At 65.9% G+C, this 54,814-nt stretch carries 48 protein-coding genes, 1 tRNA gene and 2 pseudogenes; 20 read left to right on the top strand and 31 right to left on the bottom strand.

The window, feature by feature from the left end; all coding sequences use genetic code 11:
* Nucleotides 1-206, bottom strand: a 206-nt coding sequence (locus BLS52_RS18355) for a hypothetical protein (RefSeq protein ID WP_139186280.1), incomplete at its 3' end; no start/stop codon positions are given.
* Nucleotides 207-283: 77 nt separating this feature from the next.
* Nucleotides 284-1,120, bottom strand: coding sequence for an SDR family oxidoreductase (locus tag BLS52_RS15105; RefSeq protein WP_090587802.1), 837 nt, complete (start codon nucleotides 1,118-1,120; stop codon nucleotides 284-286).
* Between the two features lie 109 nt (nucleotides 1,121-1,229).
* Between BLS52_RS15105 and BLS52_RS15100 the strand changes: the two genes are divergently transcribed.
* Nucleotides 1,230-2,042, top strand: coding sequence for an SGNH/GDSL hydrolase family protein (locus tag BLS52_RS15100; protein ID WP_245702889.1), 813 nt, complete (start codon nucleotides 1,230-1,232; stop codon nucleotides 2,040-2,042).
* A 173-nt stretch (nucleotides 2,043-2,215) separates the two neighbouring features.
* On the opposite strand, the gene BLS52_RS15095 is transcribed toward BLS52_RS15100, so the two are convergent.
* Nucleotides 2,216-3,889 carry an alpha-amylase family protein gene (locus BLS52_RS15095; RefSeq protein WP_090587800.1) on the bottom strand — a complete coding sequence of 558 codons (1,674 nt, stop codon included), beginning with the start codon at nucleotides 3,887-3,889 and terminating at the stop codon, nucleotides 2,216-2,218.
* Nucleotides 3,889-4,845 carry a TIGR03885 family FMN-dependent LLM class oxidoreductase gene (locus BLS52_RS15090; RefSeq protein ID WP_026545334.1) on the bottom strand — a complete coding sequence of 319 codons (957 nt, stop codon included), beginning with the start codon at nucleotides 4,843-4,845 and terminating at the stop codon, nucleotides 3,889-3,891. The genes BLS52_RS15095 and BLS52_RS15090 overlap by 1 nt, the downstream gene beginning before the upstream one ends.
* 148 nt (nucleotides 4,846-4,993) lie before the next feature.
* On the opposite strand from BLS52_RS15090, the gene BLS52_RS15085 reads away from it, so the two are divergent.
* The 3 genes from BLS52_RS15085 to BLS52_RS15075 all read left to right on the top strand — a co-directional run bounded on the left by BLS52_RS15085 (nucleotide 4,994) and on the right by BLS52_RS15075 (nucleotide 8,186).
* Nucleotides 4,994-5,887, top strand: a complete 894-nt coding sequence (locus tag BLS52_RS15085; protein WP_026545333.1) for an SDR family oxidoreductase — start codon at nucleotides 4,994-4,996, stop codon at nucleotides 5,885-5,887.
* Nucleotides 5,888-6,186: 299 nt separating this feature from the next.
* The gene (locus BLS52_RS15080) at nucleotides 6,187-7,215 is read left to right on the top strand and encodes an iron-containing redox enzyme family protein (protein WP_090587799.1); all 1,029 of its coding nucleotides are present in this window, start codon (nucleotides 6,187-6,189) and stop codon (nucleotides 7,213-7,215) included.
* On the top strand, nucleotides 7,212-8,186 hold the full coding sequence (locus BLS52_RS15075; RefSeq protein ID WP_090587797.1) for a glycosyltransferase family 2 protein: 975 nt from the start codon (nucleotides 7,212-7,214) through the stop codon (nucleotides 8,184-8,186). Before BLS52_RS15080 ends, BLS52_RS15075 begins: the two co-directional genes overlap by 4 nt.
* A 73-nt stretch (nucleotides 8,187-8,259) precedes the next feature.
* Here BLS52_RS15075 and BLS52_RS15070 read toward each other — a convergent pair whose 3' ends face one another.
* Nucleotides 8,260-9,144: a TIGR04086 family membrane protein gene (locus BLS52_RS15070; protein ID WP_090587796.1), complete on the bottom strand. Its 885-nt coding sequence runs from the start codon at nucleotides 9,142-9,144 to the stop codon at nucleotides 8,260-8,262.
* A gap of 103 nt (nucleotides 9,145-9,247) precedes the next feature.
* Here BLS52_RS15070 and BLS52_RS15065 point away from each other — a divergent pair, with 103 nt between their 5' ends.
* Complete coding sequence (locus BLS52_RS15065) at nucleotides 9,248-9,748, top strand: DUF456 domain-containing protein (protein WP_090587794.1); 501 nt, start codon at nucleotides 9,248-9,250, stop codon at nucleotides 9,746-9,748.
* A 17-nt stretch (nucleotides 9,749-9,765) separates the two neighbouring features.
* Here the strand turns inward: BLS52_RS15065 and BLS52_RS19010 are convergent, their stop codons facing one another.
* From BLS52_RS19010 to BLS52_RS15055, 3 genes are read right to left on the bottom strand one after another with little or no spacing between them, the layout of a single operon-like run.
* Nucleotides 9,766-9,888 carry a hypothetical protein gene (locus BLS52_RS19010; RefSeq protein ID WP_281241728.1) on the bottom strand — a complete coding sequence of 41 codons (123 nt, stop codon included), beginning with the start codon at nucleotides 9,886-9,888 and terminating at the stop codon, nucleotides 9,766-9,768.
* 46 nt (nucleotides 9,889-9,934) lie between these two features.
* Nucleotides 9,935-11,413 carry a S10 family peptidase gene (locus BLS52_RS15060; protein ID WP_139186279.1) on the bottom strand — a complete coding sequence of 493 codons (1,479 nt, stop codon included), beginning with the start codon at nucleotides 11,411-11,413 and terminating at the stop codon, nucleotides 9,935-9,937.
* 31 nt (nucleotides 11,414-11,444) lie between these two features.
* Nucleotides 11,445-12,911, bottom strand: a complete 1,467-nt coding sequence (locus tag BLS52_RS15055; protein WP_090587792.1) for a DHA2 family efflux MFS transporter permease subunit — start codon at nucleotides 12,909-12,911, stop codon at nucleotides 11,445-11,447.
* A gap of 69 nt (nucleotides 12,912-12,980) precedes the next feature.
* Between BLS52_RS15055 and BLS52_RS15050 the strand changes: the two genes are divergently transcribed.
* Together BLS52_RS15050 and BLS52_RS18875 are read left to right on the top strand one after the other, a co-directional pair.
* Nucleotides 12,981-13,053, top strand: a tRNA-Ala gene (locus tag BLS52_RS15050).
* Nucleotides 13,054-13,183: 130 nt separating this feature from the next.
* Entirely contained in the window at nucleotides 13,184-13,750 is a 567-nt protein-coding gene (locus BLS52_RS18875) for a hypothetical protein (RefSeq protein ID WP_245702888.1), read from the top strand.
* Here the strand turns inward: BLS52_RS18875 and BLS52_RS15045 are convergent.
* The 8 genes and pseudogenes from BLS52_RS15045 to BLS52_RS15010 all read right to left on the bottom strand — a co-directional run.
* Nucleotides 13,667-14,707, bottom strand: a pseudogene (locus BLS52_RS15045) (recombinase family protein); the annotation flags it as partial. The gene BLS52_RS18875 and the pseudogene BLS52_RS15045 overlap by 84 nt on opposite strands.
* Nucleotides 14,708-14,887: 180 nt before the next feature.
* A complete protein-coding gene (locus BLS52_RS15040; protein WP_090587791.1) occupies nucleotides 14,888-15,115 on the bottom strand; it encodes a hypothetical protein in 228 nt (75 codons plus the stop codon).
* Nucleotides 15,116-15,119: 4 nt separating this feature from the next.
* Nucleotides 15,120-15,719: a hypothetical protein gene (locus BLS52_RS15035; protein WP_175460191.1), complete on the bottom strand. Its 600-nt coding sequence runs from the start codon at nucleotides 15,717-15,719 to the stop codon at nucleotides 15,120-15,122.
* A 16-nt stretch (nucleotides 15,720-15,735) separates the two neighbouring features.
* Nucleotides 15,736-16,179: a single-stranded DNA-binding protein gene (locus BLS52_RS15030; protein WP_090587789.1), complete on the bottom strand. Its 444-nt coding sequence runs from the start codon at nucleotides 16,177-16,179 to the stop codon at nucleotides 15,736-15,738.
* A gap of 79 nt (nucleotides 16,180-16,258) precedes the next feature.
* Nucleotides 16,259-18,034, bottom strand: a complete 1,776-nt coding sequence (locus tag BLS52_RS15025) for a type IV secretory system conjugative DNA transfer family protein (protein WP_090587788.1) — start codon at nucleotides 18,032-18,034, stop codon at nucleotides 16,259-16,261.
* Entirely contained in the window at nucleotides 18,031-18,582 is a 552-nt protein-coding gene (locus tag BLS52_RS15020; protein ID WP_090587786.1) for a hypothetical protein, read from the bottom strand. Before BLS52_RS15020 ends, BLS52_RS15025 begins: the two co-directional genes overlap by 4 nt.
* On the bottom strand, nucleotides 18,579-20,063 hold the full coding sequence (locus tag BLS52_RS15015) for an ATP-binding protein (protein WP_090587784.1): 1,485 nt from the start codon (nucleotides 20,061-20,063) through the stop codon (nucleotides 18,579-18,581). Before BLS52_RS15015 ends, BLS52_RS15020 begins: the two co-directional genes overlap by 4 nt.
* Nucleotides 20,060-20,890: a hypothetical protein gene (locus BLS52_RS15010; protein ID WP_090587782.1), complete on the bottom strand. Its 831-nt coding sequence runs from the start codon at nucleotides 20,888-20,890 to the stop codon at nucleotides 20,060-20,062. The genes BLS52_RS15015 and BLS52_RS15010 overlap by 4 nt, the downstream gene beginning before the upstream one ends.
* Nucleotides 20,891-21,025: 135 nt before the next feature.
* Here BLS52_RS15010 and BLS52_RS15005 point away from each other — a divergent pair, with 135 nt between their 5' ends.
* Nucleotides 21,026-22,729 carry a hypothetical protein gene (locus BLS52_RS15005; RefSeq protein ID WP_175460190.1) on the top strand — a complete coding sequence of 568 codons (1,704 nt, stop codon included), beginning with the start codon at nucleotides 21,026-21,028 and terminating at the stop codon, nucleotides 22,727-22,729.
* An 881-nt stretch (nucleotides 22,730-23,610) separates the two neighbouring features.
* Here the strand turns inward: BLS52_RS15005 and BLS52_RS14995 are convergent.
* The 12 genes from BLS52_RS14995 to BLS52_RS14940 form a co-directional block, all read right to left on the bottom strand.
* The gene (locus BLS52_RS14995; RefSeq protein ID WP_090587778.1) at nucleotides 23,611-25,080 is read right to left on the bottom strand and encodes a PrgI family protein; all 1,470 of its coding nucleotides are present in this window, start codon (nucleotides 25,078-25,080) and stop codon (nucleotides 23,611-23,613) included.
* Between the two features lie 3 nt (nucleotides 25,081-25,083).
* The gene (locus tag BLS52_RS14990) at nucleotides 25,084-26,448 is read right to left on the bottom strand and encodes a conjugal transfer protein TrbL (RefSeq protein ID WP_090587777.1); all 1,365 of its coding nucleotides are present in this window, start codon (nucleotides 26,446-26,448) and stop codon (nucleotides 25,084-25,086) included.
* 35 nt (nucleotides 26,449-26,483) lie between these two features.
* Entirely contained in the window at nucleotides 26,484-26,783 is a 300-nt protein-coding gene (locus BLS52_RS14985) for a DUF6112 family protein (RefSeq protein WP_285132586.1), read from the bottom strand.
* A 172-nt stretch (nucleotides 26,784-26,955) separates the two neighbouring features.
* A complete protein-coding gene (locus BLS52_RS14980) occupies nucleotides 26,956-27,222 on the bottom strand; it encodes a DUF6112 family protein (RefSeq protein WP_090587774.1) in 267 nt (88 codons plus the stop codon).
* Between the two features lie 6 nt (nucleotides 27,223-27,228).
* Nucleotides 27,229-28,839 (bottom strand): M23 family metallopeptidase, encoded by a 1,611-nt coding sequence (locus BLS52_RS14975; RefSeq protein WP_090587772.1) that lies wholly within the window; start codon nucleotides 28,837-28,839, stop codon nucleotides 27,229-27,231.
* Nucleotides 28,840-28,851: 12 nt separating this feature from the next.
* Nucleotides 28,852-29,544 (bottom strand): flagellar basal body-associated FliL family protein, encoded by a 693-nt coding sequence (locus BLS52_RS14970; RefSeq protein ID WP_090587806.1) that lies wholly within the window; start codon nucleotides 29,542-29,544, stop codon nucleotides 28,852-28,854.
* A 36-nt stretch (nucleotides 29,545-29,580) separates the two neighbouring features.
* A complete protein-coding gene (locus tag BLS52_RS14965; protein WP_090587771.1) occupies nucleotides 29,581-30,582 on the bottom strand; it encodes a ParB N-terminal domain-containing protein in 1,002 nt (333 codons plus the stop codon).
* Entirely contained in the window at nucleotides 30,579-31,472 is an 894-nt protein-coding gene (locus BLS52_RS14960; protein WP_090587769.1) for a hypothetical protein, read from the bottom strand. The genes BLS52_RS14965 and BLS52_RS14960 overlap by 4 nt, the downstream gene beginning before the upstream one ends.
* Before the next feature lie 92 nt (nucleotides 31,473-31,564).
* On the bottom strand, nucleotides 31,565-31,969 hold the full coding sequence (locus tag BLS52_RS14955) for a hypothetical protein (protein WP_090587768.1): 405 nt from the start codon (nucleotides 31,967-31,969) through the stop codon (nucleotides 31,565-31,567).
* Nucleotides 31,966-32,613, bottom strand: a complete 648-nt coding sequence (locus tag BLS52_RS14950; protein ID WP_090587805.1) for a DUF2637 domain-containing protein — start codon at nucleotides 32,611-32,613, stop codon at nucleotides 31,966-31,968. The genes BLS52_RS14955 and BLS52_RS14950 overlap by 4 nt, the downstream gene beginning before the upstream one ends.
* Nucleotides 32,614-32,645: 32 nt before the next feature.
* A complete protein-coding gene (locus BLS52_RS14945; RefSeq protein ID WP_090587766.1) occupies nucleotides 32,646-33,578 on the bottom strand; it encodes a bifunctional DNA primase/polymerase in 933 nt (310 codons plus the stop codon).
* Entirely contained in the window at nucleotides 33,578-34,657 is a 1,080-nt protein-coding gene (locus BLS52_RS14940) for an ArdC-like ssDNA-binding domain-containing protein (protein WP_090587765.1), read from the bottom strand. The genes BLS52_RS14945 and BLS52_RS14940 overlap by 1 nt, the downstream gene beginning before the upstream one ends.
* 312 nt (nucleotides 34,658-34,969) lie before the next feature.
* Here BLS52_RS14940 and BLS52_RS14935 point away from each other — a divergent pair, with 312 nt between their 5' ends.
* The 12 genes from BLS52_RS14935 to BLS52_RS14880 all read left to right on the top strand — a co-directional run bounded on the left by BLS52_RS14935 (nucleotide 34,970) and on the right by BLS52_RS14880 (nucleotide 52,473).
* A complete protein-coding gene (locus BLS52_RS14935; RefSeq protein WP_090587763.1) occupies nucleotides 34,970-35,401 on the top strand; it encodes a hypothetical protein in 432 nt (143 codons plus the stop codon).
* Between the two features lie 60 nt (nucleotides 35,402-35,461).
* Nucleotides 35,462-35,926 carry a hypothetical protein gene (locus BLS52_RS14930; protein WP_090587761.1) on the top strand — a complete coding sequence of 155 codons (465 nt, stop codon included), beginning with the start codon at nucleotides 35,462-35,464 and terminating at the stop codon, nucleotides 35,924-35,926.
* Nucleotides 35,923-36,933: an MAB_1171c family putative transporter gene (locus BLS52_RS14925; RefSeq protein ID WP_090587760.1), complete on the top strand. Its 1,011-nt coding sequence runs from the start codon at nucleotides 35,923-35,925 to the stop codon at nucleotides 36,931-36,933. The genes BLS52_RS14930 and BLS52_RS14925 overlap by 4 nt, the downstream gene beginning before the upstream one ends.
* A complete protein-coding gene (locus BLS52_RS14920; RefSeq protein ID WP_090587759.1) occupies nucleotides 36,930-38,066 on the top strand; it encodes an alpha/beta hydrolase in 1,137 nt (378 codons plus the stop codon). The genes BLS52_RS14925 and BLS52_RS14920 overlap by 4 nt, the downstream gene beginning before the upstream one ends.
* 135 nt (nucleotides 38,067-38,201) lie before the next feature.
* Entirely contained in the window at nucleotides 38,202-38,402 is a 201-nt protein-coding gene (locus tag BLS52_RS14915; protein ID WP_090587757.1) for a helix-turn-helix domain-containing protein, read from the top strand.
* Between the two features lie 4 nt (nucleotides 38,403-38,406).
* Nucleotides 38,407-41,679 (top strand): helicase-related protein, encoded by a 3,273-nt coding sequence (locus BLS52_RS14910; RefSeq protein WP_090587756.1) that lies wholly within the window; start codon nucleotides 38,407-38,409, stop codon nucleotides 41,677-41,679.
* Nucleotides 41,672-42,337 carry a DUF4391 domain-containing protein gene (locus BLS52_RS14905; RefSeq protein ID WP_090587754.1) on the top strand — a complete coding sequence of 222 codons (666 nt, stop codon included), beginning with the start codon at nucleotides 41,672-41,674 and terminating at the stop codon, nucleotides 42,335-42,337. Before BLS52_RS14910 ends, BLS52_RS14905 begins: the two co-directional genes overlap by 8 nt.
* An 18-nt stretch (nucleotides 42,338-42,355) precedes the next feature.
* Nucleotides 42,356-44,263: a site-specific DNA-methyltransferase gene (locus BLS52_RS14900; RefSeq protein WP_217636770.1), complete on the top strand. Its 1,908-nt coding sequence runs from the start codon at nucleotides 42,356-42,358 to the stop codon at nucleotides 44,261-44,263.
* Nucleotides 44,263-46,260 carry a site-specific DNA-methyltransferase gene (locus BLS52_RS14895; protein WP_090587753.1) on the top strand — a complete coding sequence of 666 codons (1,998 nt, stop codon included), beginning with the start codon at nucleotides 44,263-44,265 and terminating at the stop codon, nucleotides 46,258-46,260. The genes BLS52_RS14900 and BLS52_RS14895 overlap by 1 nt, the downstream gene beginning before the upstream one ends.
* A gap of 8 nt (nucleotides 46,261-46,268) precedes the next feature.
* Complete coding sequence (locus BLS52_RS14890; protein WP_090587751.1) at nucleotides 46,269-48,014, top strand: RNA-binding domain-containing protein; 1,746 nt, start codon at nucleotides 46,269-46,271, stop codon at nucleotides 48,012-48,014.
* Nucleotides 48,015-48,090: 76 nt separating this feature from the next.
* Nucleotides 48,091-51,168: a type III restriction-modification system endonuclease gene (locus tag BLS52_RS14885; RefSeq protein WP_090587750.1), complete on the top strand. Its 3,078-nt coding sequence runs from the start codon at nucleotides 48,091-48,093 to the stop codon at nucleotides 51,166-51,168.
* A 9-nt stretch (nucleotides 51,169-51,177) separates the two neighbouring features.
* Nucleotides 51,178-52,473 carry a HEPN domain-containing protein gene (locus tag BLS52_RS14880; RefSeq protein ID WP_090587748.1) on the top strand — a complete coding sequence of 432 codons (1,296 nt, stop codon included), beginning with the start codon at nucleotides 51,178-51,180 and terminating at the stop codon, nucleotides 52,471-52,473.
* Nucleotides 52,474-52,674: 201 nt separating this feature from the next.
* On the opposite strand, the gene BLS52_RS18870 is transcribed toward BLS52_RS14880, so the two are convergent.
* The 3 genes and pseudogenes from BLS52_RS18870 to BLS52_RS14870 all read right to left on the bottom strand — a co-directional run bounded on the left by BLS52_RS18870 (nucleotide 52,675) and on the right by BLS52_RS14870 (nucleotide 54,686).
* Entirely contained in the window at nucleotides 52,675-53,169 is a 495-nt protein-coding gene (locus tag BLS52_RS18870; RefSeq protein WP_090587747.1) for a hypothetical protein, read from the bottom strand.
* Nucleotides 53,170-53,212: 43 nt separating this feature from the next.
* A pseudogene (locus tag BLS52_RS18865) lies at nucleotides 53,213-53,428 on the bottom strand (DNA cytosine methyltransferase); the annotation flags it as partial.
* Nucleotides 53,367-54,686 (bottom strand): ISL3 family transposase, encoded by a 1,320-nt coding sequence (locus BLS52_RS14870; RefSeq protein WP_231729493.1) that lies wholly within the window; start codon nucleotides 54,684-54,686, stop codon nucleotides 53,367-53,369. The pseudogene BLS52_RS18865 and the gene BLS52_RS14870, both read right to left, overlap by 62 nt.
* Between the last annotated feature and the right edge of the window lie 128 nt (nucleotides 54,687-54,814).

Genomic DNA, 54,814 nt, shown 5'->3' with positions numbered 1-54,814 from the left:
TCCACCCGCGCCCGGGCATGCTCATCAATCCCGTACTCGTTGAGCCCCTCCTCCGCCCAATCAAGGCCAACCTCACCCTCCGGCCACTCCCCGCACGCCTCCGCATACGCCCGCTCAAGCTCCGCCGCATACGCGCCTCCGGCATACGCCCCGCCACGCACCGGCTGACGGGCATTCCCAACCCGCTCCGCGGTTCCCTTCTCCATACAAACCACTCAACCACCCGGGTCTGACAATTCTGGAGGGTGACCGCGGGGAAGGGCGCCGCCAGCGAAGCCTCCGGCTAACGCCGGAGCAGTTCTTCGAGGCTGATCGGTTTCGCGCCGGTCAGGTCCTGGACCGCCGTCGTCGTGCGTTCCAGCTGACCGGATGCGATGGCAGTGTAGGTGCTCACCCACGCATCCAGCTGCCAATCAGGTGCGCCGTAGGAAGCGCGTGATGCGTACGCTTCCTCGACGGTCTCCTCCTCATAGCGGGTTTCACGGCCGGTCACGCGAGTGATTACGGCCGCCACCTCGCTGAGCGAGAGAGCTTCGGGGCCGGTGAGGTCATAGCTCTTGCCCGCGTGGGCCTGCGGATCCTTCAGGACGACGACGGCGGTGCGCGCCACGTCCGTGCGCGCGACGGCTGACACCCGTCCGTCGCCGGCCGGTCCGCGCAGGATTCCTTCCTCACCTGCGAAGAGGGGCAGGACGTCGAGATAGAAGTTGTCGCGGAGGAAGGTGTAATCCATCCCCGAGTTGCGGATGTGTTCCTCCGTTGCCCAATGGTCGCGGCCAAGGGTGAAGGTCGCATCCGGAGCGGCGGCGAGGAAGGAGGTGTAGACGATGTGCTGAACTCCCGCTTCCGCGGCGGCATCTATGAAGTTCCGGTGTTGGTCCACGCGGTCTTCTGCCTCCGCGCCGGAGACCATGAAAAGCACCTCACTGCCGCGGAGGGCATCGAGGGACGATTGCCGGTCGGCGTAGTCCGCCTGCGCAGTGCTCGTGCCGGGGAGTCCAGGGGCCCGTGCCGGGTCACGCACGATGAGTTTCTGTTCGTACCCTGCAGCGGACAGGAGCCGGGCAACTTCTCCGCCCACATGACCGGTGGAGCCGGTTACCGCAATTCGTGGAGTCATGTCGGGTTGAGCGTTGAACGGGATGCGAATATTCCGTGTTCATCATGGTTTTTCCTGGATGACATCGGCACGACGGGCCGCCGTCGTCCACGAGGCCTAGCGTGAAGGAGTGTCCAGGCTCTTTGTCGCTATCGGTGATTCCTTCACGGAAGGGGTAGGGGACTGGGACTCCCGTTATCCCAACGGTGTGCGAGGGTGGGCCGACCGCGTGGCGAAACAGCTGAGTAAACAGGACCCCTCCTGGCGCTACGCCAACCTCGCCATCCGCAGCAAGAGGCTCCACCAGATCATCGATGAGCAGCTCCAGCCGGCGCTTGACCTCCGGCCCACGGTGGTCAGCGTCTACGCGGGCGGTAACGACATCCTCGAACTGCGTACCGGCATCACCCCGCTCATGGAGAGCTATGAGGAGATGGTGGCACGTATCGCCGCCGCCGGTGCCCGGCCTCTGTTGTTCACCGGATTCGATGTGCGGCTCCACCCGGTCCTCGAACCGATGCGGCGACGCAACTGGATCTACAACGAGCATGTCCGCCGGATCGCCGACGCCTACGGAGCGTTACTGGTCGATTACTGGTGTTTCGACGAATACCACGACCCCCGGTTCTGGGACGTCGACCGGCTGCACATGTCCCCGGCAGGCCACAGGAACATGGCCGCGCACGTTCTGCGTGAGCTGGGTGTGGACCATGCCCTGAGATCCAAACCACTGCGCCCTCGCCCGAGCCTGACGCTCGCGGAACTGCTCCGGAAGGAAACGGCGTGGTGGGGCGAATGGGTTCTTCCGATGTTCGGACGGCGCCTGCGTCACGTCACGCTCGGCGACCATCTCGAACCGCGCTGGCCGGAGCCGATTCACCCGGCAGATGGCCTTAAGCGACTCGCCGCGGAACGCAGGGCTCAGCCTGCCGCGAACGGCTGACGTTCCAGCCCTCGTACACTGGTTACATCATGACTTTCATCAACAAATACCGCGCACCGATCGTCTGGCTCGTCGTCATCGCCATGGTGGCCTCCATCGGAGCCGGGTTCTTCGCAACAATTTTCTAACCCGGCCCCGGTCCCGCGCCGGTTACCAGACCGGCCCCGCGCCGGTCACCAGAGCCGGCCCGCCCCCGGTATCTGGATCCGCAGCCAGCGATACCCGTACGGGGGCAGCTTGACCTTGAGGTCATCGTCAGGCTCGATCTCCGTCTTGGTGTCCTCCAGCAGATCCGTGAGCACACCGCCTCCGCGAGGCACATCCCCGGAATCGAGCGACACTTCCACATCAATGGGCTCATCGGAGAAGTTGTGGAAGAGGAACAGCGTGTTGCCCTCCCAATCACAGCGGTGCGCGAAGACCGCGGGATGTGGGGTGTCGATCATGGTGAAAGTGCCCCAGCCGAGCTCGGGACACTCGCGGTAGCGGCGAATCAGCGTGCCCATGAACCGCAGCAGCGATGAGCGGTCCCGGCGGGATGCCGCCACGTTGACGTTGTCCGGCCCGAACTCACCCTCCACAAGGGGAGCTACGAGCTTGTCGGGCGGCGCCGAGGAAAACCCTGCGCTGTCCTCGTCGGTCCACTGCATCGGTGTCCTCACGGACATCCGACCCTCGGCCGCAAGGTTCTCTCCCATGCCGATTTCCTCGCCGTAGAACAGCACCGGCGTTCCGGGAAGGGAAAACAGCAGCGAATAGACCATCCGGATGCGCTGCGGATCGCCGCCCAGCATCGGTGGGAGCCGCCGTTTGAGGCCGCGGCCGTAGACCTGCATCCTTTTCTCGGGACCAAAGGCCTCGAAGACTTCCTCGCGCTCCGAGCTCATCAGCTTGTCGAGCGTCAGCTCATCATGGTTGCGCACAAAGGTGGCCCACTGGCTGTCGGAGTCGATCTTCGGCCGGTCCGTCAGCGCACGTGCCAAGGGGCGGGCATCGCCCCGGGCCAGGGACAGATACATCTGCTGCATCGTCACGAAGTCGAACTGCATGGTGAGCTCATCCGCTGCGTCGCCGAAAAACTCCACCTGCTGCTCATAGGGCAGATTGACCTCGCCGAGCAGCACGGCATCACCGGCCCTGCGCGAGAGGAAACGCCGAAGGTCGCGCAGATAGTCATGGGGATCGCCTGCATGGCCGTCGATGCCCCGCGTCTCCAGGAAAAAGGGGACGGCGTCAACACGGAAGCCGGAGAGCCCGAGTTCCATCCAGAAACCGATCGCCTTCGCGATCTCGTCGCGGACCGCCGGGTTTGCGACATTCAGGTCCGGCTGATGGGAGTAGAACCGGTGCAGATACCATTCCCCGGTCTTCCTGTCCTTGGTCCAGATGGAGTTTTCCTGATCCGGGAACACCACCTCGCTGGACGTGTCCGGTGGTTGCTCCGACCGCCAGACATAGAAGTCGCGATAGGGATTGTCCTTCGAGGAACGGGCCTGCTTGAACCAGGGGTGCTGGTCCGAGGTGTGGTTGACCACCAGATCGGCGATGACGCGCATCCCGCGGTCCTTGGCGGTGCGGATGAACTCGACCATGTCGCCGAGGGTCCCGAGCCGCTCGTCGACGCCGTAAAAATCGACGATGTCATACCCGTCGTCACGCTGCGGCGACGGGTAGAACGGCATCAGCCAGACACAGGTGACCCCAAGTTCCGCGAGGTAGTCCAACCGCTGCGCAGCACCGGCGAAATCACCGATGCCGTCACCGTTCGAATCGCAGAACGTCTCGATGTCGAGGCAGTAGATGACAGCGTTCTTCCACCAAAGATCAGAGGTGTCGGTGACGCGCATCAGCGGACCTCAGGCAGGACGTGCTGGGCGAAGGCCTCGATGAACGGTTTCTGCTCGGTTCCCACGAAGTGCAGGTAGAGCTCGTCGAACCCCAGGTCGGCATACTCCCGGAGCTGTTGTGCGTGAACCGCGAGGTCGGCTGAAATCTGCACGCCTTCACGAAGTTTCTCCTCGCTGAGGTCGCTGGTGGCCTTCTCGAAGTCCGAGGGACGGGCGAGGTCCCACGTGGTGGGAGGCGTCACGCAGTTCGAGCTCCACTGAACCCGCGCGATCTCCAGGGCCTCTTCCTCGGTGGGCGCCCAGGACAGATGCACCTGCAGAATCAGCTTGCCCTGCCCGCCGTTGTCCCGATAGGCGTTGATCATTTCAGTCAGTTTCTCGTGCGGCTGGTTCACGGTCACCAGGCCATCGGCCCAGCGTGCGCTCCGCGCCGCTGTTTCCACACTCACCGCCGGGGCAATCAGCTGCGGTTTGATCTCCGGCACATCCCACAGCCTTGCCTGCTCAGCGGTGACCAGACCGCGGTGGGTGACCTCCTCGCCGTCGTGCATCCGACGGATGATGTCCACGCATTCTTCGATGCGCTGTTGCCGCTCCGCCTTGGGCGGCCACGGGTCACCGGTGATGTGTTCGTTCAGGTTCTCTCCGCTGCCGAGCGCCGCCCAGAACCGGCCGGGAAACATGCTTGCCAGGGTGCCGCTTGCCTGGGCAATGATGGCCGGGTGGTACCGCTGGCCCGGTGCGGTGACGACGCCGAAACGCAAGCTGGTGGTGGCCAGCGCAGCTCCCAGCCACGACCAGGCGAACCCTGAGTGACCCTGCACGGCGGCCCAGGGCTCGAAGTGGTCTGAGCACATGGCGGCGTCGAAGCCGGCCTGTTCGGCCAACTGGACATCGGCGAGGAGCTGTCCGGGTGCGATCTGTTCGTGCGAGGCGTGAAAGCCGATGACGGGCATGCGCGGGCCTTTCCTTGGGCGGCTCTTGAAGAGGTGAACCGGTCCGTCCTAGTGTGATCAGCAGGCTTAGCAATACGCTTCGAGCCTAGCTGTACTGCAGATGGTGCTCAACAGCGCCGCCCAATCTTCCACACATCAGGAGGAAAACATGAGTGACCAGTACACCTTCCAGAACCCGGTGACCCGGTTCCCGGAAATTTCGCCACCGAAGCAGGACCAGCCGGAGCCGGGCCTTGACCGTGACCTTACCCCGCAGAGCGACCGCGGTGAAGAGTCCTACCGCGGCACCGGCCGCCTGGAGGGCAGAAAGGCCCTGATCACCGGCGCTGACTCCGGCATCGGCGCAGCGGTGGCTATCGCCTTTGCACGTGAGGGTGCCGACGTCGCGCTGTCCTACCTTCCGGAGGAAGAGGCTGACGCGGACGAGATCGTCGGACTCATCGAGGGCTGCGGACGGAAGGCGGTGAAGCTCCCCGGCGACATCAAGGATGGTGAATTCTGCAGGGACCTTGTGACTCGTGCCGTGGAGGGCCTCGGCGGTCTTGACATCCTCGTCAACAACGCAGGCAAGCAGATCGCAGTGGAACGGCTTGAGGATCTGGACGACGAACAGCTTGACCACACGTTCAAGACCAACATCTACTCGTTCTTCCGCATCACCCGCGAAGCTCTGAAGCATCTGCCTGCCGGCTCGAGCATCATCAACACCACCTCCATCCAGGCGTACAACCCGTCGCCCACCCTGCTGGACTATGCGAGTACCAAGGCGGCAATCAACAACTTCACCAAGGGCCTCGCCCAGCAGTTGGCGCCACGCGGCATCCGGGTGAACGCCGTCGCCCCCGGGCCGTTCTGGACGCCGTTGCAGGTGTCCGACGGGCAGCCGAAGGAGGCGTTGCCGGAATTCGGAAAGTCCACACCGCTGGGACGCGCCGGGCAGCCTACTGAACTGGCTCCCGCCTACGTGTTCCTGGCATCTCCGGAGTCCAGCTATGTGCTTGGCGAGACGCTGAACGTCAACGGCGGAAACCCGACGCCGTAGCTCGCGGTCATCGGCGAAGCAGCGTCGGGAAAGTGGCCGGGTGATTCCCGGGCGGGGCCGCCTCAGTCGGGGAAACGGGGCGGTCCCGCTCGGGGGGGCTCTGGTAAACCAGTGCCAGCAGGAGGAGTCGGTGGTCTCGCCCGGCTCTGTCCTGCCCTCCAATCATGGGCAGGGAACCTTGGGAATTTCTTGGGCCCCCGGTCTGGCTCCGGAGCACTCGCCACTGGATAGACAGTAGGCTTAGTACTATGAAGCTGACGGGGACGACGACGTCGGCCCACCGCAGGGAAGGTTGTGCCATGAAGAGTCCTGAAGCGCGAGGGTTTGTAAGCCGGGCGTTGCTGGAGTTGCTCCCTCAGGAGCCGAACACCGAGGGCCTCAATGCGCTGAGCGGCGCCGTCACGGACGCACTCGGAGCTTCCTCCGGAATCCTCGCCGACGACGACCTCCAGCTGACGCTGTTCTGCCTGTATGAGCTGCATTATGGGGGCGTCGACGGCTCTCACCCCGACTGGGAATGGGAGCCGGGTCTGATCGGGGTCCGCAGACTGATCGAACGCGACTTCGAGGCAGCCCTTCGCTCCGCCGTCGAACTTCCCTCCCTGGAGCCAAGGGACAGCGATGGCGTGGCCGCCGTTCTCTTTGAACTGGCGGCGGCCGATACAGGGCCGAGCGTGTCCCGGTACGTCGCCAAGAAGGCCTCGCTGGAGCAGGCGCAGGAGTTCCTGATCCATAAATCCGTCTACCAGCTGAAGGAAGCCGACCCGCACACCTGGGCCATCCCGCGGCTGACAGGCCGCGCCAAGGCGGCCATGGTCGAAATCCAGGCCGATGAATACGGCGGTGGACGGCCCGAGCGCATGCACTCGGCTCTCTTCGCGCGAACCATGCGCGGGGCGGGGCTCGAGGACAGCTATGGGTACTACCTTGACGCGGTCCCGGCCATCACCTTGGCGAGCACCAATATGATGTCCCTCTTTGGACTCAATCGCAGGCTCCGCGGCGCCATCGTGGGGCACCTCGCCGCCTATGAAATGACGTCCTCACAGCCCAACCGTCTGTACGGTAACGGGTTCCGGCGGCTCGGCTTCGATGAGGACGTGACCTGGTACTTCGACGAGCATGTGGAGGCCGATGCCGTACACGAGCAGATTGCCGGACGGGATCTCGCCGGCGGGCTTGTTGAGGCTGAACCCGAGATGCTCGGCGACGTGTACTTCGGGGCAGCGGCGGCCCTTGCCGTGGACGGCATGCTTGGCGAACACATCATGGGTGCCTGGGAGAAAGGCGAGTCCTCCCTGCGGACAAAAGTCCAAGCTCCGGCATGAACGGGCACGCTGCCAGCTACATCCTGCCCCTGAAATGGACCGGGGGCGGTGGAATTGCGGAGCTGGCTGCCTACCTTGAGGACGTTGGGCAGTGGGCGGAGGTGCTCGTTGTCGACGGATCGCCGGACGAGGTGTTTGCCCGGCACGCTGCGGCGTTGCCGGCCGGCATCCGCCATCTGCGGCCGCAATTCGCGTGCCGCAACGGCAAGGTGTCAGGCGTGCTGACGGGCCTGGCGGCGGCCTCCGAGGAGCGGATCATCATCGCCGACGACGACGTCCGCTACAGTGCCGCAGCATTCCGGCGGATGATCGATTTGCTGCAGGAGGCCGACGCCGTCCGGCCGCAGAACTATTTCCTGACCCTGCCGTGGCATGCCCGGTGGGATACCGGACGTACCCTCCTGAACCGTGCGCTGGGTTCAGACTTCCCAGGCACTGTGGGCGTCCGCCGATCCATCCTGCGGGCGACCGGCGGCTACGACGGCGATGTCCTTTTCGAGAACCTTGAACTGCTGCGCACCGTGCAGGCTGCGGGAGGTACGGAGATCAGGGCGGATGATCTCTTCGTCGGACGTCTCCCCTGCTCCTGCCGCCACTTCTGGCGCCAACGCACCCGGCAGGCGTATGACGATTTTGCGCAGCCGCCAAGGCTGCTGCTGGAACTGTCCCTGCTGCCCGCACTGCTTGTGCTGCTGCGCCGTTATGGTGCGGCCGCCTGCCTGCCGGCTGCCGCCGTCGTCGTCGGGGTGGCAGAACTGGGACGACGACGGCGGGACGGCCGGCAGGTTTTCCCGGCTACCGCTGCCCTCTGGGCCCCCGCGTGGCTGCTGGAGCGGATGCTGGCGGTGTGGGTCGCCGTGGGCATCCGTCTGGCCGGCGGGGTACCGTACGCGGGGTCCAGGCTCGTGAAGGCGGGCAACTCGCTGCGCGTGCTGCGCGGCAGGTATGCGCACGTGCGGGCAGCCCGTTAAAGCAGAAATGCGCAGGTGTGGTGAGCCCCGGAGCCGGGGAATCACCACACCTGCGCAAAACTTCCGAGGAAGACTACCGGTTGTTGTCGATGGCGTCGTAGTCCGCGCGGTCGATCCTGCGGTGGTACCGCATGCCGGCCAGCCCGCCCAGAACCGCACCGGCCAGAGCGGCCAGCAGCGCCACGACGACGGCGATGATGCCCGTTGTGGTCAGCGCGCCTTCGTTCAGCGGCAGGCGGGGGAAGCTGTTCAGATTGGCCAGGATGTCGAACTGGGATCCGAAGATGAGGCCGAGAATGGCAACGATGACGGCAATGATGATCGCCCAGAGCCAGACGGCCACGCCCTGCTTTGCCCCGTTGAAACGGGCCATGCGGCCTGCCACATAGCCGCCGCAGTAGTAGGCCAGCAGCAGGATCACGAGAATGATGACAGCGCTGGTGATTCCTACCGTCTGGGCGTCCTGTGAAGCCTGGTTGGCAGCCTCACCGACGCTGGTGTTCGTGGACAGGCCGAATGCTGCTCCGAACGCCGCAACCAGGGCGGTCAGCAGGACCGCCATTCCGGTAGCGGTCAGCCACCCGAAGAAGGCCGCGCCGAACTTCATGCCCCCGAAAGTTTCCTTCTGGCGCTGGTGGAGCGCGTCCCGCTCCGCACCCACGGGCACAGGTGTGACGTCGCCGTGCCGGTCATGGTCGCGGGTGGTGTCAGGATCGAGGTCACGCGGGCGTCGATGGTGATCGTCGGCGTCCCTCGTATGCGATACGGGAACCGCCGCAGTGTGCTGGCGGGTGTCATCGACGCCGTCGTTGTTCCGGTCGACGTTGATGGCGCGGGTCTCCGCGTCGGACGTCCGCGCGTCCCGGCGTCGGGATGCGCCGACTTCGTGTGCTCCGGAATCATCCGAGTGCTTGGGACGGTTGTCCCTCTCGTGATTCCCTGTTCCTGGTGTGCTCATGGTGCCTCCTGATCTCAGGGCCCGTAGGCGACTTTATAAGTAACCTTAGTATTTCAGGGGTGCAGGTACAAGGTTGCCGCGCCGACGGTGGCATGCTTGTGGCATGGACTGGGAAATTCTTGTCACCGTGCTCTGCGGGCTGGCCATCGCCGTGGGCGTGGCGGGAGTTGTTGTTCCGATTCTGCCCGGCAGCATCCTCATCATTGGAGCACTGTTGGCGTGGGCATTCACGGTGACGAGCGCACCGGGGTGGACTGCCCTCGGCGTGGGCGGGGTCCTCGCGCTGGCCGGGTTGCTTGCAGGAGCCATACTGACCGGCAGGAAACTGCGGCAGCGCAGGATCCCTGGGCGTTCCGTCACCGTCGGGCTCGTCCTGGGCGTGGTTGGCATGTTCGTCATACCGGTGGTCGGACTGGTGGTCGGCTTCGTGGCGGGCTTGCTGCTGAGCGAAGCCGCCCGCCTGCGTGATTTCCGGGCGGCGGTGTCCTCAAGCGGAGAGGCGCTGAAGGCCCTTGGCTGGGGGATTGTGGTGGAGCTGGTACTTGCGTGTGCGGCGGGCAGCGCCTGGGTCCTCGCAGTCTGGGCGCACTTCGCCACGCGCTGACCCGCCTCACGCTGCGGTTACCGCCGGAAGCCGCGGTTCCTTCCGCGGCTGTACTTGGTGTTGGCGCGTCCCTGCTGACGCCTGCCGAGGAGCTTCGACGCAATAACCGGTGCGAGCATGATGAGGATCTTCTTCAGCATGGTGGTCCGCCTTTCGTGGAGTGAACCTCCATAGTAAGCACACTGACTAATTCTGTGTCGACTGCGGGACGACGAAATCCCGGAGGGCTGCCAGCTGGGCACGCCTGCACTCGGGCTTGAGGTACATCATGTGCCCGGCTTCGTGATAGTGATGCGAAATCCTGTCCTTAACATCGTCAGTGAGGGTCATATGGGCGAACACGTACTCCGCTGCGAAATGCGGTGTGGCGCCGTCCTGATAGCCGTAGTCCACGTGTACGCGCAACGCGGGATTGTGGACCATGAGCCGCTCCAGTACGTCGCTGACGTCAACGGGCGCCCCTTCAAAGGTCCGGTAACTCCATGGCTGAACCCGGGCAGTGAGGATCTCATACGGGAGGTCGTTCTCATATCCAAGCTCAGCACGCACATAGTGGTTGATCGCCGCAGCGAAGGGTGCGGTGATGGCGCGCATGCTCGGATCATCCATTGAACTCGATGACTGGAGGTTTGCCGGCGGAGCGGTGAACCGACCGTCGATCCGGCCCACCACCAGACCCTCCGAGCGCAGAAGTTCGGCGGCGAACTCGTGGTAAGCCCAGCGCAGGTTGGTGCGGCGGATGAAATTCTCATCAAGGGTGGTGATCGCGCTCAGGCGGTTCACCACGTCGTCGTACTCGGTCTCGCTCAGCCGGGCGCCCTGGGACAGGGCATACCCGAACTCGCGGGAAGCGAACTCCTCCGCCTCACGGACCACCTCCGTGAGTTCCCTGCCGGGATGCCTGCCGTGGTAGTGGGCGATCGCCGCATAGGTGGGCAGGTGGAGGGCATAGGGAGTGTCGCTTCCGGGGAAGAAGCGCAGCGTGGACATGTTCAGGACGGTCGAGATCAGCCCGAGTCCGTTGACGGCCATGCCGTAGGCGTCGAACAGCCTGCCCGCGACGGCGACGGCGCGCAGCGTTCCATAGGACTCGCCGACAAGGTATTTGGGGGAGAGCCACCGGTTGTTCCGTGTGGTCCAGAGGCGGATTACTTCAGCAACGAGGTCCCGGTCTTCGACGAACGCGTGGAACTCATCGGTCTTCTCGCCCTCAACAACCCTGGAGAATCCCGTGCTCACCGGGTCGATCAGGACGAGGTCGCTGTGCTCGAGTAGGGTTTCGGGATGATCCACCAGGCCGAACGGCGGCGGCGTCATGGCGCCGACATCACCGGAATCCACCCGGCGCGGCCCGAGCAGGCCCAGATGCAGCCACACGGAGGAGGACCCGGGCCCTCCATTAAACGCGAAGGTAACCGGCCGGTTGGCGGACGCATTGTCTGCGGTGTACGCAACAACGAAAATCTCCGCCTTGGGCTTGAAATCCTCCGACTTCCCGTCCTTGACCTCTTCGCGGCGGAGGACGAGCCGGCCTGTTGAGGTGGTGTAGGCGAGACCGGACGGCATAGTGTGTTGCCGCGTGACGAAGTCGTCGCTGACTTCCTTCACTGGGGCGGGTTCCGAGGTTTCAGCGGTGGTGTCTTCTGTTGCGAATTCTTCAGCCATACCTCGAGCCTAGCGGTGGTTACGAAGGCAACTACCCCTGCCTGGCGGTTTCCCTGGTCGGTTCGGCATCCGGACTCCAGGCCTGGCGTAGCTCTGGGCGGGCGAAGAAGCACGCCGCAGCGAGACCGATGACCACAACGGTTGCAGGCAGGAGAAGGGCCTGCCCCATGGCGGCGGAGTATTCGGCGGCGCGCCCGGGATTATCCACGGCGCCATTGGCAACCAGCCGGGCCTGCATGATCGCAGCGATGCCGGCACTGCCGAGTACCGCGCCGACCTGTCGCGTGGTGTTGTAGACGCCCGAGCCTGCGCCGGCGAGGGATGGCGCCAGGTTGCGGGTGGCGGTCAGGGAAACCGGCGCCCAGATTCCCGCGCCGGCCAGGCCGATGAGTGACAGCGGCAGCAACAATAGCCAGATCGGGGTGTCCGGTGTAAGCAGGCCCGCCAGCCAGAACAGGGCAATTGCCATCCCCGCGAATCCCGAAACGGCCATGTACTTGGGGTTGCCGCGCTGCACGAGCCTTCCGACAAAAGGCGCCAGGGCTCCGGAAATGATTGCCATGGGCGCAAGCAGCATCGCCGCTTCCGTGGGGGAGAGGTTGCGGACGTTCTGTGCGTAGAGCATGAGCGGCAGGGTCATGGTGGTGACCGCGAACCCCATCGCGGAGATTGCGGTATTGGCCAGCGAGAAATTGCGGTCCCTGAAGAGTCTCAGCGGAACGAGCGGTTCCTTCCGGTTGAGGCGCTGCCAAACGATGAAGGCGCTGAACAGCAGCGCGCCGGTAACGATGAGTGACCACACCGAGACGGGGCCGACGATGCGCCCCCAGTTGTAGCTCTCGGCCTCCTGCAGTCCGAAGACAAGGCAGAACATGCCTGCTGCACTGAGGACAACACCGATGAGGTCGAAGGAGTGGCTCGTGGTGGACAGCTTCGGTACCAGACGGTAGGCAAGGATCCACCCGACGACGCCGACGGGTACATTGACGAAGAAGATCCACTCCCAGCCGAGACCGTCGACGAGAACTCCGCCCAGGATGGGACCCAGCAGGGTTGCGATTCCGGCAACGGATCCCCAGAGCCCCATTGCCGATCCCCGGCGGTCCGGAGGGAAAATCCGTGTAATGACCGACATGGTTTGCGGGGTCATGAGGGCTGCACCGAGGCCCTGAAGCACGCGCGCAAGGATGAGCAGTTCGATGGAACCGGCGAATCCGCACAGCGCGCTGGAGACAGTGAAGACCGCGAGGCCGGTGAGGTAAACCCTGCGCGGCCCAAACCTGTCACCGAGCCGGCCCGTGATCAGCAGCGGGACGGCATAGGCCAGGAGGTATGCGCTGGTCACCCAGATGGCACTGTCAATGTCAGCCTGCAGTTCCTCCATGATGGCAGGCGTGGCAACAGACACGATGGTCGAGTCAACGAGAATCATGAAGAAGCCGATGACAAGCGACCACAGTGCGGGCCATGCCCGGATTTCCGCAACGGAGGATTGCATGGTCTGAGGGTACAGCCGGCTGCTGACATTTGGTTTTTCGCCCGGATGCTGGGGTATCTTGGTTGCTGCGGGGCCTTAGCTCAGTTGGTAGAGCGTTTCGTTCGCAATGAAAAGGTCAGGGGTTCGATTCCCCTAGGCTCCACCGCACGCACAAGGCTCGAACCCTTGCCAATGGAAACGTTGGCAGAGGTTCGGGCCTTGTTCATGTCTGCGGCCCAGGTCAGAGCGTTGGCGTTGACCTGCGGATCGAGGAGCATTTCGAAGGGCCGGTTGTGCTCGACGCGCAGCTCGTTGTCCTCGTCGATGAAGACCTTCGTGAAGAACGCCTGGTTGCACAGCCGCCGGTTGGTGTCGTCGCAGCGGGCGTAGATGTCAGCGCAGTTGGCGAGCAGGCCGAGCGCGTCATCGAGGTGGGCGCGAGCGTCGGCGTAGTCGCCGAAGTGGGTGTCGATACGGCGGGTTACCTGGTCGAGTTCGGCGACGATGCGGTCTTGCTCGCGCTTGAGTACGGAGAGCGGTATCGCGTCGGCGTAGTGCGCTTGCATGAGGCGGTCTTGCTCGCTTTCGAGCCGGTTGCGGTTGGTGGTGAGGCGTTCCAGTTCCTCGGTTTCGGCGGCCATGAGCCGGTCGAACTCGTGGTGGAGCATCCCCGCGAGTGCGTCTTGCTGGGCCGGCGTGATCTGGACGCGCGTGTAGTAGTCCTCGACGAGTTTCTCGACGTCCTCGATGAGCATCGCCTGGCGCGTGCAGTCGGTGCGCTTGGAGTGCCGCCCGGAGCACACGAAGTAGCAGTAGACGTTGCCGTGGCGGTTCTTCGCGTTGGAGACGATGAGCCGTGATCCGCATTGGCCGCAGTGGATGGTGCCTTTGAGGTAGTGGCCGTGGACTTGGGTTGCCTCGACGGCGCACTGGTGCGCGGTGAGCACGGACTGGACCTGGTACCAGACCTCGGCAGGCACGAGAGCCGGGTGGTTGCCCTTGTAGCGGGTGCCTCGGTAGATGACATCGCCCTTGTAGTACGGGTTGGTCAGGAGGCGATGGATGGTGGACACGGCCAAGGGCTTCGCCGGCCTCTTCGGCGTGGGCAGGCTGCGCAGTCCGCGCGAGGTGAGTTCGTCGTGGAGCTGGCTGACGCTCCAGTTCCCGGAGGCGTATGCCTTGAAGGCCCACTCGATCATGGGCGCGCGCTCGGGGTCGAGTTCGATGGTGCGAAGCTCGCGGCCCATCTCGTCGCGCTTGCGGACGTTCAGATACCCGATGGGCGCTCGTCCGTTTGTACCGCCGCCGATGGCTTTCTGCGTCATGCCCTTGGTGACTTCGGTGGCGAGGTTGCGGGAGTAGAACTCGGCGATCGTGGACATGATGCCGTGCAGCAGCATCCCGGAGGGCGTCTCGTCGATGTTCTCCGACGCGGATACGAGCATGACCCCGCACTGTTGGAGTGCGAGGTGGATGCTCACATCGTCGGCTCGGTTCCTGGCGAGCCGGTCGACCTTGTGAACGATGCAGTACGCGACCTTGTTGGCCTTGACGTACTGGATCATCCGCATGAGCTCGGGCCGGTCGGAGGACTTGGCTGAGGCTCCCGCGTCAACGAACTCCTCGACGATGCCGGCGCCGAGCTGTTCGGCCTTGCGCCTGGTCGCTTCGCGTTGGGCGGGGATCGAGAAGCCTTCGTCGGTGCCGCCCTTCTCTGCCTGCTCACGGGTTGAGACCCGCAGGTACGACACTGCGACGGCAGCGGTCCGGGGCGGGTCGATGAGGCTGGCTGCCGGATCGTCGGCAATGGTGGTCATCGGTGGCTCACTCTCACGCGGTTCGACCCTCGCGCTCCCACTGCGGTGGGAGGGGCGTTGATCGTGAGAGCAGCCGGTGAAGGCTGTAGGGCGAGACCCGATGGTCTCGGTGCGTGTTGCCCGCCAGATGACGAGGTTTGGGCCACAACGCCCCGCGTTGCGAGGCTTGCGAGGTTCATTCTACCGGGCGGCCTCTGAGGTGGCCAGGTCATCGGGGGCCGCCCGGTAGGTGTCGGGCACCCGGGCCGCTTCGCGGGCGGCTCGGCTCTCGCCTGTCTCCTGCAACGTCAGCCGGATGAGAACTTCGGCGAGCTTGTGCAGGTCGGCGCGGTCGCGATGCACGGCCCGGACGGAGAACGACCGCTCCTCGTAGGGGCGACGGTCGGTCTTCTTGGCATAGCGGCTCATCGGTCTACGGACCCTCGTCGTCGGCGAGACTGGCGTAGAACTCGTCTTCGGCTTCCTGCCGCTTGCGGACCTGGGTGATCACGAAGTCCACGAACTCTTCGTCCCTGTCGTCGAACTTCACCTCCTGGATCGCGGGGGCGGGCTCTTCGCCGGGCCAGGCGGCCTGCCGGGTGGGACGGTCGCGGTCCCCGCGCGTACTGCAGGCGGTGACCCAGTAGCGGAGGCGTTCTCGCGCGTCTGCGAAGTCGCGATGCCAACCGAGGGGTGCGGACGCGTTCTGCTCGGGGTCGTAGGCAGCCAGCCAGTGCAGGTGCAACGCCGACAGCTCCCAGACCATCTCCGGATGGTGATGCCAGAACGGCGGAATCACCGAGACCTGAAGTCCGTAGGTGCGGCGCAGCCAGTCCACCCACCGGTTCAGCGCGAGCCATTCCTGCTCCAGCTCGTGAGCGGTGAGCAGGTTCCAGTTCACCGGGTGTGGCGGCTCGGGCATGTCGGCGTTGGTGACGCGGGGCGGCCCGTCGAACACGTCAGGCTCATCCACCTCGGACGGTCCGACGGGGACATCGGGTGCTGCGGGTTCTTGGTTCTGATCGTTCGTCATGGTCTGGCTCCCGAACTCACATGCTGACCGGCGCGGCCTGTGCCACAGCGTTCGTTCGCTGGGGCGGCTCGTAGGCGGCTGCGTCTCGTCCGGCCGAGTTGCGCGGGGTGCGGTCTACCTCGTAGCGGGTTCGCGCGGCGTCGTGGCCGATCTTCTTGGCGATGAACTCTTCGCCCTCGATCGCCTGGCCATTGCGCTCGTAGTTGACCGGGCGCGTGTAGCCCTCGGCCACGAAGTTGTCGCCCTGGGCGAAGTTCGCGTGTGCATGCTCGGCCGACCGTCCGAACATCACCAGGTGGTGGTAGGTCGTCTCGGTCTGGGTGAACGAGCCGTCTTCCTCGCGGCGGAAGTGCTCCTTGCCAATGCGGGCGAAGAACCTCGCGTCGCCCTTGGCCGTCTCGGTGAGCAACGGCTCCGAGGCGATGAAGCCTGACAGTGACTCCTGGGTATGAATGGCCATGATGGCGTCCTCCTGAACTCGGGCGACCAGCTGCACGTGGTCGCTGTGTCAGGCAGGTACGCCCCGGCACCCAGAGTCGTCAGGATGCGGGGCTGCGCAGGAGAGCTTCGAGCTCCGCGCGATCGCTGCGGAGCTGCGCGGCATCCTGCCGGGAGGGCCAGGCGCGTAGGTCGGTGACGATGGGTGGTGCGGAGCGGAGCATGGTGATGCCGGTGCCGAACGGCAGCGTGCGGATGCGGTCTGGCGGCAGGATCGGCACGCGGCGGATGGAGCGTTGGTTGGAGCGGGTACCGCCGTCCCCGAGAGTCACCGAGTCGGTGTACTCGTCGCGTTCGCCGATGAGGGTGGAAAGGTCTTGGAGGTCGCGGCTGTTGGAGGCGCCGCCGAGGATGATCTTGACGATGCTGGCGTCCCAGATCGCGCCGGCCTGGTGCTCGCTCCACCGGTCGCGGGCCTGGGCAAGAGACTGCAACACGGGCATGGTGGTAATCCCGGTGCCGCCACCTTCGGCCATGAGCGTCGGGAGCGACGGCAATGGCGCGAGGTTCCCGATCTCGTCGAGCGCGAGCAGCAGCGGCGGATCAAGCCTGGCTCCGGGCGAGCGGGCGGCGAGCCTGCGCGCTGTCTCGATGAGGTCTTCGACGAACGCCGCAACCAGCGACGCGGAGGCACCCGCACCTGCCCCGGTGGCGAGCAGATAGAGGGTGCCGTGCTCGGTGAGGAAGGTCTCGGGGTCGAACTGCTCGTCCGGCTCAGGTGACACCGCGTCGAGCACGCGAGGGTCGGCAAGCGCGGCGAGGGCGAGGGAGACGCCTTGCCAGATGCTGTCGCGGGTCTTGGGGTCGGCGTCGATCATCGCGGCCAGGGAGTCGTCCCAGCCCATCGCCGCGTTCGGGTGGGAGTTGAGGATCGCGACCGCTTCGGAGGCAGCCGAGGGGTCGAGGGTCCATCTAAACAGTTCGGCGGGTGGTCTGCCGTCGAGGGCTGCGGCGTGCAGCAAGCTCTGAAGCGCGGTGCGGGTCTTGCCCTCCCAGAAGCCTCCGGACTCCACCCCACCAGCGGAGAGGCCGGTAGCGGCGGCGAGGCCGTTGGCGCGGATCATCGCGGTCAGTGGGTCGTGGCAGCCGCGTACCGGTGACCAGCGCAGCCCGGCAGGGATGCCCTCGGCCAGGCGTTGCGGGTCGAACACCGCGACCGGGCCGCCGCGACGGCGGCGGGCGCGGAGGGTGGCGGTGAGGTTGTCGGGCCGGGTGCTGGTGGTGACGACCGCGCCGGGTGCGTCGAGGATCGCGTTGATGACGACATGGAGGCCTTTGCCGGAGCGGGGCGGGCCGATCAGCAGGATCGAGTCCTCGACCGATGCCCATACCTTCGTGCCGCGACTGGCTCCGAGGAGGTAGCCGACATCCTCCGGTGTTGGGGATTCCAGCGACGGCCGCAAGGTGTCAGCGCGGTGCAGCAGTGCCTTCGCCGATGCGGCCGTCTTCACTTCCTGGCTGGTGGCGGTCCCGGCGAGGCGGTGTGGGTCGGTCTCAGTCTTCCTGGTGTGGTGGCGCAGCATGATCCAGACCCAGACGGTCCCGGCGGCGAGCCCGCCGAGCATGACCGTGCTGATGAGCCAGTAGAGGATCGGGTTGAGCCCGTCGGCACCGAGTGCGGTCGCGGGGTCGGCGGGGTTGAACAGCACTCCGAGGCCCGCGGCCGGGCCGGCGTCCGGCTGTGGCAGGCCGGTGAGGAACGCGGTGATGCTGCCGGCTGCGCGCAGCACGAGCGCGATGCCGAACATGCCAATCAGCCCGATGAGGGCGGCGTTGGTGAGTTCGTCGCCCATGCCCCCTGTTTGTCGCTGGTTCATGTCAGCCGCCGCACTGCGAACGTGCCCGAGATGCGCCCGAGCAGGATGACTTCCTGCCCAGCGGTGTCGGGGAGGGTGTCTAGGTCGATGAGCGCGCGGGCGTCGCCGGTTCCGGTGGCGTCGGTGTGGGAGACGATCACAGCGGCGGCGACATCCTCACCGGGGACGAACCCGTCGGCGGTGACCTCCATCAAGCGCGGCTCCCGGCGTGCGTGACGACTCCGCCGCGTCTCCGGCACCGGCTTCTCCGGCAACGCCACGGCGCGTCGGGGTGCGCGGGGGCGGATGATGTCGGTGAAGACGCTCCCGTCGCACTCGCGCACCTCCACCCGGACCGCGACGGTTCGGTCCTTGGTGATGGCATCCATGAGCGGCCCGAAAGTCGTCCGCGTCCACGCGGTCTCGCCGGGTGCGGGGAATGGTGTTCCGTCGATGGTTGCGGTGAGGGTTCCGTCGGTGGCGACGGTGACGAGGACGTGCGGCAGTTCAACCTGAGCAGGGTTCTCGTCGTCGTTCGGGGTGGATCGGCGTGGGCTGGTGAGGTTCATCGGTGGCCTCCCGCCGCGCGGCTGCTGGTGTCGAACAAGGCGAGCTCGGCCGGGTGCAGCTGATGCTGCGTGACGAAGCTCCTGGCCTTGATCCGCCACAGGCCTTGGCCGACGCCGAGGTTCGGCAAGAGCTGCTGCTCGGTGCCGGTCAGGCCGAGCGCGGTCGCGGTCGGGCCGAGCTGGTCGGACTCCTGCCGGTACACGATCCGCGTCTCGGCGTTCGCGAGCAGTGAGTTTGCCAGTGATCGCATGGCTGAGCCTTGGTCGCCTACGTTGTCGAGGTCGGTGAGCTTGTGGAAGATCAGCATGTTCGCGATCCCGTAGTGCCTGGCGAGTCGCCAGTGTGCGTCCATCCGCCGCAGCAGCGCCGGGTGGGACATGAGCCGCCAGGCTTCGTCGTAGATCACCCACCGCTGCCCACCGTTCGGGTCGAGCAGCGCGGACTCCATCCACGCCGACGAGCACGTCATCAACACCGAGATGAGCGTCGAGTTCTCCGTGACCCGTGACAGGTCGAGGGAGATCATTGGCAACGACGGATCGAACTTGACCGTGGACGGCCCGTCGAACAGTCCCGCCAGGTCACCGGCCACGAGACGGCGCAGCGCGTGACCGACCAGACGGCCGTCCTCGACCAGCCGACCGTCGGCATCCGCGCTGGGGGCAAGGATGCGTTCGACGACCATCGGCAGGATCGGCACATCGTTCTCACGCACGGTCTGGGTCAGGGCGATGTCGATCGCGGTGTGCTCCAACGGCGATAGCCCGCGGGCGAGCACGGTCTCGGCGAGCGCACCGATCAGGTCACGACGCCGCGCCGCGACCGTGTTGGTCCACTGCTCATCCGACAGCCCGTCGGGTCGGTGGCCCTCGTCGAGCGGGTTCAGGCGGGTGTTGAGTCCGTGGCCGAGCACGATCGCGCGTCCGCCGACGGCGTTGGCGACCGCGGTGTGCTCGCCCTTCGGATCGCCGGGAACGTACACGCGCCGACCGAACGGCAACGACCGCGTGTAGAGGGACTTGGCGAGGCTCGACTTCCCAGAGCCGACGATCCCGGCCAGCACCACGTTCGGTGCGGTGATGATGCCGCGCGCGTACAGCACCCACGGGTCGTAGACGAAGCTCCCGCCCGAGTACAGGTCCTGCCCCACGAACACACCATCGGCACCGAGGCCACCCTCGGCGACGAACGGATACGCACCCGCCAAGGTCGCCGAGGTGTCCTGATGGCGCGTCAGATGGAACCGACCTGGCGTCCGCAACCGCGCGGCACCTGTCTCGCCGGCCTTCGGGAGGTAGATCGTGGCGCGCCGCTCAGCCCGCTCCTGCTCGGCCTTGACCCTGGCTGCGGCGAGTGCGGCCTTGCGCTGCTCGGCGTGGAGCCGGGCCTCTGCGCGGCGGCGCTGCTTGCGGAGCTTCCGCCGTTCCTTCGACGGTGCCACCAGAACGGCGGTGTGCAGCCGTTCCCGATCCTGGGTCACAGCCCCAGCCCCCGGGCCTGCTTCACCGCAGCGATCTTCGCCGGCTCGAACCACGACCCATCCGACTTCGGGGCCGGAAGGTCGGTCCGCTTCGGAGCGTCCGGCGATGAGTAGGACACCAGCAGCTCCGGGCCGTCCCGCATCGGGGGTGGCCCGGTCTGTGCCGCTTCCTGTGCCTCGGTGTCGGGTTCGGTGTAGCGGCGCAGCAGGGAGACGTACCCGATGTGCGGGTTGACGACCAGCGCGTAGTCGCCGGAGATCGCCACCTGGTCGTTGGTGCCCTCGCCGGGCTCGTCGTAGACGTACCCGTTCTCCAGCGCGGCCTGTGTGGTTTCGTCGCCATAGTCCCGCTGTGCGAGGTAGTCCACCGCATCGACATGTCCCAGCTTGCCGAGGATGCGCAACGGCCGGTCGGCCTCCTCGCCTTGGAGGAAGACCACGCTGACCCACCGCGACGGCGCGGCCTCCTCGACAGTCGGCTCGGGGTGCCAGGCGATCCGCCCGGCGGCGATGAACCCTTCCGCGAGCCGGTCGTAGGCCCGGTCGACGAGATTCGCGGCCTGGTGTAGCTCTTGCGCAGCAGCAAGCGCGTCTCGCGCTCCTGCTTCGTGGTTGCCAGCGTCGTTGAAGGCGTGCGCGGCCTTGCGCTCATGAACGTCGGCGATCTGGTCGAGGACCTGCCGCAGCGAGCGCATCCCCGAGGACAGATCACCGATCACCCCATACATCTCGGCGGGCTGATCGAAACCCCGGCTCGCGTGGGCCAAGCCTCGCAGCGCCTCGGATGCCTCAGCGGCATCGGCAGTCGAATCGAAGAACGTGGGCATGGTCGGCCTCCTCGCGAGTCGTGTGATGGGGAGGTGTGCTGCGATGACCCCAGGCGCTGTCGGAGGTGGCTGACATACTTGATGGAGGCGTCGGAGGGAGGCACGAGGCAGTCACCGGCGAGAAGGAGAGCCCACATGGACGACCCGCGCGACGAATCCGGTAGCGACGATGCCGTTGGCAGGCAGACCTCGGAAGATGGTCAGATCAGGTCCGACGCACTTGAACTCGCAGCGTTCACGACCCTCGTCGAGGTGACGCCAGGCGTCGCAGTCGTATTCGGCGAAGTCCCCGACGGTCTTGAACTCATCAGCCTTGACATGGTGCCGTCCTTCGACCGCGCTCAGCTCTCCACCGCTCTCGGTTCCTTCGGCAACGCAGGCACGATCGTCGGGAACGTCGCGGAGGCTGTGTCGAGCGCGCAAGGCCTCTTCCGCGTCAACGATGCGACGCTGTCTCTGTTGAAGAGCGGTGGTCAGATGGCCGCGAAGGACGGCGCGAAGCTCGGAGCGATCTTCAAGAACGGTGAACTGGTCGCGCAGGCACGCTTCATCCCCGCGTCGATGACGGCCGCCACGGCGATCGCAGCCATCGGCCCGGCTGTCGCCATGATCGCGCTCCAGATGCAGCTCGGTGAGATTTCGGGCCTCGTCCGCTCCAACATTCAGCTCACGACGCAGACGCTCAAGGCCATCCGGAACGAGCAATGGGCAGAGCTTGAAGGGCTGGCGGAGTCCGTAGATGAGGCAGTCAAGGAGACCCGCGAACTCGACGCCATCACGGACTCTGTCTGGGAGCCCATTGCTCCCAGCGGCCCCAACATCCGCAAGCAGTTGAAGTTATACCGCAAGAACGTGGCAGGCCATGTCCAGGAACTCGGGAAGCTCGACGGTCGTGCTCGCCGCCAATACCTCGAATCCAACGCCGAAGCGATCGTCTTCGATACGTACGCGCTTCTTAGCTCGCTCAAGACCCACGCGGAGTACCAGGCTGTCCGGGCTGCCCTCGCCAGAACACGAAGCACCAACGACGAGAGCGAAGCGCAGCTCTTCGACCGGATCGCCCGTAACACTCCCGTCGAGATCGACGAGTCGCTAGCCGAAATCCGATCGCTGACCGAGTCACTCGTGCGTGAGTTGCGGATCATCGCCGAACTTCCCGGCCGCGCTACCGTGCCTCTCACGAAGAAGCGAAAGGACGCAAAGGCTTCTCAACTCACTTGCAGGCAGCTCCTCGAAGCGATCGACCCTTTGGCCAACATGCTCCAGCCAGCAGTCGAGATGCCAGCAGTACCAGCGGCGGTATGCGCACCCGAAGGGCTTGAACTCGATCCGTATCTGCATATCCTTCGGTGGTTCCTTGAGGATGGCGAGACGCTTCGCAGCGTGGCCTTCCCATACGAAATGGGAACTCACAACTTCGCTGGAGTCGTGCCGGCCATTCTCGCCAGAAGGGTTGATGCGACTTGGGACGCGCTCGCGCCAGGAAGAGCCAGTGCCATCGTTGAGAAGTTCGCGTCGAGCACGTTCGTAGCGGTGACTGACCGACGGATCGTTACCGCCAACCCAGGGAAACTCCTAAAACGAGGCGAACTCGGCCCGATCTACTCCTTGGATGACGTGCGGAATGTACGCGGTCGCTCGCACCGCGGAGCGGGCGTCCGACCCACTATCGACGTGGCCACAGAGGAGCGCGATCTGCATTGGATGTTCCCCGACTCCGCGGAGCACGAGGACATCGACAGCCTGGCGGCGGCTCTTTCCGAAAGAACGCCCCACGCAGTTTCGGCCGCGACAGCGATTGAAGGACTTGCCACAGCAGACTCCGCCATCGAGTCCTAGAGATTGCGCGAGTGTAGGCATGAGTGAGCAGGAAGGCTTCCGGCCGACGGGTGGGCGGGCAAAGAGCGGCAAGTGCGCGCTGTGCGGGGCCCTGGCAAGACTCACCAAGGCACACGTGCCACCGAGAGCTGCATTCAACAATGGGAGCTTCTCTTGGGGTGGCACGACAGCAGGCAGCCGACTTGCCCACGGGCGGCCACGCCTCGGTGGCGCCAGCCTGTACGCGCATTGCGAAACCTGCCGGGCGGCCACATCCCCTTGGGATGACGAGTACATTCGGTGGGCCTACACCTTCGCGGGCAACCTGCTCCACTCCCAGTGGAAGGGCGAGCGGACTCACATTGAAGGAAAGCTCAGCGAGGTTCGCCCGGGTCGATTCATCCGCTCCGCGCTCGCAGGCATGACAGCGCTGACTCCGAAGCTCATCGATTCACACCCTGACCTGGTCTGGGCCGTGCGGCATGGAGTCGCAGCCCCAGCGCCCGAGGGCATCCGATTCTTGGCGGCGATCGCGCCTGACGGGGCGGCGGCGGTCCTTGAGGGAGCACACGAGGGCTTGGCCGTAAAGCTATCGCGGGATGGTGGAAGGGATGATGAATGGACGGCCGCGACCACACCGACAATCTCTGCCGTGATTCACTTCCCTCCGTTCAGCTTGCTGCTTGCGGATCGCCAGTTGGTGAGCGCTTTGCCGCACGCCGACTGCACTGACTGGCTAGAACTCGGGGTCGATGACCTCGCAGAGGTATCACTGGCGCTTCCCGTTGTTGATCTGCCCCGAACTCCAGACGCGCCGGTTCCTGTTTCGATGCTTCGGTTTATCGACGCGCGAGCCTGATCCTCGGCCGGAACAAGGTCGGGTCACGCCGTGTCGGGAGGGCTTACACCCGTCGGCAGAGCGGAAGCGCGGCGGTGGTGAACGCGGCGGCTTGCTGGCCGACGAGGAGCCGGGTCTCACACGACGCTTGGATCGCGGCCTGCTCGATGGCGGCGACGGCGGCGTCGAGTTCTTCGACGGTTGGGGCTGAGACGGCGATGAGGCCGGTGTAGCGGAGGATGCCGTGTCCGGCGGTGAGGTCGGCTTCTTGCTGGAGAACGTCGTGGTACTCGGCGGTCTGCGAGGCGTCCTCGATCTGGCCGATCTTGGCGCGCTGGGCCTGGTCGGAGATGTGCTCGACCTTCTTCTTGCGGATGTCGCGTGCGGCGGCATCGGATCGCATTGGGGTGCAGATCAGCGAGAACGACCGTTGGATGCCGGTGGACAGCAGCACCGGCGACAGGAACCCCGGATACACCAGCGACCGCGGCCACTCGCTGACCCAGAGCACCGCATGGTGGGCGGAGTCGGTGCGCAGCTTGCCCCAGGTCTCGGTGACCGCAACCGGCCCCGCGGTCGCGAGGGACTGGCCGAGCGTGCCGTGCCGTTCCAGGGTGGCAGCGATGGCCGGGTCGTAGGCGGAACGCAGCATCACCGCGATCTGCCCTGGTGTCAGCCATCCCGAGGGCGAGAGGTCGGCGGAACGGAGCGCGGCGACGATCGTGTTCATCTCTTGCCGCAGCACGGCGGCAGCACCGCGTATCCCGCCGCCCGCGGTCCTGATCTGACGGGCACTGGTCTTCATGTCCAGTGACAGCGAGAGCGTGGTCGCGTGGCGTTCACCGGCGGGTCCGGCCCGGTCGATGAGTTCGGCGTAGGTGTCGGCCGCCCATGATCCGTCAGCCGTGCCGTGGGTGGCCCACCATTCGGCGAGTCCGGTGCCTGAGTCTGGGAGGGTGCGTTCGAGGACTTGCAGCGTCGCGATTCGCCCGGAACGGCAGACGGTTGCCAGCACGCGGCCCCAGGAGCTGACGCGGCGTTCCTGCTCGCCTGGATCGAGGAGCACGAACGCGGGATGGGTGACCTCGCACACCACGGTCAGGGTTGCGGCGTGGGGGTCGTGGATCATCCCGGCTCCGGTATCGGGGTCGGTGTACTCGCGCAGTCGCGCCATGTCGCCGGGCAGTGCGAGGGTTCCAACGGGACGCGGGACGACGATCCTGCGTCGGTACAGCAGTTGCCCGCCGGTGGTGCGCCACAGCCACCAGCAGGCGATGGGCAGCCACTCCACGATTGGCCGACCTGCGATGGGTATCCAGGTCAACGCCGCGGCGAGTACCCAGATGGGGGCGGTGTAGGCGAGCAGCATCCCGCCGCCGGCGTAGAACGCGCCGATGAGCGTGGCTCCGCCGATGGCGAGCGTGATGAGCTGGGTCAGCGACAGGCCGAGGAGGACACCGCGACGAGTGAGGCGGGAGAACTTCACCGGCACGAGTTCGCCCGCGGGGGGCCGGTCGTGGTTCGTGCTGCTCATCGTCTACTCCTTCGGTGGGCGTGGCGCGGGCGGCGGGGGCTGCTTCGACGGCGGTGACGGGTCGCTGCTCGGCGGTCGTGGTGCCGGGCTCGACGGCGGTGCCGCAGGCGATACGGCGGACGGTGGCGGTGTCTGCGCTGCTGCGTCGGCGGCGTGCTCGCCCTGGGCTCCCAGCGCGGTTCCGGCCTTCGGGCCGGCGGTTGCGGCACCCTTGGCGACGCTCGCCCCAACCACCACCCCGGCTGCCACGGGACCGGCCGCGGCTGCACTGCCTCCGCTTGCCGCGGCTCCACTGCCGGCGGCCCCTCCGCCGCTCGCGGCGGGTGCCGGCGCTGGGGCCTTCGGCGGTGCTGGTGCGCTGCTTCCTCCACCCGTGTTCCCGCCGCCGCTGTTGGTTCCGTCGAGCACCTTCTTCGGGTCGCCGCCGCCTTGTGGCTTGGTCGGGACGGGGATCGGGCGGTTGAGGGCGCTCTTGGCGTCCTGCTCGGAGCCGATCGCGTGGTACATGTCGAACCCGACGAACGCGATGAACTTGTACGTCAGGTACGGGGCGAACGCGGCCATCGCCATCAGCACGATCCCCGCGATGGGGTCGCTGATCGAGGCGAGGTCGGCGTCGATCGGTGCGGAGACCTGGGTGATCGCAACGAGGAACATCACGACGAGCACGAGCTTGGAGCAGATCAGCGCGACGACGAACATCGCCCACTTCCCGATCCACCCCCGCGAGGCATCCCACGAGGCACCGCTGAACGCGAGCGGCGCGAACACGACCGCGACCAGCAGGAGCGCTTTCCTGACGAGGAGGGACAGCCACACGATCGCGGCGGCGGTGATCGCGAGGCCGGCCATGAAGATCGTGATGATCGCACCGACGCCGGGAGCGGCGATGTTGATCCCGACCAGCCCTCCGGCGAGGAGGGCGATCTTGTCGCCCATCGACTCAGTGGTCTCTCCGGCGGCCTGCACGATCCCGATGCATAGCTGATCGACGACCTCCAACAGCAGCGCGGTGAGCGTGATGACCACGAACGATCCGAGGACGGACTTGGCCAGGCCGAGGGCGGCGCGGGTGAGTGCGGTGGGGTCGCGGCGGATCAGGCCGGTGATGAGTTGGAGGCAGAAGAAGATCAGCATCACGAATACCGCGATGCCGAACAGCAGGTTGTAGACGGCGATGTAGCCGGGCTTGGTGACATCCACCAGGGTCGTGGTGTCGAAGACCGACCAGACGGCCTCGAACAGCCACCCTGCGGCGGCACCCATCGCCTGGGCGAGCCAGTCGAACGGGGCCGCGACCAGCGAGGCGGCTCCTTCGCCGACGGCATCGCAGACCGAGGAGATCACGGGAACGTCGCACACGCCCATCACGAACACCAGCACTCTCGACGACGACGGGCGGGTCAGACGGACTGGCCGACGTTCCAGAAGAAGTTGATGAGCGTCACGCTCGCGCCGCAGATCACCGCCGCGCCGCAGGAGACGAGGACGCCGATCTTCCCGCGCGAGGCGAGGTGCGGGTTGGAGGAGTTCGCGCCGAAGCCCCACACGATCGCGGACACGATCAGCGCGAGAACGGACAGGATGAGGCCGATGGTCATCACCGCGCCGACGATGGTGCGCAGCTGGTTGATCCCCGGCAGGCCGTTGGTGTTGGGGTCGATGTTGATGTCCATCGGCACCAGCAGCGGCGGCGCGGACATGACGTTGGCGAGCAGATCGAACACGGTAGGTCTCCTTGGCGACGGGCGGCCCGCCCACGAACTCGCAGACGGGGTACACGCGACAGGTGCACCCGCGACCCCTCGGCAGCGGAGACGACAACGCCCACGTCGGCGAGGACGTGGGCGTTGACAGGTTCGGAGGCGTTCGGCGTCAGAGTTGTTGGCCGAGGTTGAGTAGCCAGTTCATCCAGGCGACGCCGCCTCCGGCGAGGACGGCGGCACCGACGGAGACGAGGACACCGATGCGGCCCTTGCTGGCGGTCGCGTAGTTGCCGTGGGCGGTCGCGATGGCCCACACGATGGCCGACACGATCAACATAAGGACGGCGACGATGAGGACGAACGCCAGGAGCGCTCCGACCACGGCGCGCAGGTCGCCGATGCCGCCGAGCCCGTTGAAGTCGGGGAAGACACCCATTTCCGTTCACCCAACCTTGACTGTGACGTGGAGGTGGTCGTAGTGGCCTCCGGTGATGGAGGCGGGGTCGTGCATGCCGCCGCCGTTGTAGGGTCGCCAGCCCTGGGCGTCGCGGGCGACCGACCAGATTTGGCCTTGCCAGATCAGGTACTCGACGCCGAGCACGTCGGCGTTGTCCTTCATCCAGTTGGTGACCTTCCAGCCGGCGTCGAGTTGTACCGGGGTGGGTCGCTGGCCGATGCGGTTGCCGAAGGTGATGTCGCACGCCCTGCCGAGGGGATGCTCGGACTTGGTGCCGGGGCGCGGTGAGTAGCAGCCCCAGCCGGTGTCGGGGAACGCGGCGAGGGTCTGCTGGTAGAGGTGGAGCATGCGGGCGGTGATCTTGCCCGAGCTGGTGGGATCGTCGACGAGCCGGTCGGGGTCTCCATCGACACCGGTCGGCGTGCCCGCGGTGGCGTTGTTGCAGGCGGCGGGTGATCCGCTGGTCGCCGTCGGCAGGTTCGCGGCCCCGTGCTGGTTGAGCCAGGCGGCGGCGTCGATGGCCTCGCTGTTCGTGCCGCCGGGCCGGACCTCGAAGTGCAGATGTGCGCCAGTGCTCATGCCCGAGGAGCCGACATCGCCGATGTGCTGCCCGGCACTCACCCGGTCGCCGGGACGGACGTGGATGCCGCTCTGCCACATGTGCGCGTAGGCGGTCGCGACGGTCTTGCCGTCGATGGTGTGCTCGATGACGATGAGGCCGCCGTACCCGCCGGAGAACTCCGCGACCGTGACGGTGCCGTCCGCGGCGGCGAGGATCGGGGTGCCGTCGGGCGCGGCGAAGTCGGTGCCGGTGTGCATCTTCCGCTCGCCCGTGATCGGGTGCACCCGCATCCCGAACGGCGAGGTCAGCACCCAGGTGCCCTCGGGCAGCGGGAACACCACCCGCGACGACGACACCGCCGGGCCGCCGACACCAAGAGCAGCACTGCCGCCTGTGGTGAGGGCGGTGAGGATGCTGTCGGCGACGGGCGCGTAGTTGCGGTAGCGGTCGGGGTAGGCGGACACCTCGACGGCTTGGGCGGCTTCGCCGGGGTCCATCTGTTGCCAGCCGGGGATGTCGAGCAGTCCGCGTGGCGAGGGGTAGTTCGGTCCGGTCGGCCCGCCGAAGAACGCTCGCGCCTGGTAGTTCGGGTCCATGAGCTCGGCGACAGTGCCCCACCCGGATTGGGGGCGCATCTGGAACAGGCCGAGGGAGTCGTGGTCGCCGCCGTTGCCGTCGTTCGGGTAGGTCGCCGACTCGGGGTACGTGCCGGTGTTGGTGAGCATCCGCAGCGTGGACTCGGTGAGCGCGGCCATCAGCGCGATCTTGATTCCGGGCCTGCCCACGTCGGTGATGCCGTTTCCGACGGAGATGATCGTGGCCGCGTGCGTGAGCTGCTGACGATTCAGCGTGAAGGTTTCGCCGTTCGCGGTGGTCACGGTGAGCGAGTCCGGGATCGGGCCGAGGTTCACGCTCCCGGCTGGAGTGGCGCAGTAGGCAGCGGCGGGATTCATCAGCACCCCGATCCCGAGGAGTGCTGCGGCGGGTGCGAAGAACAGCAGTGCCAGGGCTGCGATGGCGGCCTTGCGGAACACGACGCCAGCCCTTCAGCGCAGCGGGTTGTCGAGCTGCGACAGCCGCAGCAGATGGCACGTCGGGTAGGCCGGTGCGCAGACGATGAACAAGGTGAACGCGACCGGATGCTCGCTGATGACCGGTTGGCCGTTCCAGACCCCGGCGCGATGGCGGGTTCCCTCGATCGTGACGGCCGACGTTCCGGCCGCGAGCTGCCCTGGCTGGGCCTGCGCTACCGCCTCGGACCAAGCGTCGGGGACGTACGTGGTGTTGATGGTGAGGTGCTGACGGGTGGCGTACTGCCGCAGCTCGATCCAGGCGTCTCGGGTCGGCAGGTACGCGGCCACGTCGGAGGCCAGCCCTGCTTGTTCGTCCCCGCTGGGGTCGCCAACCGCGAGGATCGTCGAGGTGAAGTCCAGCGGCCACAGCCCCGAAGCGGTGTCCCAGGCGAACAGCGTTGACGCGACGCCCTGAGCGAAAGTCTCGGGGTCGGCAGAACGGGGAACCGCTGGAACTCGCGGCGGTAGAGGCGTGCTCGGTGCCACGGTTGGCGGTGCCGTGGTGACCGGGCCAGGCTCCGAGTCAGGATCGGGGGTGGTGCTGTTGCGGGGGCCGGTGAGGAGTCCGTAGACGCCGACACCGGTCAGGAGCAGCAGGACGACGCCGGCGGCGATGAGGGCGACGAGTCGGCGGCGGTTCCGGGGATTGGTGGGTGCAGGGCTCATGCCGAGCAGGTGCGCACCCGGCACCCACGCCCGCGGTCAGAGGGCTCGGAGTCGTGGCCGTTCCGCCGTGCCTTCGCGGGCGACGCGGAGTGCGTCGGCGAACCGAACGGTGCCGTCGGTGGTGGTGAGGAAGTTCTCGAACTGCTCGTTGGTCAGCTCGGCGGCGAGGGTGCCGGCGTCGTAGTGGGTCCACCAGTCAGCCAGCTCGCCCCAGGTCTGCACGAACGCGCGCAGCGGGTAGCGGACGGGCTGGCCGTCGCCGGTGACGAGCGGCAGCGGGCGGGGTGGGATGCGCTTGCCCTTCTTGATCGACTTCGCCTGGGCTACGGCTGCTTCGGCGCGGGCGTGCAGCTCGGCCTCGCGTCGCTCCCGCGCGGTGGTGTCGGCGTCGCGGATCGCTTGGTAGATCGGATGCACCGGGTCGCCGGCCTCGATCCGTTCCAGCCCGGCGGCAGCCTCGGTGCGCAACGCCTCTGGCTGAGCGGGGTTGTGGGCGATGTCTTCGAGGTAGCCGATCTTCTCCAGCGTCGTGTGCGATGCACCGCCGGGAATCATCGCCGCCGCTTGCTCCCGCGCCTTCCCGAGCGGCCCGCTCGACGGTGGTGCAAAGTTTGCACCACCGTCGTTTCCCGGCTGGTTCTCGCTGCTGAACTGGGTGGCGGACTTTCGGCGGGCGGCGTCTTCGGCCATGACCTGCTTGATCTCGCGGTAGAGGCCGGCGGCTTCGAGTTGGGTGTAGGGCTTGTGGAGCATGTTGTCGTCCTGCTCGGCGAGGAGCTGTCCGAGTCGGTCGGACAGGCCACTGCGAACCCACACGTTGACGGTGCGCCAGCCGAGCTTCTTGATCGCGGCCAGACGTCGTGCCCCGCACACCAGCACGCCGTCGATGGTGATCGTGAGAGGTTGCAGCAGGCCGTCGCGGTCGATGGAGGCGGCCAGTGTGTCGATGTCGCCGAGGTCGGCGCGGTGCCGTGTGCCGACGAGGATCGACTCGACCGTGCGGTCGAGCTGGATGCTGCCGATCTGCGGCTCGGTCACGACGCCTCACCGCCTCCACCACTCGGCGCGGCCAGAGCGAGCGCGAGGATCAGATCATCGTCGCGGAGCAGCAGGTCGAGCGTCTCGCCCAGCAGCAGCCGGAGCAGGATGCCGCGACCGCTGCTGGTGGCCACGTAGGCCGGGTGCGGGTTCCCGAGCAGTGCTTTCAGCAGCGCGGCCCAGGAGCGACGCGGCAGGTCGAGCAGAGCCCGCGCGTGCCGGTCGCGGCGCAGCGCCTCGTAGGCGGACTGGCGGGTGCCCGCCTTCATCAACGCACCGCAGACGTGCTCGACGGCGGCCCGAGCGGTGTCGGTCGGCCAGTCGAGCAGGCACAGCATCGCGATGGCGTCCTCGGCCGCCGATCCAGCGGACATGCACGCCTGCGCCGACCCGAGACTGTCGCGCGGCTCGGTTTCGAGGTCGCTGGGACGCAGGTCGGTGGTGTGGAACGCGGGATGGTAGTCGGCCAGCGCGGTGTCGCGTTCGGAGAACCGTTCGGGGTCGTGGAACGCCGAGACGTGCGCGCGGCGGGCCTGGTGCACCGAGCAGAGCAGACCTTGGGCGCGTTCCTCGTAGACGCAGGTGATCCGCACGGCGTGGGTGATGATCGCCCACGGATCGTTGGCCTCGCGGGTCGAGCGGTACTGCATCGCGTCGAACGCCGCCGTGACCGCTTCCCAGGTGTCGAGCTTGTGCTTCCTCGCGAGAGCGCGGTACTTGTCGGCGGCGAACTCCATCAGGTCGCGGGCTACCGGGTCGTGAACCCAGGCATCCTCGCCGCCCTCGGCGAGGCGATTGAGCAGGGCGCGCAGGCCCTCGCCGGTGGTGAAGTCCTCAGCCCCGAAGGCCGTCGGCTCGGTGTTGCTGCTGGTGCGGGTTGGTGTGGTCATGGTGTCGGCACCTCCTGGCAGGCAGGTGCGCACTCGCTCCCACGAGTGCGTCCTGTAGCCGATGCTGTCGCAGCCATGACCCGTCACCACCGTCAACTCATCGAGACCCCGGAGCGGGAAACCTGCGACGCCGGTGTGCTGCTGCGCCCGAACGCTGAGATCGGCGGCAACCGCCGGGCGCGGTCCCCGAGACGACGAACGCCTGCACCGAGCGGGGTGCGGGTGCGGCGTGCGAGCTCGGCTTGGAAGTCGAGACCACGCCCGGCCGCGTGCGCGGAGTGCCGGGCGATCAGGTCGGTGGGGCGTACCCACTCCACGCCGCGCCCGCGAACGATCGCGTGCTGCTTGTCGTCGCGGGCGACCTGCGCGGCCTGCACCGCCTCCGGCGTGCTCGCCGGTTCGACTGGCTCGGGGCGCTCCCGCGGCTCCTCGAGGACCAGCCTCGCCGGATCGGGCCTTACCGAGTCGGTGTGCTGCGCGTTGTCGCTGGTGTTCATGGGGTCGTCTCCTCCCGCTCGTCGGCGGTGTCATTTGTGTCAGTCAGGTGTGCGACGGCGAACCAGCGGCCTACGGTCGAGGGATGCACATCGAGTTCGCGGGCGATCCGCTTGTTCGACCAGCCCGCCTCCCGCAGCTCCTGCCCCAGCGCCCGCCGATCCGCCACGCCCTCGTCGTGACGGGTCGGTTCGGTTTCGGCGGACGGCAGCGCAGGCATCGACTCCGCAGCAGCCGTCGAGAACGACGCGGCGGCGGTAGGTTCGGTGGCGGGGTCGGTGGCGCGGGTGAGGATCACGGTCAGGTGCGTAATGGCCAGCAGCACGACGGGCGGCACCGCGGCGACCGAGGCCGCGAGCATCCTGGGCACGTCAGCATCTGCGGCGACGACGGCGTGAATGGCGTTCGCCGTCACCGACACGATCGCGCCGCCGACCAGCAGCGCCCACGGATACCAGGCAGAGCGCTGCCCGGCGAGAGCGACGACGGCGACCGTGGCGACGACGATGATGCCGTCCACGATCAGCGGCCACGCCCACGCCTGCCCCGCACCGATCCCCGAGCGAGCGGCGAGATCGGCCAACGAGGTGAACGACAGCCAGAACGCCCCGGCGGCGATGAACACCGTCCCCGCGACCGCGGTCATCGCGGCCCAGCGCCGCCCGTCCGATTCACGCCTCACAGCCCCGCCCTCCCCAAGGCTGCGGAAGGTGGGCCTCCCGAGCGTTCGAACCACCGGCCCGCGCCTTGGGCCCGGTGGTCTGACGTGGCCTCGGATACGGGCTGGGTGGCTCGGTAGGCAGAGCGCACGGTCGTAGTGATCTCGCGATCGCCCAGACCCGCGGACTGTGCCGCAGCACCCAGGGCATCGAGCGCGTCGGCGGGCGAGACGCCGTTCTCGGCGAGGCGGCAGGCGGCCCAGAACAGGCCCCGGTTCCGCTCGCCCTCACCCCGCCCGGCGACCCACGCCGCCAGCCGCGTCCCATCCACGGCCATCGAAGTGCCCTCGGCGCGCGTTGAGGCGACGGGGCGCGGGTCGAGGAAGTCCCGCAGGCGGGTCGCGTCCACCGGGCCGACCGAGTGCGCGGCGATGTCGGCGACCTCGTAGCGGCGGACGTTGCCGTCGATGATTCGCCGGGAAGGCGAAGCGATGATGTAGCCGCCGTCGCCCCGGAAATCGACACCCGCAGTGGCTGCCTGCCACGACCGCTGCTCCCGGCCCGGTGTCGCCGGGAAGTACACGTGCGCGCCACCGGTGGGTGTGCGCACCAACAGACCCGCTCCATCGACGAGCCCCGCCTCGGCGGCGCGCTCGAATGCCGCGCGGCCATCGTGGGGGCCATGGACATCGACATCGACGACGACAACGCCCGATGCAGCGCCGGTCGGGATGCTGATGTTCGCGTTCGGTGTGCGCGACCACCAGGCCGCGACCTGTTCCGGGTCGCTGCTCGCATCGAGGAACCCACGACGGGTCAGCGGACGCTTCCCCTCGACGACGCACGGAAACACGGGCACGCCAGCCGCCGCGAGGCTCCGAGCCGCGAACGCCAGGCTTGGCGAGCGATCCACGCGAATGAGCGCCGCCAGGACATCGAATGCTTCGGGCATCACAGCCCCCGCCCTGCCAGAGCTGGCACCTGCGCAGCACGCGGACGATCGGTCTCCACCGCAGGCGCAGACGTGCGGGAGGTGCGCGGACTGGCGTTGTCGCGGTCGAGGCCGGGCGGGGTGCCGTCGCCGACCTGGAGCGTGTCGAGCTGGTCGAGGATCGCCAGCGCGGTCTTCCGCACCCGCTCGCCGGTGGCCTGCACCACCTGGACGGGCTCTTGGCCGTCCACGCGGACGGCCCAGGTCGAGACGTACGGGATCGTGTACCCGGCAGTGTCCATGCCGTGCGCCGCACCGACCATCAGAGCCACGGACTCGGCCTCGACCTCGCGGATGCCGCGATGCTGCCGCGCCTCCTCATCGTCGGGATCGTGCATCAGCACATGCGCCAGCTCGTGCGCGAGCGTCTTGACCTGCGCGGCAGGGTCCATGTTCTCCCGCACCGCGACCGTGCGCGCCTCGTAGTCGGTCATGCCGTTCGCGCCGGAGATCATCCCCTCGTGCGGCACCCGCAGCACCTCGAACCCCGCGCCGCGAACCTGCCCCGCCAGCCCTTCCCACAGCCCCGACGGAGCTTCACCTTCCAGCAGCGCCGGAGCGGGCGGGACCGGCAGCGGTTCGCCGTCGGTCTGGGACGCATCCCACACGTAGGCCGGTCGCGCTCCGACCATTCGCGAGCGCACCACTTCGCCGGCCTTCGGCTTCTCCCGTGGGCCGAGCCGCCGCCACGAACTCGCATCGGCAGGAGTCGCGGTGGCGAACCGGCCCGTCACGGGCGCGAAGATCATGTAGCCCGGCTGCCCTTTCATCACCTGCCGTCCCAGCCCCTGCCACTGCCGGTATCCGGCGACGAGGGTGGGGAAGGGTTCGGGCACGCGGCCTGCCTCGAACGCGGCCTCGTGCTGCACCCAGATCAGCATCGTGTTGTTGAATGACCGCGACCTGAACCGTGCTGCGAAGGCCAGCGCCTGCCGCCAGTCGTCACCGGAGACCAGCGACTCGACCGCGCCGGTCAGCTTCTCGTGCAGCTCGTCGAGCTTCGCCTCTCGCGCCGCGCGGGCGTCCTCGTTCGATGCCATGCTCCGGTCTCCTTTTCGGTGGGCCGCGGCGCGGTGGCGCGCGGCGGTACACCTGGCAGGTAGGCGCGAACACCCGTGTCCGGACTGTGAGCTGGACATCGTTCACCTCCTTGAGGCCGCCCGAGCCGAGACCGGGGCACCGGTATTGAGCATGCTCAAAGTGTCCCGGAGTCCTGTTCTAACACCGACCGTTGAGCATGCGCAACCCTTGATTTGTGCATGCTCAACAAGTACGGTTGAGCATGCACAACCACCCTCCGGGTGGCCCACATCGATGCCTTGCCCGTCGCGAAGGGAAGGGGGTCAGCCACCATGACCGAAGACGAGAGCCAGGCTGCGGCCGAAGACCTCGCCAAACGTCTGCGGCTCCTGATGGATGTCGCTGTGGCCGAGTCCGGCACGGAGCCGACCTACTCGCAGATCGCCGGCTACCTCCAAGAGCGAGGCACCAACCTTTCGCGGTCGCGCTGGACGTACATGGTCAACGGCCACCGCTACGTCCAAGACCCCGCAGTCTTCGAGGGGCTCGCCGCGTTCTTCCACGTGGACGCGGCGTTCCTGCTCGGCGAGGACGGTGCCGCCACGCCCGAGAAGGTCTCAGCGCAGCTCGACCTGGTTCGGTCCATGCGTGCCGCGAAGGTGAAGTCCTATGCTGGCCGCACCCTCGGCGACATCTCGCCGAAAGCACTCCACGCCATCACCAAGTTCCTGGATGAGGAAATGGCACCAACGCCTGAGCACTGACAGGTGTCGCGCAGGGCGAAGCCGATACCGGTCGCTGCTCCCCACTGAGAGGGGCGAACCGTGAACATAGAACAGGCCGTATCGGCGGCCGTCGCGGGCCTTCAGCTCGGCAATACCTTCACCTTCGACGACCTCCTCCGCTCGGTCCAGGACCAGCGGCACCGCAGGCTCCGCGTCATCGAGCTCGCCGACCTCGACACGCACGACGGCCTCTGCGCGCTCTGGCTGGCCACTGATACGGACGACCTCGTGCTCCACGCCCGCACCGACTCGACACTGCACCGCCAACAGTTCGTCCTGCACGAGTTCGCGCACATGATCCTCGGCCACTGCGACGGAGCGGACTGCCCAGCCGTGGACATGCTGCTGCCCAACATCCCGCCCCGCACACGCGGACGCCTGCTCCGGCGGCAAGACCTCGACAGCGAAACCGAGATCGCCGCCGAGTCCCTTGCCGACCAGCTCGCCGCCGGCATCCGAGGATCGGTGTTCGCCGAATCGGCCTTCTCGGAGATATTCGGATGATCCAGACGCTCGTCGCGACGCTCATGTGGGCGCTCGTGGCGAGCCTGCTCATCTTCCGCCGCAAACGCACCGACCGAAGCATCACCTACGCCGCACTCACCATCGCCATCGCGATGACGCTGAACGTCGATGGAATCTACACGGCCGTCGATCCGCTCGTCGGCGGAACGAACCTCGCAACACTGCTCGCGGACGCGCTGCTGATGACCGGACTGTTCTTCCTCGGACGGGGCGTCATGAAGTCCGGCGAGTACAGGCCCACGCTCGTCCGCGTCGCCGTGAGCGCACCCGTGCTCGTGATCTCGCTCTCCGCGATCGCCGTGACGTTCGTGTTCATCGACCGCGGCCGTACGACCACGCAGTTCATGAGCGACCTCGGCGCTCAACCCGCGACGGCTGCCTACTCGATCATCACCTTCGTCTATGGCGGCATCGTCATCGCCGCGATGCTAACCCTCGCCGCCCGGCGATACCGGCACAGCGCCGGTGTCCAGCGCCTGCCCGCAGCGCTGCTGACGCTCGGGTCAGCTTTCGGCGTCGCCCTCTGCCTCGCTGTGATCGTCATGGACATCGCCCACGTCACCGGCCGACTCGGCCTCCTGCATGCCGTTCAGCCCGCCTACGGGCCGCTCTCGCTCCTGACGTTCCTATTCCTCTGCGCCGGGTTCGCCGCGCAACCCGCCGTCCGGCGCGCCCAGCACTACCTGCGCGACAAGCGCACAGCCGCCCTCGCGGCACAGCTGGAGTCACTCTGGAACCGAGCGACACAGGTGCGGCCCGGCCTGAGCCAAGCAGACCCGCTCGCCGCCAGCACGGAAGACCCCGAAGGGCGACTGCACCGAGAGATCGTCGAAATCCGCGACGCGATGATCGACCCCCGAGTCACCTTCGACACCAGCCGAACCGAACGCACCCTGCTCGAACGCGCCGAGAGCCACCTCGTCGGAAACGACACCGCCGTCGCGACGACCTTGCCCATCCCGAACGTCGAGGAGCGGGAATCGTGATCGGCCGCATCGCCCTGAGCGCTGGAGTCGTTGCAGCCGCGGCTGCTGGGGCGGGGTACGCCATCGCGCGACGGCTCACCGCACCCGTCGGCCCGCGCAAGTTCGACCTCCCCGTCCGAGGAGTCGAGCACGACGAAGACGGCGACTTGGTCGTGCTCGATCGCACCGACCAAACCGCCGCCGACGGCATCTACAACGTCTGGTTCGATCACGGCGGCTGGGCACAGCTCTCCGCTGAGGTCGTCGATCGCGGACCTACCCGCGTCGCCCGCAGGATCACGGGCACCGCACCCGACTTCAACCCGAAGGTCGACGAGTGCGCCTCCTGGAGCGGCATCTACTACGCCACCCCAGCCGACGCCGGACTCCACGCCCGCGACATCAGCATCACGACCCCCGCAGGGCCGTGCCCGGCCTGGCGCATCGACGGAGACCCTTCGACGTGGGCGCTCCACATCCACGGCCTCGGCAGCACCCGCGCCGGCACCCTCCGCGGCGTCCTCGCCGCAACCGAACTCGGCTACACGTCCCTCGTCGTCAGCTACCGCAACACAGCAGAAGGGCCGCGAGTCGGCACCCGCCGCTCAACCCTCGGCCACGCCGAGACGCCCGACGTTGACGAGGTCATCGGGTACGCCGTCCGACGCGGAGCGCAGCGGATCGTGCTCTTCGGCTGGTCGATGGGTGCCGCGATCGCCCTCCAGCTCGCCGACCACCCGCGGCACGCCGGGCTGATCGTCGCGCTCGCACTCGACTCACCGGTTCTCAGCTGGGCCGAGGTCATCAAGGCCAACTGCGCCCGCAGTGGACTTCCCGCAGCAACCGGCTACCTCGCGATCCCGTGGCTCACCATCGGCCCGCTGGCTCGCACCGTCGGCCTGCCAGGCCGCATCCCACTTCCCGCCTTCGACTGGACATCCCGAGCCGCAGACCTCACGACGCCGACCCTGATCCTCCACGGCAGCCAAGACGACTCCGTACCGCTTCAGCTCTCACAAGCACTCCGAGACGCACGCCCTGGCCTCGTCGAGTTGGAGACCTTCGACGCTGGGCACACCCTCTGCTGGAACGCCGACCCCGACCGCTGGCAGAAGACAGTGATCAGATGGCTCCAGACGCGTGTCGCACGCTGATCGCCCGAGCGGCGTCGCCGCTCTCGGCACCCATCTCGTTCGGCCACGCCCGGAGAAACCCAACTCAAGCCGTACCTCCGCCGGTACCATCGTGAGTGTTGGCCTGCCTGGGCCATAGAGCGAGGGAGGACCAACGTGGCTGAGCCGTGGCTGTCCGCAGACGACATCGCCGCCCACCTCGGGGTCACCAAAGACACCGTCTACACCTGGATCGCCGAGAAGGCCATGCCAGCCCACAAGGTCGGACGCCTCTGGAAGTTCCAAGCCAGCGAGATCGACGACTGGGTGCGACGGGGTGGAGCCTCGGCCTCGACTCACGACGAGGATGCTGGGTAGTCACGTGCGGATCATCAACAACGTCTCCGACCTCTTGGGCGACGATCTGAAAGCCGAGATTGCGCCAGGCTCGAAGGTGCGCATCGCTGCCTCGACGTTCTCGATCTTCGCGTTCGAGGCTCTCCGCAAGGAGCTTGAGAAGGTCAGCGATCTGGAGTTCATCTTCACGTCACCGTCGTTCGTGACCGAGAAGGTGACGGACAAGCTCCGCAAAGAGCGCCGCGAGTTCTTCATTCCCGGCGGCCAGGCCGAGTCGAGCCTGGCGGGGTCCGACTTTGAGATCAGGTTGCGCAACAAGCTCACCCAGCGCGCGATCGCCCGTGAGTGCGCGGACTGGGTTCGCCGCAAGGTCACCTTCCGCTCGAACGCCACGGGCAACCCGATGCAGCAGTTCGCGGTCATCGATGACAAGGCCGCGTACACCCAGCTCCAGGGGTTCACGACCGCCGATCTCGGCTACGAACGCGGCAACGCCGTGTCGAGCTTCGTGAACCGGCTCGACGAGGCCTCGATGACCGAGCAGTACATGCAGCTGTTCGACCAGATTTGGAACAACCCCGAACAGGTCAGCGACGTCACTCAGGCCGTCCATGATCACATCGCCAGCGTGTACACCGAGAACTCCCCGGCACGCATCTACTTCCTGATCCTCTACAACCTGTTCGCAGAGTTCCTCGACGACATCAACGAGGACGTGCTGCCGAACGACCGCACTGGGTATCAGGAGACGAGGGTCTGGCAGAGCCTCTACAACTTCCAGCGCGACGCGGCCACCGGCATTATCAACAAGTTGGAGACTTACAACGGCTGCATCCTCGCCGACTCCGTCGGCCTCGGCAAGACGTTCACCGCGCTCGCGGTCATCAAGTACTACGAGCTGCGCAACAAGTCGGTGCTGGTGCTGTGCCCGAAGAAGCTCGCGGAGAACTGGACGAACTACAACGCCAACCTGACGACCAACATCTTCGCCTCCGACCGGTTCAACTACGACGTGCTTGCCCACACCGATCTCTCCCGCACCAAGGGTGAGTCGCTCGGCCTGCGGCTGGATCGGATCAACTGGGGCAACTATGACCTCGTCGTGATCGACGAGTCCCACAACTTCCGCAACGCTGACTACGCCGAGGAGAAGGAGTCGCGCTACCAGCGCCTCATGCGCCAGGTCATCCGCGAGGGCGTGAAGACCAAGGTGCTGATGCTCTCGGCCACCCCGGTGAACAACCGTTTCAACGACCTCAAGAACCAGCTCCAGCTCGCCTACGAGGGCGAGTCAGAGAACCTCGCCCAGCACCTGAGCCTGTCCACGACGGTCGAGAAGGTCTTCTCTGACGCGCAGCGCGTGTTCAACGAGTGGTCCAAGCTGGACCCTGAGCACCGCACCACCGACCGCATCCTCCAGATGCTCGACTTCGACTTCTTCGAGTTACTGGACTCCGTCACCATCGCGCGTTCGCGCAAGCACATCCAAGCGTTCTATGACACCACCGAGATCGGCGCCTTCCCGGAGCGACGCCCTCCGCTGTCCATCCGCGAGCCGCTCACGGACCTCCCGGACGTGCCCGGCTTCAACGACATCTTCGAGCAGCTCCAGGCGCTGACCCTCGCCGTCTACACCCCCCTCGCTTACGTGTTCCCGAGCCGGCGCGCCAAGTACGAAGACCTCTACAACGTCACCGCCGGGAGCGCCCGATCCAACCTCGGGCAGGCCGGTCGTGAGCAGGGCTTGAAGAAGCTCATGACCGTCAACCTGCTCAAGCGCTTGGAGAGCTCGGTCGATGCCTTCCGCCTCACCCTGGCGAAGATCGAAGGCTCCGTCACCCACACACTCGGACGCATCAGCAACCACGCGGGCAACCTCGCCGATCTGAGCCCCGAGCTCGCGGGGCTCGACTTCGATGTCGATGACGAAGACGACGCGAACATCGAAGCGCTGTCCTTCGGCGAGAAGATCAAGATCGACCTCGACGACCTCGACATCGAGTCCTGGCAGCGCGACCTGTGGAACGACCGCGAGACCCTGCGGGAACTCCTCGACGAGATGCGCAAAGTCACCCCCGACCACGACCTCAAGCTCCGCAAACTCAAACAACTCATCGAGGACAAGGCTCGGCACCCCATCAACGACGGCAACCGCAAGGTGCTCGTGTTCTCCGCCTTCGCCGACACCGCCGACTACCTCTACCGAGAACTGGCGCCCACGCTCGCAGCCGCCGGACTGGACACGGCCGTGATCACCGGCGGAAGCCACGGAGCGAAGACAACCCTCGGCACGGGCTTCGACTTCCAGCAGGTGATGTCGTTGTTCTCGCCGCGCTCCAAGCAGCGCCACCTCACGATGCCGCGCGAGACCCGCGAGCTGGACGTGCTCATCGGCACTGACGTGATCAGCGAGGGCCAGAACCTCCAGGACTGCGACTACCTGATCAACTACGACATCCACTGGAACCCCGTGCGCATCATCCAGCGCTTCGGACGCATCGACCGCATCGGCTCCACCAACAGTCAGATTCAGCTCGTGAACTTCTGGCCCGACATCTCCCTCGACGAGTACATCAACCTCAAGGAACGCGTCGAGAACCGCATGGTCATCGCCGACCTGGCCAGCACCGCCGACGACAACGTCCTCACCCTCGAAGACTCCGACGCAGCCTTCCGCAAGGAGCAACTCCGCAAACTCCAAGATGAGGTCATCGAGCTCGAAGACGTCCGAACGGGAGTCTCGATCACCGACCTCGGACTCAACGACTTCCGCATGGACCTGCTCGGCTATATCAAGGAACACGGCGACCTCGACACCGCGCCCCGCGGCCTGCACGCCGTGATCCCCGCAGACCCCAGCAAGGGACTGCGGCCCGGAGTCATCTTCGCCCTCCGAAACCTCACCGCAGACGAGCACATCAACCGAGGCAACCGACTCCACCCGCACTACCTCGTCTACCTCGACGACCAGGGCGAGGTCATCGCGAACCACACCGAAGCCAAGCACCTCCTCGACTTGCTTCGCGCCGGCTGCCGACCCTACGAGGAACCGGTCAGCGATGTCGTAGGCGTGTTCAACGCCGTGACCGGCGAGGGTGCCCAGATGGGCATGTATTCGGCGCTGCTCACCGACGCGATCCACTCGATGATCGATGTCACCGAGGAACGCGACATCGACAGCCTCTTCACCGGCGGCAGCACGACCGCCCTCACCCAGACCATCGCCGGCCTCGACGACTTCGAACTGACCGCGTTCATCGCCGTCGTAGACCCCGCCAAGGGCGGTGCCGATGACTGACATCCTCTACCGCTGGCCCGAGGCAGCGAAGCTCGGCAAACGAGTGCCCAAGGAGAAGTTCTACGAGCACGGCACCGTCAGCGCTGCTGTGCGGGAGAAGTTCATCGCCGAAGTCCAACGCATCACCTGGGCCTACAAACTCGCCGAGGCCACGGTCAACTTGCCCGGCACGCCGGCAGTCCCCGAGGTGCAGGTCTTCACGATCGACGCCAAGACCGATGACGTGAGCGAAGCCGTCCTGGGCGCCATCGACAAGGCCATCCCGTTCCCGATCATCTTCGAGATCGCGCGCCACCGCGGCGAGCAGCCCGAGGCGCGGACGGTCGCGGCGCACAAGCAGCTCGGCACCGGGGCTCCCAAGCTCAGCGACTACTACTCGACCGGTTGGCAGCGAGGAGACACGGGGCGGCAAGCCCTGCCGACGGCGATCACACTGCCCGCCCTCTACGCGGCACTCCTACAGCCGCTGACCCCGATCACGGCCCGCCCGGGCGAGGACATGTCAGACGTTGCTGACAGGCTGTCGGCGGTGCGCAAGCTCGAACGTGAGGTCGCCTCCTTGGAGCGCAAGCTCCGCACTGAGCCTCAGCTCAACCGCAAGGTCGAGCTCCGCCGCACACTCAAGACGAAGCAACACGAACTGGAACAGCAGAGGTAACCCGTGGAGAGACTACGAATGACATCACCCGACCTCACGCAGGCCAACATCGACAAGATCGCCGAGCTGTTCCCCAGCGTGGTCACCGAGAGTTCAGACGTCGACGGCAACCCCGCTCGAGCGGTTGACTTCGACCTCCTGCGCCAGGAACTCAGCGATTTCATCGTCGAGGGCCCGCAGGAGCGCTACCGGCTCGACTGGCCGGGCAAGCGTGCCGCCGCCTTCACAGCTAACGCGCCGATCGCTAAGACCTTCCGTCCCGTTCGCGAGGAGTCGGTGGACTTCGACACCACGAAGAACCTCTTCATCGAAGGTGACAACCTCGACGCGCTCAAGCTGCTCCAGGAGTCCTACCTCGGCAAGGTCAAGCTGATCTACATCGACCCGCCCTACAACACCGGGAACGACTTCGTCTACAACGACGATTTCGCTGAGTCCAGCGCCGGGTACCTGGAGCGTTCGAGCCAGGCATCTGCGGCTGGCGAGCGTTTCCTGGCCAACACCGAGTCGAGCGGGCGCTTCCACTCCGACTGGCTCAGCATGATGTACGCACGTTTGAAGCTGGCGCGTGCCCTGCTGACCGAGGACGGGGTGATCTTCATTTCGATTGATGATCATGAGGTCGACAATCTGCGGAAGGTGTGCGGAGAGGTATTCGGTGAGAGGAACTTCATCGCGCAGCTTGTCTGGAGGGCTCGGAAGTTCACCGACATGAGGGCCACGACGAACGTGTCAACGGATCACGAGTACGTCCTTGCCTATGCCCGTACCTCAGAAGGCTGCCTCCGCGGCGTGGAACGAGACGAATCGAAGTTCGGGAACCCGGACGACGACCCGCGTGGACCGTGGATGAGCCGGAGCATTCTCGGTCTCGCCACGCGTGAGCAACGACCGAACCTTCACTACGATCTCATCGATCCCGCGACGGACACGGTGTATCCGCCGAATCCCAGCACTGGTTGGCGGTACTCGTCGGATCGGATGGCGGAGATGGTGTCTGAAGGACGCATCCTCTTTCCGTCGCGCGAAGGTGGAAGGCCGAGGGAGAAGAAGTTCCGCGCGGAGATGCAGACGGACTTGATCGCCTTCAGGTCGGTGATCGAGGAGGTCTACACCGCGGACGGGACGCAGGAAGGCCGCGAGCTGCTCGGCAGCGGAGTCTTTGCGTTCCCAAAGCCGACTCGGCTCATAAAGGAGCTGGTCCGGCAGGGTACTGAGTCAGATTCAATCGTGCTCGACTTCTTTGCGGGGTCGGGAACGACAGGCGACGCGGTTTCGCGGCTCAACGCGGAGGACGGTGGGACTCGGCGATACATCTTGGTGCAGCTTGACGAAGTCGCTGACGCGAACACCGATGCGGCCACCGCTGGGTATCGCACGATCGCGGAAGTCTCCCGCGAGCGGATTCGCCGGGCAGGCGCCGACACACGATCCCAGGCTGGAGTCCTCGGCGACGCGCTCGATGTCGGGTTCCGTTCGCTCCGCATCGACACGACGAACATGACCGACGTACTGAGGGCGCCCGATGACACGGATCAACTCACCCTCTCGGACTTTGGAAGCAGCGTGAAACCCGACCGTACGGGCGAAGACCTGCTGTTCCAGGTCCTTCTCGACTGGGGACTGGAACTCACGATGCCAATCCAGAAGGAGACGATTGATGGCTTCGAGGTGTACGACGTTGAGGAGGGTGCGTTGATCCTGTGCACACGTCCGCGTGAGGCGCGCGATCTCTCTCTCTCTCTCTCTCTCTCTCTCGGGCTGCCGCGGCCATCGCGGAGCGTCAGCCGCTTCGTGTCGTGTTCCTCGACGAAGACTTCGCGGACGACGCGGCGCGCATCAACGTCGGGCAGGTGTTCAGTGAACGCTCGCCACACACTGAGGTCAAGACCATATGACCGTCGCTCGCTGGTCGGTGGTGCGTGATGGAGAAGCGGACCCTGCATTCCCCCGACCTCACCGCTCGCAACATCGAGCGGATCGCCGACCTGTTCCCGCAGGTCATCACCGAGTCGCGAGACGCGGAGGGCAACGTGACCCTCGCTGTTGACTTCGATCTTCTCAGGCAAGAACTCTCCGACCAGGTCGTTGAGGGGCCGCAAGAGCGCTACCAGCTCGACTGGCCCGGCAAGCGTGCCGCCGCCTTCGCCGCCAACACGCCGATCGCCAAGACGCTGCGTCCGGTGCGGGAGGAGTCGATCGACTTTGACACAACGAAGAACCTGCTCATCGAGGGCGACAACCTGGAGGCGCTCAAACTGCTTCAGGAGTCGTATCTCGGCAAGGTGAAGCTGATCTACATCGACCCGCCTTACAACACGGGAAACGATTTCGTGTATGACGATGACTTCGCCGAGTCGAGCGCCGAGTACCTCGCGCGCTCAGGCCAAAGCCTGAAGAGTGGCGAGCGCCTGGTTGCGAACACGGAGGCGAACGGTCGCTTCCACTCGGACTGGCTGAGCATGATGTACCCGCGGCTCAAGCTGGCCAGGAACCTATTGACCGACGACGGCGTGCTTGTTGTGTCGATCGACGAGAACGAGCACGCCAGCCTCGTCCGCTTGGGCGAGGAGGTGCTCGGCGACGCGTCGTACGTCGGAGAGATCGTGCTGAAGAACAGCAGCAAAAACGATCAGGCGTACGTCTCAATCCAGCATGAGTACATCGTCTTCTTCGTGAAGAACCGGCAGGCCAACGCCGGTGACTGGGTTGAGAAGAAAGAGGGACTCGACAAGATATACGCCGCGTTCGACGGGTTCCGGAGGAAGCACGGCGACGACTGGGCTGCTATCAACGCCGAGGCAAAAGCGTGGTTCAAGCAGTTCCCTGCGAGCGACCCGGTGTCGGCTAGCAAACACTACACCTGGATGGACGCCCGAGGCGTCTACTTCCCGGACAACATCGCAGGGCCGAATGATGGGCAGTACGTCTATGAGGTCAGCCATCCTGTAACGGGGAAAACCGTCAAGATGCCGTCCACCGGCTGGCGATATCCCGAGCCAGCGATGCGCGAGCGCATCGCCGACGGTCGCGTCCACTTCGGTCCCGATGAGACAACAGTCCCCAACAACAAGACCTATCTCGCGAACACCGAGTACCAGAGCCTCACGAGTATCCGCTACGTCGATGGCCGCGCGGCCTCGAAGCGGCTCGCGACGCTATTCGGCGAGAAGGTCTTCACGAACCCCAAGGACGAGTTCCTGCTCCGGGACATCTATCGCGCAGTCGGCGTGTCTGGCGATGACATCGTGCTCGACATGTTCGCGGGCTCCGGTTCGGCGATGCAGGCCGTTCTCGAACTCAACAGCACTGAGTCGATGTCATGCCGTTTCATCGGAATCCAGGTCGCCGAGGACTTGAACGAGTCGCTCAAGACGGCGAAGGGGGCTGCGAAGCAGATCACCACGAACGCGATCCGGCACCTCAAGCGCCTCGGGCGACCGGCGACCGTTGCTGAGATCACCAAGCAGCGGATGCGGCTGGCGCACGAGAGGCTTGCGGGTGACCTGCTGGCGGATAGCGGCTTCCGAGTGCTGCGAGTGGACACCTCGAACTTGGTCGACACCCTGTCAGTCCCCGACAGCCTCTCGCAAGACATGCTGTCCGGGGCGATCAACAGCGTCCGGCCGGACCGCGACGCGTACGACCTGCTGTTCCAAGTGTTGCTCGACTGGGCTTTGGACCTCAGCGAACCCGTCATCGCCGAACAAGTTGATGGCCGTGAAATCCTGTCGGCGGCCGAGGGAGCCCTCGTCGCCTGCTTCTCCGGGGACATCAATCCGACCATCATCAGTGAGGTCGCGAGGCGGCAGCCTCTGCGGGCTGTCTTCCTGGATTCAGGCTTCGCCACCGACGCTGCACGCATCAACGCAGAGCAGGTGTTCCGCGAGGTATCGCCCGCGACTGAGGTACGGACAATCTGAGGAACGACATGACCTTGACGAGCGACGAACTCACCGAACTCCTCGACCGGCTGTTGGCTGGTTGGGAGAACGAGGTTGTCGAGTTCAAGGAGGCTGCACGGCAGTTCTCTGCGGACAAGACCGGTGAGTACGTCTCGGCGCTGAGCAACGAGGCAAACCTGCGCGGGCTGGCTTCGGGGTGGCTCGTGTTCGGCGTCTCGAACGCTCGGCAGGTGGTCGGCACGACGCATCTCATCGACGTGCAGCAGCGTCAGGCATTGAAGCATCACATCCACCAGTCGATCGACCAGGGGCTGACTGTTCGTGAGGTCTACGAGGTCATGCACTCCGGCATGCGCATGGTGCTTCTGGAGGTGCCAGCGGCGCGCCGCGGCATCCCGATCTCGTGGAAGGGCGACTACCGCGCCCGTGCAGGTGAGAGCCTGGTGCCGCTCTCGCTGGACAAGTTGGATGAGATTCGGCGGCAGACGATCAGCGCGGACTGGTCGGCGGTCGTCGTACCTGAAGCCACACTCGCTCACCTCGATACAGCGGCGATCGTCCGCGCACGTCAAGGGTTTGCTGAACGGTACTCGCCTCGTATCCCTGCCGCCGACGTTGACGCATGGGATGACGCGACCTTCTTGTCCAAGGCACGGTTGACCCGCGATGGCCAGATCACGCGGGCCGCGCTCCTCCTGCTTGGCGCCGACACCTCGACGCATCTGCTGACTCCGCACCCTGCGCAGATGACCTGGAAGCTCGTTGGCGAGCAGCGGGCGAACGAGCACTTCCGGCTGCCATTCCTGTTGAACACGACGGCGCTGGCGAAGCGGATTCGTAACGTGCAGCTCCGGCTCCTGCCACCTGACGAGCTGATCTATCGAGAGATCAGCAAGTACGACGAGCGCAGCCTGCTCGAAGCGCTCTACAACTGCATCGCACACCAGGACTACACGCAGAACTCCCGGATCATCGTCACCGAGCACGCCGACCGCATCGTCTTCGAGAGTGTGGGCGAGTTCTTCGACGGCGCACCCGACGACTATGCCCTCGACGAGCGCACTCCGCGTCAGTACCGAAACCCGTTCCTCGTGGAGGCAATGACGGAGCTGAACCTCATCGACCAGATGGGCTACGGAATCCATCGGATGGTGCAGGACCAGGTGCGTCGTTTCCTACCGCTGCCCGACTACGATCTCAGCACCACCGGCGAGGTGAAGCTCACGATCCCAGGCGCTGTGATCGACGAGTCCTACTCTCAGCTGCTCATGGTCCGCACCGATCTCCCGCTCGAAGACGTGCTCGCTTTGGACCGGGTTCAGAAGGGGCTCGACATCAGCGAGAAGGCTGCCCGCCACCTGCGCAGAGTCGGGTTGATCGAGGGCCGAAAGCCCCACCGCCGGATCACTCCTCGTGTCGCTGCTGCGACCGGGGCGATGGCTGACTACATCCGCACCCGCCTCCAGGCCGACGTGCACTACGCCACGCTCCTCACCGACTTCCTCCGCGCTCAGGGCCACGCAGACCGCAGCGATGTGGAGGCGCTGCTCCGGCCGGCGCTCAGCGAAGCGCTCACCGAGCAGCAGAAGGCAACCAAGATCACGAACCTCCTGACCAAGCTGCGGCGCCACGGTGTCATCGTCAACCGGGGCACCCGCACGAAGCCACGCTGGGAGCTTTCTTACGCAGGCGACGAAGACGCACAGTCCGAACCCATCGGCAAGAAGGATGACGGCGACAGCGACGACGCGAGAGGGCCAGGATCAGCATGAACACAGGCATCCACACCGCCCGCACCCTTCTAGCAGCGACGACGAACAGCGACGGTTGCAGAAAGAAAGACACTCGATGAAGCTCCAGTTCAAGGTCCAGCAGTACCAGACCGATGCCGTCGATGCTGTCGTCGAGACCTTCGCCGGGCAACCGAAGCATGACGGCATCTCCTACCGGATCGACCCCGGCAAGGTCAGCCCCGTGACCGCCCCGGCACTGTTCGAGGCGGAGGAGCGCCCGGACGCAGGCTTGCGCAACGCCGAGATCGTCCTGTCGGGAGCGCAACTGCTGGAGAACGTGCACGCGGTGCAGCGGTCGCGGAACCTCCCGCTGTCGGCGAAACTCGCTTCCAGCGCCGCCGCGCCGGGTGCCCCGAACCTTGATGTGGAGATGGAGACCGGTACCGGTAAGACCTACGTTTACATTAAGACGATCATGGAGCTGCACAAGCGGTACGGCTGGTCGAAGTACATCATCGTGGTGCCGTCGGTCGCGATCCGCGAGGGCGTGAAGAAATCATTCGACGTGACAGCCGAGCACTTCCAGCAGCTCTACGGCACCAAGCCGCGTTCGTTCATCTACAACTCATCGCAGCTGCACGAGTTGGAGCGGTTCAGCTCCGATGCTGGCGTGCAGGTGATGATCATCAACATCCAGGCGTTCAACGCCACCGGTAAGGACAACCGCCGCATCTACGACGAACTCGATGACTTCCAGTCGCGCCGTCCGATCGATGTCATCAGCGCCAACCGCCCTATCGTGATCATTGACGAGCCGCAGAAGATCGGAGCGCCCAAGTCGCTGGAAGCGCTGTCACGGTTCAACGCGCTGATGCTGCTGCGGTACTCCGCTACGCACAAGGTCGATCACACCAAGGTGCACCGGCTCGACGCGCTGGACGCCTACAACCAGAAGCTGGTGAAGAAGATCGCGGTGCGGGGCATCACCGTGAAGGGTCTCGCTGGATCGACTGCCTACCTGTACCTCGACTCCATCGAGATCGCGAAGGGCGCCAAGCCACGCGCGCGGGTCGAGATCGAGGTGCATACGGTAACCGGCATCAGGCGACAGGTCAAGCGCCTCGACGTGGGAACGAACCTTCACGATGTCTCGAACGGAATCGAGGCATACAAGGGGCTGTTCATCACTGAGGTTGACGCGAACCGGGACGTGCTCGAGCTGAGCAACGGCGATGTGGTCGTGGCTGGGCAGCTTGCCGACCGGGACGTCACCGAGGAGACCAAGCGACGCATCCAGATTCGCGAGGTCGTTCGCGCCCATCTGGACAAGGAACGCGAGCTGTTCAGCCAGGGCGTCAAGGTGCTCTCGTTGTTCTTCATCGACGAGGTCGCCAAGTACCGCGACTACAGCCGTGAGGACACTCTTGGCGACTATGCGCGGATGTTTGAGGAGGAGTACGCCGCGATCCGTGACGAGGTGCTCGGCGAACTCGCCATCGACGCGGCGACCGAGGAGTACCAGACCTACTTGCGCCGCGACGACGTGCGGCAGGTGCACGAGGGCTACTTCTCCATCGACAAGAAGACCAAGCACCAGATCGACGGCAAGGTCTCCGGCCGGGGCGACGACAAGGGCCAGTCCACGGACACCGACGCCTACGACCTGATCCTCAAAGACAAGGAACGCCTGCTGTCCTTCACCGAACCCGTCCGATTCATCTTCTCCCACTCGGCGCTGCGCGAGGGCTGGGACAACCCCAACGTGTTCGTCATGGGCATGCTCAAGAAGAGCGACAACACCGTCTCCCGTCGCCAGGAGATCGGGCGCGGGCTCCGGCTGGCCGTTGACCAGCACGGGGAGCGGATGGACAACCCCGTCACGGTGCACGACATCAACGAGTTGACCGTCGTCACTGACGAGTCCTACACCGACTTCGTGACCGGCCTCCAACGCGAAATCTCCGAGTCGCTCGCCGCCCGGCCGCGCAAGGCCAGCGTCACGTTCTTCGTCGGCAAGACCATCCAGACCCTCTCGGGCGAGTCGGTCATCGAGGAAGCCGTCGCCCAGGCGCTCTACAAGTACCTGGTTAAGAACGACTACGTGAACGACGACGACACCATCTCCGACGCCTACAAGCAGGCCAAGGAAGACGGGACACTCGCCGCTCCGACCTCTGAGGTACTCAAGCCTGTCATCGACTTCGTGTGGCCGCTGATTGACGTTCTCTACCTGGACCTGCCGGTGCCCACCGATGACCGCAAGCCGAAGAAGATACCGCTGAACGAGGCCAACTTTGCTCGCAAGGAGTTCCAGGCCCTGTGGGGCAGGATCAACCACCGCGCCGTCTACCAGGTTGAGTTCGACTCCGGTGAACTGATCCGCAAGGCGATCGACCACCTCGACAAGCACCTCAATGTCGCCGCGCTGCAATACGTCGTGCAAGCCGGCCAGCAGCGCGAGCAGTTGGAGGCGGACGACCTGACCAGCGGCTCCGGCTTCGCGGTGCAGACCACGCAGACGCACACCGAAACCGTCAGCGCAGGCTCGCAGGTGAAGTACGACCTGCTGGGCGAGATCACAGAGAAGACCCAGCTCACCCGTCGCACGGTCGCAGCGATCCTCCGCGGCGTCACGCCAGGAACGTTCGCCAAGTTCCGTCTCAACCCCGAGCAGTTCATCACCGAGGCAGCCCGGCTCATCAACGAGCAGAAGGCCACCGTCATCGTCGAGCACCTCGCATATGACGCTCTCGAAGACCGCTTCGACTCCGCGATCTTCACCGAGAACCAGACGGCCCAAGACTTCTCGAAGGCCGGGTCGAAGCTCAAGAAGCACGTCTACGACTACGTGGTCACCGACTCCAAGATCGAGCGAGAGTTCGTCACCGAACTCGACACCAGCCACGAGGTCGCCGTTTACGCGAAGCTCCCGCGAGGGTTCTTCATCCCCACACCGGTCGGCGACTACAACCCGGACTGGGCCATCGCGTTCACCGAGGGCAGCGTGAAGCACGTCTACTTCGTCGCAGAGACCAAGGGCTCGCTGTCCACACTGCAACTCAAGGGCGTCGAGGACGCCAAGATCGAGTGTGCCCGCAAGTTCTTCGCTTCCCTCAGCGAGAAGAACGGCAATGACGTCACCTACGACGTGGTGACCGACTACACCGAGCTGATGCAGCTCGTCACGGCGTAGGTCTACCTCATGCCCTTGTACGCTTCCACCTTTCAATGGCCCGACCCGGCCATAGACTTTGTATCTCTCTCGAGTGGAGCTCGCGACGGCATTGCCGAACTCGTGGCGAGGAGCGATCGCTGGATACTGAAAGCACCCGGGAATTTCTCGGGAGTCACCGGGCAGCCTGGACAACGCACCCTCAGTACTACTCTCGACGGCGAACCGGCACTGATACGGGGTTCGGTATTCGCGATCGACGGCGACCTCGGTCTTCGCGTGGACGAACTGAGAATTGGATCAGTGGAGATGGACGCAGAGTACGTGTCTGCCACGGCCAACTTTGAGCACCTCGCCTCCGCGTGCACATATCGACCAGAAGACGGCGCTGCGCGGGACGCCCATCAAGCTCTCGTCTTCCCAGCCCTCGACGATGTTGCTGAGATGCGAGCGGAGCTTCCTTGTCGCGCCACGGCCATCACGCTTTCCGCAGATGCACCCGTCCCCTTGGAGGCGTTCGAGACACAGCTCACCACATTCCAGGACCTACTCACGTTTGCAGCCGACCAGCCTTGCAGTCGAACAAGCCTGACACTGACCGATCGCTCAGGGAATGATGTTCGGGTTTTCGGTAGGGACAAGTACAAGCCGTTCAACGGCAAGACGCGGAAACCAATTGAGTTCTCACTCCGCTTCGTCAGCGATCAGACTCAGCGAGTGATCGACGGGTGGTGGAAGGCCCGTGACGAGTTGCTTCCGGTCACGCAGATCATCGCGGGCCTGCGCTACCAGCCTGGATACGTCGAAGCTGATGCGGTTCTGAGCGCCGCCGCGATAGAGGCGCTGGCCACGGCCGGCCTGTGCGATCCTCGACCTCTGCTGAGTCAGGAGGACGCTGAGCCGATCGTTGCTGCCCTGAACTCACTCGATGGCACGAACCAGGCTCAGCGCGACGCGATCGCAAGATTAAAGGGGGAACTGCACAGGACAACATTCCGCTCGAAGGTTGAGAGCCTGATCGAGGATATAGCGCCCGAGAAGTGGGGACTCTCCCGCGTTCGTACGGATGAGTGGATCAAGCTATTCCTCAAGGCGAGGAACGGGATCGCCCACGCAGCTCCTGGACTTCCCGGCGGAGTGAGCATCTGGAAGGAGAGTGAACTCCTGCGCAGTATTCGGGACGCGAACTGGATCGTAATCACCCTGGTGTTGATCGCCCAACTTGGTGTGCCGGATGCGGCGATCGATCGAGTGGCTGAACGCCTCGGAACGCGCTACGGCATTCGCCACCAGGAAACACCCATATTCGCCCCGCGGGAGCACTGAGCATCGCATCAGAGAACTACGCCCACGCCTACGGGACCAACATCGATAGCGCCGACGTCGCTTGGAGAGGCAGGACCCCGTTCCCGAGCGCGGTGACCTGCTGGTTCTGTGTCAGTTCGCCACTGTCGGTTACCCAGCTGATCGGCAAGCCCATGAGCCACTCCACGAACGCGGGTGCTGGGCGGGGGCCGTCCGCGTCGTTCAGGAGGGCTGGCGCTGGCGCTGGCCGTCCGGTGATGTGTTCCCACCGGGCGATGGCGCCGGCGTAGCGTCCCCAGCGCTGAACAGTCCGTCGATCAGGGACCACAGCGTCTCCGACTCGGCTCTCCTGCTCGGTGAGCCAGCCGGTCCGTGGAGCGCGAAGTCGATGATCTGGTGCGACAGCGCGATCGTCCCTCGTCGTGCTCGCACCTGGTCGAGGGTCTCCCCGCCGCGCGATGAGTCGGTCGCCAGCGGGGTGCGGAACAGTGCGCCGGGCGAGGGCGAAGATGCGGAAGCGTTGGTGAGGAGCGCCGACAAGGGAAGCCGGTAGGCCGATCCATCGCGCATCCAGCCGCAGGTCGGCCAGATCGCCGAGAACGGCGCCGAGAGCCCGTAGAGGTCGAGTTGCGTTGTCTCCCAGATGCCACGGGTCGCGTTCCATGCCGCGAAGGGTTGCGCCGTCGGGGGTTGCATCGCCTGGGTTGCGTCCGTCATGGTCGTCTCCTTGTGCGGGTGGCCGCGTTGCGGGTGAGGACAGCAGCCCGCGGACGTTCTCGATGACGACCCAATCGGGCTGGAGCGCGTCGATGGCTGCGGCCATGTGTGCCCAGAGCCCCGAACGCGTGCCGGGTGCGAGGCCTGCGCGCTTGCCGACGGTGGATACGTGGCTCTTCGGACATCCGGTGGGGGGGTCATGGGGTGAGTCCGCCGGCGGTGAGGAGCATGCGGAGGCGGTAGTTCTCGCGGTTGCGATAGCCGCGGGCGAGGCGGCGGTGGAGCTCGATGATCCCGTTGATCGCCTCGGTGCCGCCGTTGTTCGCGCGGCTCGTGGTGAAGTACGCCAGGAACGCTGAACGCCAGCGGCGGAGGGTGCGGCCGAGGCGGGCGATCTCGGGGATCGGGCAGGTGTGGAACGTGTCGACCACCCTCTCGGCGATCCGCCGCCCCTCGGTCAGGTCCTTCGCGTGGTAGGCAGAGCGCAGCTGCTGTGCGCACTGCCACGCGACGAACACCTCGTCGTGCGCAGGATCGGCCTCGATTGCCGCGGTCAGCCGGATCCGCTGCTTGTCGGTGAGGTTCTCGGCCCCGGCACGGAGGATGGTCTGAATCCCGTAGAGCGGGTCGCCCTTCCGACCGCGATGCCCGAGGGTGTCTTGCTGGACGCGGCGGCGGACCTCGTCGACGGCGGCGGTGCCGAGCTTGACGACATGGAACGCGTCCAGCACAGCGACCGCGTCTTCGAGCGTGTCATCGATCGCAGTCTTGTAGCCCGCGAACGGGTCCAGCGCCGCCACCTTCACGTTCTTTCGGAACGCTTCGCCCCGCTCGCTGAGCCAGGACGCGTATGCCTTCCCCGATCTGCCCGGCACGAGGTCGAGCAGCCTGGCCCGCGTCTTCCCGGTGCTGTCGCGGCTGAGGTCGACCATGCCGGTCAGTTCCTTCGGGCCCCGCTTGCGGTGGTCGACGTGATGCCAGATGTGCTCGTCGACGCCGAGCGTGGTCACGTTCTCGAACCGGGACTCGTCGGCTGCCAACCGCACCAGTTCAGGCTCAACAGCCCGCCACACCGTCTTCCACGATGTCCCGAGCTGACGACGTAGTCCTTCGATCGTGGCGTGCTCGCGGCGCAGCTGCCCGATCGCCCAGTCGACGGCTCGCCTTGTGAGCGACCCGCGCCGAGCGACCAGCGAGGGAAGCTGCTCCACGAACGTCTTCTTGGCACAGCCCACGTCGCCGCATCGCCAGACCCGTTGCCGCCAGACGATCCGCACCCGCGTCACGCCCGGCACGTCATGCAACACTCGACGGCGGCGCCCTCGACCGATCGCCACGACCCCGCACAACGGGCACCCGGTCGGCGCCGCCGGTGTCGAAACGGTGACGATCAGCAGCCCGTCGCGGCGGTCAACGTGCTCGACATGGACGCCGTCGAGACCGACCAGCAGATCGCAGCGGTAACACGGATCAGCGGCAGAGCGCGCGTCAGCGCACCCCGAAGTAGGGTGAAGCACGTCGAGGTCCTCGTGATGGATCAGCAGTTGGCGCTACTGATCCTCGGGGACCTCGACCCCTACCCGCCGACCATCACCCGGCGAGCCTCACCCCCACCGCATGTCCGAAGAGCCCGTTTGTCCTCGTT

The sequence above is a fragment of the Arthrobacter subterraneus genome (assembly GCF_900099735.1).
Lineage (GTDB): Bacteria > Actinomycetota > Actinomycetes > Actinomycetales > Micrococcaceae > Arthrobacter_D > Arthrobacter_D subterraneus.
Note: the sequence above shows the minus strand (reverse complement) of the source record. Positions and strands in the feature narration are given on the sequence as shown.

Coding starts and splice junctions, on each gene's coding strand:
- BLS52_RS15080 (WP_090587799.1), top strand. CDS start 6,187: ATGAAGAGTCCTGAAGCGCGAGGGTTTGTAAGCCGGGCGTTGCTGGAG.
- BLS52_RS15095 (WP_090587800.1), bottom strand. CDS start 3,889: ATGCGCGTCACCGACACCTCTGATCTTTGGTGGAAGAACGCTGTCATC.
- BLS52_RS14925 (WP_090587760.1), top strand. CDS start 35,923: ATGATCCAGACGCTCGTCGCGACGCTCATGTGGGCGCTCGTGGCGAGC.
- BLS52_RS14990 (WP_090587777.1), bottom strand. CDS start 26,448: ATGGGCGTGTGCGACGTTCCCGTGATCTCCTCGGTCTGCGATGCCGTC.
- BLS52_RS14950 (WP_090587805.1), bottom strand. CDS start 32,613: ATGACCGCGGTCGCGGGGACGGTGTTCATCGCCGCCGGGGCGTTCTGG.
- BLS52_RS15060 (WP_139186279.1), bottom strand. CDS start 11,413: ATGGCTGAAGAATTCGCAACAGAAGACACCACCGCTGAAACCTCGGAA.
- BLS52_RS14955 (WP_090587768.1), bottom strand. CDS start 31,969: ATGAACACCAGCGACAACGCGCAGCACACCGACTCGGTAAGGCCCGAT.
- BLS52_RS15085 (WP_026545333.1), top strand. CDS start 4,994: ATGAGTGACCAGTACACCTTCCAGAACCCGGTGACCCGGTTCCCGGAA.
- BLS52_RS15020 (WP_090587786.1), bottom strand. CDS start 18,582: ATGAACCTCACCAGCCCACGCCGATCCACCCCGAACGACGACGAGAAC.
- BLS52_RS14905 (WP_090587754.1), top strand. CDS start 41,672: ATGACTGACATCCTCTACCGCTGGCCCGAGGCAGCGAAGCTCGGCAAA.
- BLS52_RS14960 (WP_090587769.1), bottom strand. CDS start 31,472: ATGACCACACCAACCCGCACCAGCAGCAACACCGAGCCGACGGCCTTC.
- BLS52_RS14995 (WP_090587778.1), bottom strand. CDS start 25,080: ATGAGCAGCACGAACCACGACCGGCCCCCCGCGGGCGAACTCGTGCCG.
- BLS52_RS14985 (WP_285132586.1), bottom strand. CDS start 26,783: ATGTCCGCGCCGCCGCTGCTGGTGCCGATGGACATCAACATCGACCCC.
- BLS52_RS14885 (WP_090587750.1), top strand. CDS start 48,091: ATGAAGCTCCAGTTCAAGGTCCAGCAGTACCAGACCGATGCCGTCGAT.
- BLS52_RS14945 (WP_090587766.1), bottom strand. CDS start 33,578: ATGCCCGAAGCATTCGATGTCCTGGCGGCGCTCATTCGCGTGGATCGC.
- BLS52_RS18870 (WP_090587747.1), bottom strand. CDS start 53,169: ATGACGGACGCAACCCAGGCGATGCAACCCCCGACGGCGCAACCCTTC.
- BLS52_RS14880 (WP_090587748.1), top strand. CDS start 51,178: ATGCCCTTGTACGCTTCCACCTTTCAATGGCCCGACCCGGCCATAGAC.
- BLS52_RS15035 (WP_175460191.1), bottom strand. CDS start 15,719: ATGACGAACGATCAGAACCAAGAACCCGCAGCACCCGATGTCCCCGTC.
- BLS52_RS15075 (WP_090587797.1), top strand. CDS start 7,212: ATGAACGGGCACGCTGCCAGCTACATCCTGCCCCTGAAATGGACCGGG.
- BLS52_RS15010 (WP_090587782.1), bottom strand. CDS start 20,890: ATGCCCACGTTCTTCGATTCGACTGCCGATGCCGCTGAGGCATCCGAG.
- BLS52_RS15030 (WP_090587789.1), bottom strand. CDS start 16,179: ATGGCCATTCATACCCAGGAGTCACTGTCAGGCTTCATCGCCTCGGAG.
- BLS52_RS15005 (WP_175460190.1), top strand. CDS start 21,026: ATGGACGACCCGCGCGACGAATCCGGTAGCGACGATGCCGTTGGCAGG.
- BLS52_RS15025 (WP_090587788.1), bottom strand. CDS start 18,034: ATGAACCAGCGACAAACAGGGGGCATGGGCGACGAACTCACCAACGCC.
- BLS52_RS14900 (WP_217636770.1), top strand. CDS start 42,356: ATGACATCACCCGACCTCACGCAGGCCAACATCGACAAGATCGCCGAG.
- BLS52_RS15090 (WP_026545334.1), bottom strand. CDS start 4,845: ATGCCCGTCATCGGCTTTCACGCCTCGCACGAACAGATCGCACCCGGA.
- BLS52_RS15105 (WP_090587802.1), bottom strand. CDS start 1,120: ATGACTCCACGAATTGCGGTAACCGGCTCCACCGGTCATGTGGGCGGA.
- BLS52_RS15040 (WP_090587791.1), bottom strand. CDS start 15,115: ATGAGCCGCTATGCCAAGAAGACCGACCGTCGCCCCTACGAGGAGCGG.
- BLS52_RS14890 (WP_090587751.1), top strand. CDS start 46,269: ATGACCTTGACGAGCGACGAACTCACCGAACTCCTCGACCGGCTGTTG.
- BLS52_RS15065 (WP_090587794.1), top strand. CDS start 9,248: ATGGACTGGGAAATTCTTGTCACCGTGCTCTGCGGGCTGGCCATCGCC.
- BLS52_RS14980 (WP_090587774.1), bottom strand. CDS start 27,222: ATGGGTGTCTTCCCCGACTTCAACGGGCTCGGCGGCATCGGCGACCTG.
- BLS52_RS14940 (WP_090587765.1), bottom strand. CDS start 34,657: ATGGCATCGAACGAGGACGCCCGCGCGGCGCGAGAGGCGAAGCTCGAC.
- BLS52_RS14895 (WP_090587753.1), top strand. CDS start 44,263: ATGGAGAAGCGGACCCTGCATTCCCCCGACCTCACCGCTCGCAACATC.
- BLS52_RS15070 (WP_090587796.1), bottom strand. CDS start 9,144: ATGAGCACACCAGGAACAGGGAATCACGAGAGGGACAACCGTCCCAAG.
- BLS52_RS15055 (WP_090587792.1), bottom strand. CDS start 12,911: ATGCAATCCTCCGTTGCGGAAATCCGGGCATGGCCCGCACTGTGGTCG.
- BLS52_RS19010 (WP_281241728.1), bottom strand. CDS start 9,888: ATGCTGAAGAAGATCCTCATCATGCTCGCACCGGTTATTGCGTCGAAG.
- BLS52_RS14970 (WP_090587806.1), bottom strand. CDS start 29,544: ATGAGCCCTGCACCCACCAATCCCCGGAACCGCCGCCGACTCGTCGCC.
- BLS52_RS14935 (WP_090587763.1), top strand. CDS start 34,970: ATGACCGAAGACGAGAGCCAGGCTGCGGCCGAAGACCTCGCCAAACGT.